Annotated in this window: 32 protein-coding genes and 4 tRNA genes (1 of these 36 cut by a window edge); 19 read left to right on the top strand and 17 right to left on the bottom strand. The window is 42.9% G+C overall.

Features of this window, described 5'->3' with window-relative positions; all coding sequences use genetic code 11:
- Positions 1-16 precede the first annotated feature (16 nt).
- The 4 genes from C9J51_RS14700 (at position 17) to C9J51_RS14685 (ending at position 472) form a co-directional block, all read left to right on the top strand.
- A tRNA-Asn gene (locus C9J51_RS14700) sits at positions 17-92 on the top strand.
- Positions 93-141: 49 nt separating this feature from the next.
- A tRNA-Thr gene (locus C9J51_RS14695) sits at positions 142-217 on the top strand.
- 57 nt (positions 218-274) lie between these two features.
- A tRNA-Phe gene (locus C9J51_RS14690) sits at positions 275-350 on the top strand.
- 46 nt (positions 351-396) lie between these two features.
- A tRNA-Thr gene (locus C9J51_RS14685) sits at positions 397-472 on the top strand.
- Positions 473-588: 116 nt separating this feature from the next.
- Here the strand turns inward: C9J51_RS14685 and mrcB are convergent.
- Both mrcB and hrpB read right to left on the bottom strand, forming a co-directional pair.
- Positions 589-3,012 (bottom strand): penicillin-binding protein 1B, encoded by a 2,424-nt coding sequence (gene mrcB, locus C9J51_RS14680; protein WP_107275230.1) that lies wholly within the window; start codon positions 3,010-3,012, stop codon positions 589-591.
- A 127-nt stretch (positions 3,013-3,139) separates the two neighbouring features.
- Positions 3,140-5,638, bottom strand: coding sequence for an ATP-dependent helicase HrpB (gene hrpB, locus C9J51_RS14675; RefSeq protein ID WP_045040551.1), 2,499 nt, complete (start codon positions 5,636-5,638; stop codon positions 3,140-3,142).
- Between the two features lie 92 nt (positions 5,639-5,730).
- On the opposite strand from hrpB, the gene sfsA reads away from it, so the two are divergent.
- The 7 genes from sfsA (at position 5,731) to panC (ending at position 11,921) form a co-directional block, all read left to right on the top strand.
- On the top strand, positions 5,731-6,444 hold the full coding sequence (sfsA, locus tag C9J51_RS14670) for a DNA/RNA nuclease SfsA (protein ID WP_045037372.1): 714 nt from the start codon (positions 5,731-5,733) through the stop codon (positions 6,442-6,444).
- 129 nt (positions 6,445-6,573) lie between these two features.
- Positions 6,574-7,023 carry an RNA polymerase-binding protein DksA gene (dksA, locus tag C9J51_RS14665; protein WP_045037371.1) on the top strand — a complete coding sequence of 150 codons (450 nt, stop codon included), beginning with the start codon at positions 6,574-6,576 and terminating at the stop codon, positions 7,021-7,023.
- Between the two features lie 320 nt (positions 7,024-7,343).
- A complete protein-coding gene (gene gluQRS / locus C9J51_RS14660; RefSeq protein ID WP_045040550.1) occupies positions 7,344-8,228 on the top strand; it encodes a tRNA glutamyl-Q(34) synthetase GluQRS in 885 nt (294 codons plus the stop codon).
- A 54-nt stretch (positions 8,229-8,282) separates the two neighbouring features.
- A complete protein-coding gene (gene pcnB / locus C9J51_RS14655) occupies positions 8,283-9,716 on the top strand; it encodes a polynucleotide adenylyltransferase PcnB (RefSeq protein ID WP_082064203.1) in 1,434 nt (477 codons plus the stop codon).
- Positions 9,713-10,198 (top strand): 2-amino-4-hydroxy-6-hydroxymethyldihydropteridine diphosphokinase, encoded by a 486-nt coding sequence (folK, locus tag C9J51_RS14650; protein WP_045037369.1) that lies wholly within the window; start codon positions 9,713-9,715, stop codon positions 10,196-10,198. Before pcnB ends, folK begins: the two co-directional genes overlap by 4 nt.
- Before the next feature lie 24 nt (positions 10,199-10,222).
- On the top strand, positions 10,223-11,017 hold the full coding sequence (gene panB / locus C9J51_RS14645) for a 3-methyl-2-oxobutanoate hydroxymethyltransferase (RefSeq protein WP_045037368.1): 795 nt from the start codon (positions 10,223-10,225) through the stop codon (positions 11,015-11,017).
- A 10-nt stretch (positions 11,018-11,027) separates the two neighbouring features.
- Positions 11,028-11,921 (top strand): pantoate--beta-alanine ligase, encoded by an 894-nt coding sequence (gene panC, locus C9J51_RS14640; protein ID WP_045040549.1) that lies wholly within the window; start codon positions 11,028-11,030, stop codon positions 11,919-11,921.
- 117 nt (positions 11,922-12,038) lie between these two features.
- On the opposite strand, the gene C9J51_RS14635 is transcribed toward panC, so the two are convergent.
- Together C9J51_RS14635 and C9J51_RS14630 are read right to left on the bottom strand one after the other, a co-directional pair.
- On the bottom strand, positions 12,039-12,809 hold the full coding sequence (locus C9J51_RS14635) for an ABC transporter permease (RefSeq protein WP_045037366.1): 771 nt from the start codon (positions 12,807-12,809) through the stop codon (positions 12,039-12,041).
- On the bottom strand, positions 12,809-13,744 hold the full coding sequence (locus C9J51_RS14630) for an ABC transporter ATP-binding protein (RefSeq protein ID WP_045037365.1): 936 nt from the start codon (positions 13,742-13,744) through the stop codon (positions 12,809-12,811). Before C9J51_RS14630 ends, C9J51_RS14635 begins: the two co-directional genes overlap by 1 nt.
- A gap of 118 nt (positions 13,745-13,862) precedes the next feature.
- Here C9J51_RS14630 and can point away from each other — a divergent pair, with 118 nt between their 5' ends.
- On the top strand, positions 13,863-14,546 hold the full coding sequence (gene can, locus C9J51_RS14625) for a carbonate dehydratase (RefSeq protein WP_045037364.1): 684 nt from the start codon (positions 13,863-13,865) through the stop codon (positions 14,544-14,546).
- A gap of 48 nt (positions 14,547-14,594) precedes the next feature.
- On the opposite strand, the gene hpt is transcribed toward can, so the two are convergent.
- The gene (gene hpt / locus C9J51_RS14620; RefSeq protein ID WP_045037363.1) at positions 14,595-15,128 is read right to left on the bottom strand and encodes a hypoxanthine phosphoribosyltransferase; all 534 of its coding nucleotides are present in this window, start codon (positions 15,126-15,128) and stop codon (positions 14,595-14,597) included.
- A gap of 226 nt (positions 15,129-15,354) precedes the next feature.
- On the opposite strand from hpt, the gene C9J51_RS14615 reads away from it, so the two are divergent.
- Positions 15,355-15,963 (top strand): TetR/AcrR family transcriptional regulator, encoded by a 609-nt coding sequence (locus C9J51_RS14615; protein WP_045040548.1) that lies wholly within the window; start codon positions 15,355-15,357, stop codon positions 15,961-15,963.
- 52 nt (positions 15,964-16,015) lie between these two features.
- On the opposite strand, the gene C9J51_RS14610 is transcribed toward C9J51_RS14615, so the two are convergent.
- From C9J51_RS14610 to C9J51_RS14585, 6 genes are all read right to left on the bottom strand, one after another.
- Positions 16,016-17,053, bottom strand: coding sequence for an ABC transporter ATP-binding protein (locus C9J51_RS14610; RefSeq protein ID WP_045040547.1), 1,038 nt, complete (start codon positions 17,051-17,053; stop codon positions 16,016-16,018).
- On the bottom strand, positions 17,053-18,681 hold the full coding sequence (locus C9J51_RS14605; protein ID WP_045037360.1) for an ABC transporter permease: 1,629 nt from the start codon (positions 18,679-18,681) through the stop codon (positions 17,053-17,055). The genes C9J51_RS14610 and C9J51_RS14605 overlap by 1 nt, the downstream gene beginning before the upstream one ends.
- 170 nt (positions 18,682-18,851) lie before the next feature.
- A complete protein-coding gene (locus C9J51_RS14600) occupies positions 18,852-19,865 on the bottom strand; it encodes a Fe(3+) ABC transporter substrate-binding protein (RefSeq protein WP_045037359.1) in 1,014 nt (337 codons plus the stop codon).
- Between the two features lie 176 nt (positions 19,866-20,041).
- On the bottom strand, positions 20,042-21,271 hold the full coding sequence (locus C9J51_RS14595; RefSeq protein WP_045040546.1) for an ammonium transporter: 1,230 nt from the start codon (positions 21,269-21,271) through the stop codon (positions 20,042-20,044).
- Between the two features lie 50 nt (positions 21,272-21,321).
- Complete coding sequence (locus C9J51_RS14590; protein ID WP_045037357.1) at positions 21,322-21,660, bottom strand: P-II family nitrogen regulator; 339 nt, start codon at positions 21,658-21,660, stop codon at positions 21,322-21,324.
- 190 nt (positions 21,661-21,850) lie between these two features.
- A complete protein-coding gene (locus C9J51_RS14585) occupies positions 21,851-22,219 on the bottom strand; it encodes a YacL family protein (RefSeq protein WP_045037356.1) in 369 nt (122 codons plus the stop codon).
- 172 nt (positions 22,220-22,391) lie between these two features.
- On the opposite strand from C9J51_RS14585, the gene C9J51_RS14580 reads away from it, so the two are divergent.
- On the top strand, positions 22,392-23,528 hold the full coding sequence (locus tag C9J51_RS14580; protein WP_045040545.1) for a glycerate kinase family protein: 1,137 nt from the start codon (positions 22,392-22,394) through the stop codon (positions 23,526-23,528).
- Between the two features lie 85 nt (positions 23,529-23,613).
- Here C9J51_RS14580 and acnB read toward each other — a convergent pair whose 3' ends face one another.
- A complete protein-coding gene (gene acnB, locus C9J51_RS14575) occupies positions 23,614-26,211 on the bottom strand; it encodes a bifunctional aconitate hydratase 2/2-methylisocitrate dehydratase (RefSeq protein WP_045040544.1) in 2,598 nt (865 codons plus the stop codon).
- A 437-nt stretch (positions 26,212-26,648) separates the two neighbouring features.
- Here acnB and C9J51_RS14570 point away from each other — a divergent pair, with 437 nt between their 5' ends.
- A complete protein-coding gene (locus C9J51_RS14570; RefSeq protein ID WP_045040543.1) occupies positions 26,649-28,568 on the top strand; it encodes a methyl-accepting chemotaxis protein in 1,920 nt (639 codons plus the stop codon).
- A 147-nt stretch (positions 28,569-28,715) separates the two neighbouring features.
- On the opposite strand, the gene lpdA is transcribed toward C9J51_RS14570, so the two are convergent.
- The 5 genes from lpdA to ampD all read right to left on the bottom strand — a co-directional run bounded on the left by lpdA (position 28,716) and on the right by ampD (position 36,607).
- On the bottom strand, positions 28,716-30,146 hold the full coding sequence (gene lpdA, locus C9J51_RS14565) for a dihydrolipoyl dehydrogenase (RefSeq protein ID WP_045037352.1): 1,431 nt from the start codon (positions 30,144-30,146) through the stop codon (positions 28,716-28,718).
- A gap of 196 nt (positions 30,147-30,342) precedes the next feature.
- Positions 30,343-32,226: a pyruvate dehydrogenase complex dihydrolipoyllysine-residue acetyltransferase gene (gene aceF / locus C9J51_RS14560; protein WP_045040542.1), complete on the bottom strand. Its 1,884-nt coding sequence runs from the start codon at positions 32,224-32,226 to the stop codon at positions 30,343-30,345.
- Positions 32,227-32,238: 12 nt separating this feature from the next.
- The gene (aceE, locus tag C9J51_RS14555; RefSeq protein WP_045037350.1) at positions 32,239-34,902 is read right to left on the bottom strand and encodes a pyruvate dehydrogenase (acetyl-transferring), homodimeric type; all 2,664 of its coding nucleotides are present in this window, start codon (positions 34,900-34,902) and stop codon (positions 32,239-32,241) included.
- Between the two features lie 77 nt (positions 34,903-34,979).
- The gene (pdhR, locus tag C9J51_RS14550; RefSeq protein ID WP_045037349.1) at positions 34,980-35,753 is read right to left on the bottom strand and encodes a pyruvate dehydrogenase complex transcriptional repressor PdhR; all 774 of its coding nucleotides are present in this window, start codon (positions 35,751-35,753) and stop codon (positions 34,980-34,982) included.
- Between the two features lie 308 nt (positions 35,754-36,061).
- Positions 36,062-36,607, bottom strand: a complete 546-nt coding sequence (gene ampD, locus C9J51_RS14545; protein ID WP_045037348.1) for a 1,6-anhydro-N-acetylmuramyl-L-alanine amidase AmpD — start codon at positions 36,605-36,607, stop codon at positions 36,062-36,064.
- 161 nt (positions 36,608-36,768) lie between these two features.
- On the opposite strand from ampD, the gene nadC reads away from it, so the two are divergent.
- The 4 genes from nadC to C9J51_RS14525 form a co-directional block, all read left to right on the top strand.
- Positions 36,769-37,659 (top strand): carboxylating nicotinate-nucleotide diphosphorylase, encoded by an 891-nt coding sequence (gene nadC / locus C9J51_RS14540; protein ID WP_045040552.1) that lies wholly within the window; start codon positions 36,769-36,771, stop codon positions 37,657-37,659.
- 344 nt (positions 37,660-38,003) lie between these two features.
- Positions 38,004-38,435: a pilin gene (locus tag C9J51_RS14535; protein ID WP_107275229.1), complete on the top strand. Its 432-nt coding sequence runs from the start codon at positions 38,004-38,006 to the stop codon at positions 38,433-38,435.
- A 2-nt stretch (positions 38,436-38,437) separates the two neighbouring features.
- Positions 38,438-40,123: a type IV-A pilus assembly ATPase PilB gene (pilB, locus tag C9J51_RS14530; RefSeq protein WP_045040541.1), complete on the top strand. Its 1,686-nt coding sequence runs from the start codon at positions 38,438-38,440 to the stop codon at positions 40,121-40,123.
- Positions 40,124-40,192: 69 nt separating this feature from the next.
- On the top strand, positions 40,193-41,268 hold the 5' portion of the coding sequence (locus tag C9J51_RS14525; protein ID WP_045040540.1) for a type II secretion system F family protein. Its footprint extends 145 nt past the window's final position; only the first 1,076 of its 1,221 coding nucleotides appear in the window; the start codon lies at positions 40,193-40,195; the stop codon falls past the right edge of the window.

Here is a 41,268-nt window from a genome sequence, read left to right as displayed (position 1 = left end):
AATAGTAAAAGTTAATTCCCTCTTAGTTCAGTTGGTAGAACGCCGGACTGTTAATCCGTATGTCACTGGTTCAAGTCCAGTAGAGGGAGCCAAATTTATTTCTTCACTCAATAGAGTAAAGGAATATAAAAGAATTAATGTGCCGACTTAGCTCAGTAGGTAGAGCAACTGACTTGTAATCAGTAGGTCACCAGTTCGACTCCGGTAGTCGGCACCATTTATTCTCTTACTTCGGTAAGAAATGCAACAATAAGCAATTTGATTGCTTGTGTTTGCCTTGATAGCTCAGTCGGTAGAGCAGAGGATTGAAAATCCTCGTGTCGGTGGTTCGATTCCGCCTCGAGGCACCATATTAAAGATAATGAGTCAGCTCATTATTTAAAAAGAATTTAGTGTGCCGACTTAGCTCAGTAGGTAGAGCAACTGACTTGTAATCAGTAGGTCACCAGTTCGACTCCGGTAGTCGGCACCATCTTTTGAAAGCCTCATTTCTGATGAGGCTTTTTTTTCGTCTGTAGAAAAAGCATGAAAAAAAACGACAACCTCGCAGCTGTCGTTTCACACTACCATCAATAGCCAGTTTTCATCTTAATCGGCAAACATATGCTTGATCCATGTTGCAGGCTGATTATCATGACATTGCGCTTTTAACTCGCCATTTTTATCCCACGCTGGTAATGCAACACTGCCATTACAATCAAACCGTAAACTACCATTAGCTGCTCGTTGATACTTAATCGTGGTGATATAAGGCGGCCAGCCGATGTTTAACGGCAATGGTTGGCGACGAGCAAGATAATCAGCATAAACCCGTAACGCACCGCTAGAGCCCGTTAATCGCACCGGAGTGTTATCATCACGACCAACCCACACTACGCCAACTTCGCGGCCATCAGCTCCTGCAAACCAACTATCACGGTTATTATCGGTTGTTCCCGTTTTACCCGCTAACTTAGCAGAACTGAATTTACTCTGAAGAAAACGGGCTGTCCCTTGGCTTACCACTTTTTTCATATCATACGTCGTTAACCAAGCCGCTTGTTCTGGTACCACCTGTTCAATCTGAGACTGGTGTTGATACAAAACACGACCTCGACTATCAACAACGGCATTCAAACTAAACAACGGTGCTTTACGGCCGTTATTGGTAATACTCTGGAACATTTGTGCAACTTCAAACGGTGATAAACTAAATGCGCCCAGTAATATTGAAGGTAAATGAGGAATTTCATCCCGCTTAACCCCCAATTTAGCCATAGTGTTAATCACCGTTCCTAGCCCGACTTTTAAGCCTAGATTTACCGTTGGCACATTTAATGAATGTGCGAGGGCGTAATATAATGGCACTTGACCACGAAATTTTCGATCATAGTTTCTTGGTCGCCACGATGTGCCTTTACTGCCTTTTAAAACAATGGCGCTATCACTCAAGGTGGTCGCTAAGGTGAACTTTTGTGGTTGACTTAGCGCTGCCAGATAAACCGCTGGCTTAGCGAGTGAGCCTATTTGACGGCTAGCATCCAACGCACGATTAAAACCTGCATAGCCCGGGCGACTACCACCAATCAGTGCTCTTACCGCACCATTTTGACGATCAACGACAACCATTGCTGTTTCGACTTTAACACCGGCTTTTTTATTTAACCGTGGCACCATTACGGCAATGGTTTTTTCTGCTGCTTGTTGAGACACTGGATCAAGGGTACTAAAAATACGCAGTCCTTTACCTGATTTGTAAATATCACCAACATCTTGTTCTAACTCACGTTGCAATTGCTGAAAATACGCAGGTTGACGACTGGCTATCTTGGGTGTTTTTTGAATCCCTAATGGCTCTGAAACTGCTTGTTCATATTCAGCCCCAGTAAGGTAATTATGTTTTAAAAGTAACATCAACACTAAGTCACGACGTTTAGTGGTGCGATCAGGATGACGCCACGGATTAAATTGTGACGGCCCTTTTACCATTCCAACTAACATCGCCAATTGATCAACTCGCAACTCTTCTAACGAACGACCAAAATAGAACCGTGCCGCAAGAGGAAAACCATGTACTTCTTTAGCGCCATTTTGACCGAGATAAATTTCATTTAAATACGCTTCAAGAATACGATCTTTACTGTACCGATAATCAATAATAACCGCGATATAGGCTTCACGTACTTTGCGCCATAAACTACGTTCATGACTTAAAAATAAATTTTTCGCCAATTGTTGGGTTAAGGTACTGCCCCCTTGTACGGTATGACCCGCTTTAAGGTTTACCACCATTGCCCGTAAAATCGCTAATGGTGAAACACCTTCATGTTGATAAAAATCACGATCTTCAGTCGTTAACAAACCATCAATTAATAACGGCGGGAATTGATCGCGCGCCATAAAGATCCGTTGTTCATTACCCGTCAGTCCGAGCATACCCAGTAGCTTAGGTTCTATCTTGACCGTTTTTAGTGCTTTTTTTGTTGTGACATCAACGATCGAAGTCAGCCTACTGCCTGAAAAAGTCAACATGACATGTTGTTGTGGCTGAGGATCATCAACAAACTTAAAGGGACGACGAATTAATTCGATACGGGTTGCCGACGCTGAATACTCACCCATTCGTTGTGGGGTTGCTACTTTATGGTATTGCAGCGCATCTAATTCATGGCGAACGTCACTCAACGTCATTGCTTGACCCGAATGTAAGGTAAGCACACGCCCATAAACAACAGAAGGTAAGTCCCAAATTTGACCATCCATTTTATTGCGTACCACAGTATCGAGATAGATACCGATAACCAATAAAATAGCGACGACAACCAACATTATTTTAAAACTTAAGCGTCCAATCTTTCGTAACCATGGATGCGGAGCGGCATCTTTTTTAGCTGACTTTTTTTTAGCTGGCGGTTTTTTAACTGCAACTTTTTTAGGGGATGCTTTTTTTGTTGCAGGTTTTAGCGCCGCTTTTTTTTTCGAAGGCGTGAGAATTTTTGTGGGTGTTTTTTTTGGTTGCGACAACTTAATCATAATCAATCAACTACCGAAATTCCTATAGTTAAGCTGGCAGCAATAGCGCTGCTCAGCATCATTAATGTAAATTTACTGTAACACTATAACTGATTATATATACAGGTATCGAGCTTGTTTATCGCGGTTAAAGGTATTTTTTGATTTTGCGGGTTGGAATATGATTTGCGGGATCATCAGGCCATGGATGCTTGGGATAGCGCCCTTTCATTTCTTTTTGAACCTCTTTGTATGAGCCTTGCCAAAAACCCGCTAAATCTTGCGTGATCTGCAATGGTCGTTGTGCGGGTGATAACAACTCCAGTACTAAAGCCACTTTACCGTTAGCGATAGTGGGCGTTGTTGGCTCACCAAACATTTCTTGTAACTTAACCGCCAACACAGGTTGTTGCTGTTCTTGATAACGGATCGTTATATTTGATCCCGTTGGCACTTGATAATGGGTTGGCAATAATTGCTCGAGTTGCTGTTTGTTGTTCCAACCCAAACACGCCTCTAATGCGGCCACCATATTGACTTTTTGTAAGCCTTTTAAGGTTGTAATCCCATTTAAGTAAGGCAATAACCATTGCTCAGCATTGGAGAGTAAACTCACCTCGTCTAACGCTGGCAAACCAAGTTCAGGTAACCATTCATTGGCACAACGACCACGAATCAATAATGCATTGGCTTTTTCTGTCCAATTTAAAACACCTAATCCTTTACGTTTAACCGCATTGAGTAACGCTTCACTGGCTAAGGCTGAATCTGGCGTCGCAGCAAGACTACGCGCGACAATTAATTTGCCGCAACAAACTCGATGCTCAGCACTTAAACGGCCTTTTTTATCATCCCAATCGAGCCAATCACATTCAGTAAACAATAACGGTAAGGTTTGTTGTAATACACTGACGTCAGCCACAATAGCAGAGAAGATACGACTATCGCCTTGGCGGGTTTTAACAACATCGGCCACCACTAACAATGATTGAGAGGCAAGACTTTGACTACTATCAAGTACAACCCCTTGACCATTGGCTAACTGATAACGACCATCATCAGTACGGGATTGCGCAATACGATCAGGAAAACCAACCGCAAGTAAAATAGCGGCCCAATGATTATTAACCTTGAGCGGCGTATTTTTAGATACCGCAAGCGTTGTAAGGTGTTGTTGCGCCCGTTGCAGATAAGCATGACTTCTAGCGAGTTTTTTTGTCTCTAGTAAGTGCAACTGAAACGCTAAATCTGGGTTATCAATACCGCGCGGTGGATCTTCTAATAACGCCACCAGCATTGCCGCCGTCGTTAAAATAGTCATATCCGTTTGTTGCAGTGCCATTTGCTGAGCAAAAGCGAGCATCGCACCATGACGTGGATCTGCGCCTATAGTTTGCATCACTTTCCCGCGCGATGTTTGCTGGCCACGTTCATCAATCGCGCCTAATTGCTGCAATAATTGCTGTGACTGTTGCAATGCAATCATCGGTGGCACATCCAACCACTGTAAGTCTTGTGGATCATTACACCCCCATTGCACCAGATCCATTGCCAGAGCGGTTAAATCACTGCGCAGAATTTCAGGTTGCGGAGTTGCTGGTTGACGTTGTAATAATTCCTCACTGTACATCCGCAAACAAATACCTGCTTCTAAGCGTCCAGCACGACCTGCACGCTGCTCAGCAGATGATTGGGCTATACGTACTTGCTGTAAGCGGCTAATCCCTGTTTTAGGCTCCCACAGCGCGATACGCTCAAAACCACTATCAACCACTAAGCGAATCCCCTCAATGGTCAAGCTAGTCTCGGCAATATTGGTCGCAAGTACCACTTTGCGTTGACCTGCGGGGGCAGGATTAATCGCTTGCTGTTGTTGTTCGATGGGTAACTGCCCATACAACGGACAAATATTGATAGGGCTATTGTTATTGGTTGTCGATAAACGTGCAGCCAATGCTTGCGCGAGGCGTTTTATTTCACCAACACCGGGTAAGAACGCTAATACCGAACCGGATTCTTGCGCGAGTAACTGGCTAATCGCAGCCGCCATGTGATCAATTACATCCCGAGGGTCACTAACATGTTGGTAGCGATATTCCACCGGGAAACAACGCCCTTGAGATTCAACATACGCCGCGGTAGGAAGTAGCTGCGCCAATGCGGTTTGATCTAGAGTGGCCGACATCACTAATAATTGCAGATCGTCGCGTAGCGCTTGTTGGACTTCGATTGCTAACGCTAACGCAGTATCGGCATGAATACTGCGCTCATGAAACTCATCAAAAATAATTAACCCAATTCCAGCCAGCTCGGGATCATGTTGCAACATTCGCGTCATAACGCCTTCTGTCACAATCTCTAACCGTGTTTGTGCACTGACTTTAGTTTCGCCGCGCACCCGTAAGCCAACGGTTTGACCGACACGCTCACCTAATTGCTGTGCTAAATAACCCGCAATGTTTCTCGCCGCTAACCGTCGCGGCTCCAACATAATAATTCGCCCCGCGATTGTATTTGTTTCCAACAACGACAATGGCAGACGGGTTGATTTACCCGCCCCCGGTGGCGCTTTTAAAATTACCTGAGTATGGCTAGCGAGTGCCGCAAACAAAGCAGCTAAAACATCATCAATAGGGAGTTGTGACAAGGGCGTCACCTTATGTCATGATCAAAACGGAACCACATTGTAACGAAAGCCTACTCACAACTAAAAATAATAATCCATGCATGAGGCCATAAATGAAATTTGCTCCGCCACTACACGCTGCCACCTTAATCAAACGCTACAAACGCTTTCTCGCTGATATTGAACTCAGTGATGGCGAACTACGAACAATCCACTGTGCCAATACCGGTGCAATGACCGGTTGCGCAGAACCCGGAACCACGGTGTGGTATTCAACCTCTGACAATAAAAAACGTAAATACCCTAACAGTTGGGAATTAGCGCACACTGCCGCTAACAATTGGATTTGTGTCAATACCATTCAGGCTAATCATCTGGTCAAAGAAGCAATAGAGCAGCAACGTATCACTGAACTCAATGGCTATGATAATTTACGTACTGAAGTGAAATACGGCGCTGAAAATAGTCGCATTGATTTATTACTTGAATCACAAACTCGTCAGCCCTGCTATATTGAAGTAAAAAGCGTGACTCTACTGGCCGATAATGGCCAAGGTTACTTCCCCGATGCAGTTACTACTCGAGGTCAAAAACATCTTCGAGAATTAACCGAAATGGCACAGCAAGGATCACGAGCGGTGTTATTTTTTGCGGTACTACATACGGGGATTAATCAGGTCAATGTTGCGCAGCATATTGATCCGGAATATGCACGATTATTACACCAAGCTATCAATGCTGGAGTAGAAATTATTTGCTACCGAGCAACGATCAATGCTGATGAAATAAAACTCGAAGACTGTATACAATTTCAGCATTCAACATAAAAAATGCCGTTTTCTTCACATTGACGTAGAATTGAAGTTATACATTAATTGCCACGCCGTAACCTTTCTGGTATAGATACCGCCCAAAATTAACCAGTGACGGTTATTAGGTACATTAGGAGATGCTATATGCCAGAGACCATTGTTAAAAAATCACTAGGCATCCTGGCTATTGCTGGGGTTGAACCTTATCAGGAAAAAGCTGGCGAAGAATACATGGGCGAAGCTCAATTAGAGCATTTCCTTAAAATTCTATCAGCATGGCGAAACCAACTTCGCGTTGAAGTTGATCGCACCGTAAACCACATGCAAGATGAAGCCGCTAACTTCCCCGATCCAGTGGATCGCGCCGCACAAGAAGAAGAGTTCAGCCTTGAACTTCGTAATCGTGACCGCGAACGTAAACTGATCAAGAAAATTGACAAAACCCTCAAGCGTATCGAAGAAGACGATTTTGGCTTCTGTGATTCTTGTGGTGTTGAGATTGGTATTCGCCGTCTTGAAGCTCGCCCAACCGCAGATCTTTGCATCGACTGTAAAACACTTGCAGAGATCAAAGAAAAGCAAATGGCTGGCTAATTACGCCATTATCAGGTTAAAGCTAATTTTAGAGGGAGCGTAAGCTCCCTCTTTCGTTTACACTAGCGCTCAAAATAACACGCAGTAATTAATCTAATGGTTATTTACTTACCGATGTCGCACGAGCTCTGCCTTTTAGTCATAACCCAGCGTTATAGATAACTAGGCACCAAACTGAATAGTGCTCTCAAAATAGAGAGTCTTATTCAGTTTGGAGGGAATATATCTTGTCATATTTACCCCTGACTCTGGGCGACATTTACATTGCCGTACCAAGTTAGATAATAATCAATTTGGATTTTATAACCGTTTATTAATGTATGACTAACACGAATCAATATATCGGTCGTTTTGCACCATCGCCCTCAGGGCCATTGCATTTCGGATCGTTAATTGCTGCTCTTGGTAGCTACCTACAAGCTAAATCTCAGCAAGGAAAATGGATAGTCAGGATCGAAGATCTTGATCCACCTCGCGAAAGTCAAGGGTCAGCTGATGATATTCTGCGCACATTAGAAGCATTTGGTTTCATGTGGGATGGCAATATCATTTATCAAAGCTTACGTCATGATGTCTATCAGGCTCAAATAGAAACCTGGTTAGCACAAGATATTGCTTATTATTGTCAGTGTAGTCGAAAAGACATTAAACAAACGGGCGGCTTTTACCTTGGTACCTGTCGTACCCTCAATCAACGGCACAACAATGGTGCGGTTCGATTACAAGTAGACACACCAATAACCCATTTCGATGACCTATTACACGGCCGTATCGAATTGCCGTTAGCCTTGGCGAGTGAAGATTTTATCATTCGTCGCCGCGATGGCTTATTTGCTTATAATCTTGCTGTAGTGCTAGACGATATCGAACAAGGGATCACCGAAGTTGTACGTGGTGCAGATTTAATTAAGCCTACTGGGCATCAAATAAATCTTTATCGACAACTTAAACATCCTGAAGTGAGTTATTTGCACTTACCGCTCGCCATTACTGACAATGGCAATAAATTGTCAAAACAAAACCATGCTCCAGCGATTGATAAACACAATCCTCGGCCAGCATTGATGGCAGCGCTACGCTTTTTAGGCTTTTCGCCACCGACAGAACTTGTCACAGAAAGCGTAGAACAAATTTTACAGTGGGGCATCACTCATTGGCAGCTCAAGCAGCTACCAAAGACAACTGCTATCACACTAGCATTCTAAAATAGTCTGCCGTGATATATTATACACGGCTGTTTGTTGAACCATGTGCACAAAATGGGGTGTATTATCTTTAATCGAGTAGCCAACTTTTGCCGTAAAGTATTGAATCGAGACAGTAGTACTCGAGTTCCAGAGGAACAGACTTTGCAAGTTTACCAACGCCCAGAGCACGGCATTTCACGAAAAGATATCAGCGAAAATGCGCTGAAAGTATTATATCGTCTAAATAAAGCCGGTTACGACGCTTACCTTGTTGGTGGCGGTGTCCGCGATTTATTGCTCCATAAACAGCCTAAAGACTTCGATATTGCAACCAATGCAACACCTGAAGAAATCAAAAAACTGTTTCGTAACTGTCGTCTAATCGGCCGTCGTTTTCGTCTTGCCCATATCCTTTTTGGGCGTGATATTATTGAAGTAGCGACCTTTCGTGGTCACCACTCAGACGCACCGATACAAGTAACACCACCGCAAGATAAACAAAAACCACAGCTTTCTTCTCGCAGCGAAGAAGGCATGTTATTACGTGATAATGTTTACGGTACTGTTGAAGAAGATGCAGAACGTCGTGACTTTACGATTAATGCGCTTTATTACAGCGTTAAAGATTTCACGGTAACAGACCATGCTAAAGGTATCGACGACCTTAATAATCGCATCATTCGTTTAATGGGTGATCCTGAAACCCGTTACCGTGAAGATCCGGTTCGAATGCTACGCGCAGTTCGCTTTGCCGTTAAGCTTGATATGGATATTGACCCTGTAACCGCAGCGCCAATTCGTGAACTAGCAACACTGATGCAAGACATTCCATCAGCGCGTCTATTTGAAGAAAGCCTCAAGTTATTGCAATCAGGTCAAGGTCTAGAAACGTACCGTATGCTGCGTGAATACAACTTATTCCAGCAGTTATTCCCCATTTTATCTGACCATTTTACTGAGAATAACAGCAGTAAAACTGAAAAAATGATCGAGCATATCCTTGCATCGACTGATAAACGAATGGCTGAAGATAAACGCGTCAATCCAGCCTTTATTTATGCGGCGATGCTATGGTACCCAATGATGACACGTGCAGAAGAAGTCTCTTTTGCTAGTGGCTTATCATTCTATGATGCTTTCATGGTTGCCAGTAACGATATTCTTGACGAACAAGTACGCTCAATTGCGATTCCACGTCGTCACACCACCACCGTACGTGACATCTGGCAGCAACAATTACGCTTTAGTCGTCGTAGTGGCAAGCGTGCCTTTAAGACCATGGAACATCCTAAATTCCGTGCCGCTTATGACTTCTTAGAAATGCGCAGTTTATTTGAAGGCAGCGATATCAAAGAATTAGCATTATGGTGGAATGAGTTCCAAGATGCAGATTACAACCAGCGCGGTCAAATGGTGGCTAACATCAATGATGGTGGTGGTACTCGCCGTCCACGTCGTCGTCGCCCACAGCAACCTCGTCGTAAAAAACCATCTGTAAATTCATGATTCGTGCTTATATCGCGATTGGTAGTAACTTGGGCGATCCTGTCGCCCAAGCTCAAACCGCTATCAATGCACTGCAACACCTACCAAACACCCAAGTTATTAGCGTGTCTTCTTTGTACAGCAGTACTCCGATGGGACCGCAAAATCAACCTGACTATATAAATGCGGTTGTTGCTATCGACACCACATTAGCTCCACTTGAGTTGCTTGATCACACTCAAGCTATTGAGCTCGAACAAGGACGTGTTCGCAAAGATGAACGCTGGGGACCAAGGACGTTAGATCTCGATATTATTTTATATGGTGATCTACAGCACCAGTGTGAGCGCCTTACCGTGCCACACTATGGAATGAAAGTGCGAGAATTCGTACTGTATCCACTTGCTGAAATCAACCCTGCTTTAGTTTTGCCTGATCACACTTCTTTATGCACGTTATTGACTCAGGTTAACCGTAATGGCTTAGCTATTTGGCAAGCATAAATTCATCAGGGCGAGAAAGAAGCTATGAAAAAAATTACCATCAACGATCTCCTAAAATGGAAGCAAGAAGGTCGTAAATTTGCATCAGTAACAGCATATGACGCCAGTTTTTCTCAATTATTTGAGCAGCAAAATATGCCGGTTATGTTAGTCGGTGACTCGTTAGGCATGGTACTCCAAGGCCGAAATGACACGCTACCTGTAACCATTGATGACATTGCTTACCATACGCGTAGTGTTCGTGCAGGCAGCCCTAACTCGCTGCTAATGGCTGACATGCCATTCATGACCTTCGCAACCCCAGCACAAGCTTGTGAAAATGCCGCGAAACTAATGCGCGCAGGGGCAAATATGGTCAAAATCGAAGGTGGCGCTTGGGTTGCAGAAACAATTACAACCCTAACACAACGAGCTGTTCCCGTGTGTGCTCACCTTGGTTTAACACCTCAGTCTGTCAATATTTTTGGCGGTTATAAAGTGCAAGGCCGCAATTTGGATCAAGCTGAGACAATGGTAAATGATGCCATTACTCTCGCGAAAGCTGGTGCTCAAATCATCGTATTGGAATGTGTTCCAGCAAGCCTTGCTGAACGTATTACCAAGGCGGTGGATGTACCTGTAATTGGTATCGGTGCGGGTAATGCGACCGATGGCCAAATACTGGTTATGCACGACATGTTTGGTATTTCTGCGAACTATATGCCGAAGTTCTCTAAGAACTTCCTTGCAGAAACCGGTGATATGCGTGCTGCGGTTACTAAATACATTGAAGATGTTGAGTCTGGTGCATTTCCAGGATCTCAGCATACCTTTGAATAAGGAATAAGAGATGCAAACATTCGCCGATATTGCCCAGTTAAGAGAGCAAATTACGACGTGGCGCCGCGCAGGACGTCGGATTGCCTTTGTTCCAACCATGGGTAACTTACATGAAGGCCATCTTACGTTAATGCGTAAAGCACGTAAGCATGCTGATGTTGTTGTTGCGAGTATTTTTGTTAATCCAATGCAGTTTGAAAAGACTGAGGATCTAACCAATTATCCACGCACTCTTGAACAAGATATTGCTAAGTTACAACAGCAAAATATGGTGGATGTGGTCTTTACCCCAACCCCAGAAAATATGTATCCAGCCGGACTTAATAATCAAACCTACATTGATGTCCCTGGATTATCGACTATTTTAGAAGGCGAATTACGTCCAGGTCACTTCCGTGGCGTAGCAACCATCGTTAATAAATTATTTAATATCGTCCAACCAGACGTGGCTTGTTTTGGCGAAAAAGATTACCAACAATTGGCACTTATCCGTCAAATGGTGATTGATCTAGCGATGGATATTAAAATTGTTGGCGTACCAACAGTGCGTGAAATGGATGGCCTCGCCATGAGTTCACGCAATGGTAATCTAACCGTTGATGAACGCCAACGCGCACCTGTTTTAGCCCGTACAATGCGTTGGATCAATAATCAAATACGTGGTGGTCGTAATGACTATGACGAATTAATTGTTGATGCAAACGATCAACTTCGCGCCGCAGGTTTGCAACCAGATAAAAGCTTTATCCGTGATGCTGTGACCTTATTGCCTATCACTGACACAACCCAACAAGCGGTTATTTTAATGTCAGCACAATTAGGTAAAGCACGTTTAATCGACAACCAAGTAGTAGACTTATCCCCTGCTGTTACTGTCGAAGAAGACGTCGCTGAAGCTAATTAATAGCGGATCGTTGACTAAAAAAATACCGCCCGTTAACCATTAACGGGCGGTATTTTTTTAACTATAGATTATCAATCTCTGTGTTTTTAGCGACGGGTTAACAAAAGCCATCAACAGTTATGATCGCAAACCAATACCTCGTGAAATTAAGTAATAAGCAACACCGTACAACGCAATAACAAATAACGTTAATACCGTAAACGATGTGCCAATACCAACATCCGACACTCCAAGAAAGCCATATCTAAAGGCATTGACCATATACACAATCGGGTTAACCTTCGACACAATTTGCCATACTTCTGGCAATAGATTAATCGAATAGAACACACCACCAAGATACGTCAGCGGGGTTAACACAAAGGTTGGAATAATACTGATATCATCAAAGGTACGGGCAAAAATAGCGTTAATTAATCCACCCAATGAGAACACAATCGATGTCATTACTACGGTTGCAATAATCACCCACAAATGGGCAATATTAAGTGACACAAATAACAACGACACCACCGAAACAATCAAACCGACACTTAATCCTCGCAATACACCACCACCAACATAACCGGCGATAATAATATAATTAGGCACTGGCGCGACTAATAACTCTTCAATATTATGTTGAAATTTGGCACTAAAAAAAGAGGAAGCAACATTAGAATAAGAGTTGGTGATCACCGACATCATGATAAGTCCAGGCACAATGTATTCCATGTAGCTAAAGCCTTCCATGTCACCAATACGCTTACCAATCAGATTACCGAAGATAATAAAATACAGTGTCATTGTAATCGCGGGCGGCACCAAGGTTTGTACCCAGATCCGCGTAAACCGATGGATTTCTTTACTAATTAAGCTTTTGAATGCTATCCAATATTGTTTTTTCATTACTCATTACCCGCCACTACTGATTCTTTATCTTTATTGACTAAGTTAACAAATAACTCTTCTAAACGATTACTCTTATTACGCATTGAACGCACCACCACACCTTGGATGGTTAAAGCACTGAAGACGCGATTTAAGTCATCACCTTTATTAAGATCAACTTCAAGGGTATTACTGTCTATTAACCGACATTGACCAATATCTAACGTCGGGACAACCGCAATAGTATCAATATCTAAAATAAACGTTTCTAATTCAATCTGACTCAATAACGCTTTCATTGAGGTATGCTCAACTAATTCGCCATGGTTGATAATACCGATATTGCGACACAACATTTCAGCTTCTTCAAGGTAATGAGTGGTTAAAATAATCGTTACCCCTTCGCGGTTAATGCGTTGCAAAAACGTCCACATTGAACGACGTAACTCAATATCGACCCCTGCGGTTGGTTCATCTAAAATTAATAATTTAGGTTCGTGCATTAACGCGCGTGCAATCATCAAACGTCGCTTCATACCACCAGAAAGATTACGGGCACGATCATGACGTTTACCCCATAAATCTAATTGGGTTAAATATTTTTGTGCCCGCTGTTTAGCCAACGAATGTTCAACCCCATAAAAACCGGCTTGATTAACAACAATCTGTTCTACAGTTTCAAACGGGTTAAAATTAAATTCTTGTGGGACTAAGCCCAGTTGGTTCTTAGCATCCACTTTTTGAGTATCTAAGTCATAGCCAAAAATACTCACGGATCCCGAGGTTTTATTAACTAACGAGCTAATAATCCCGATGGTGGTCGATTTACCGGCACCATTGGGGCCTAACAAGGCAAAAAAGTCCCCTTGTTCGACATTGAGACTCATATTTTTCAGCGCCTTGACGCCACCTTTGTAAGTTTTGCTTACATTTTTTATTTCTAAAGCGTTCATTATATGCAATCTTTCTGTTAAATATTTATAGGCTAGTGACAAAACACTAACAACTAATCCGATTTGCTATCAGCGCAGCTTGTGTATAGTAAGGAACATATTAATATAAGGCATTATCATGGCAGATATAAAGCAGCTCTTCGCAAACAACCTTTCATGGTCAGAAAATATTAAAGATGAAGATCCACAATTTTTTTCTCACCTCGCAGAAGCACAACATCCACAATATCTTTGGATAGGCTGTTCTGACAGTCGAGTTCCAGCTGAACGCCTAACCGGTTTAACTTCTGGTGAATTATTTGTACACCGTAATGTTGCCAATCAAGTTATTCATACCGACTTAAATTGCTTATCCGTGGTTCAGTATGCGGTTGATGTACTTAAAGTTAAGCATGTTATTATTTGTGGTCACTATGGCTGTGGTGGTGTTACTGCCGCCATCGAAAATCCACCATTAGGGCTTATCAATAACTGGTTATTACACATTCGCGATCTTTATCTTAAGCATCGCTCAGATCTTGGTAGCCTACCGCGTGACAAGTGGGACGACAAATTATGTGAGATTAACGTCGCCTCGCAAGTCTACCATCTTGGTAATTCCACCATCATGCAACAAGCATGGGAACGTGGCCAAGATGTCAAAATTCATGGGTGGATTTATGGTACCAGCAACGGCATTTTAAAAGATTTGGGCGTAACAGCCACCAGTCGTGAAAGCCTTGAAATCACTTATCAAGCGGCGATGTCATCATTATTACCGCCACTAAAAGAACAGTTAACACAGCTAGAAAATAACAAATAATACGGATAAAAAAAAGCGACCACCTGATAGGCGGTCGCTTTTTTATTTTTATTCTGCGTCTGGAATAACTTTACCAATAAACGGTAAGTGACGGTATTTTTGCGCGTAATCAATACCCACACCAACCACGAACTCATCGGGAATAATAAAGCCATACCAATCAACTTTTACATTCACTTCACGACGATCAGGCTTATCAAGTAGCGTACAGATACTGATTGATTTTGGTTCACGTAGCGATAAAATCTCACACACTTTACTTAGCGTATTACCCGTATCGATAATATCTTCCACCAATAGCACATCTTTGCCTTTGATGTCGTCATCTAAGTCTTTCAAAATACGCACATCACGATTACTTTGCATCGTATTGCCGTAACTTGATGCAGTCATGAAATCCACTTCATGCGGAACCTCAATCGCACGTGCAAGATCTGCCATGAAGACAAATGAGCCACGCAGTAAGCCAACCATTACTAAGTCTGTTGAGTCTTTATAATGTTCCGTGATCTGCTTTCCTAGCTCTTTGATGCGATCCTGAACATCCTGCTCAGAGATCATTACTTCGATAGTGTGCTTCATTTTCTTCTCCATCAACGCGACCGAGTTAGCCGACTAGGGCTATATATCCCAAAGGTCGTTATTGTAGCATTCATTCATGTTAAGCGTTATTTAATCAATAGTGTCCAAAATCCGAAACACTTATTGATAGTTCAGTTTGAATCAACCCAGTTGCTGTTGTAATGTTTATGTATAAAAAATAAACATAAATACAATAAATATAAACAGGGTTAGGGAGTTAATAATTATGGATACGATTACTAAGAAACCACGTACACGTTTATCACCAGAAAAAAGAAAGCAACAACTACTTGATTACTCGATTGAAGTTTTCTCGCGCCGTGGTATTGGTCGCGCGGGTCATGCTGATATCGCTGATATGGCCAATGTGTCAGTGGCCACTGTTTTTAACTATTTTCCGACACGAGAAGCATTGGTTGAACAAGTATTAATGGAAGTTGCTACCCAATTTAATGATCTACTTACTGAATGTATTGGCGCACCAAACAAAACCTTACATGCGCGCTTAACCTGCATTAGCAATAACTTAATTGATACCGTATTAGAACAACAAGATTGGATCAAAGTGTGGTTTGAGTGGAGTACTTCAGTACGTGATGAAATATGGCCACAATTTATTGAAAGCAACAAAAAGAACCTCAAGCAAGTGCAGAAAGCATTCTCTCAAGCTATTGATAATGAAGAAATTAAAACCAATCAAACCCCTGAGAACTTAGCCAAAATGCTACATGGCATGTGTTATGTCATTTACATGCAAGCGAACCAACATCCTGATCAAGATATTTTGCGTGAACAAGCGCAAATTTATCTACAGGTTTTAACTCAGAAAAACTAAATCAATCACTAGTTCAAACACGCAAGGCTTGTATTTACAAGCCTTGAATTATTTATACGCTAGCAAAAATAACCGGTTGATGTGGCACAACACTGACCGTCACGCGCTGACCAACATTTAATAATAAATTAGAATTAATCACTAATTTATGTTCTTCAAATTCAACAATGTAACGACAACTATCCCCCATAAACTGCTGTTCAATAATTACCGCTGTTCCTTTAATATCAGGCACAACAGTCAAGTGCTGTGGGCGTAATAGCCAATCCACATCAGTGGCTACAGCTAATGGTTGCTCGACAATTAATGCTTGTTCACCCAATGGGGTTTGTAGCTGTTGGTTTGCAGTCACAACCGCAGGCAAATAAGATCCAACACCTAAAAATTCTGCCACAAAACGACTACTGGGTTGATAGTAAAGCTCGGTTGCTGTGCCAAATTGCTCAATCACACCGTGGTTCATTACCGCCATTTTATCGGCAAAGGCAAACGCTTCTTCACGGCTGTGAGTCACAAAAATAGCGGTCACACCTTGGTCTTTAAATATTTGGCGAATATCACGAATCAAACTATGGCGTACTTGAGTGTCAATATTAGAAAACGGTTCATCCAATAAGATTAAATCAGGCTCATTCGCCAATGCACGTGCAATCGCAACCCGTTGTTGTTGGCCGCCAGATAATTGGTGCGGATAACGATCATTTAATTCCGTTAAATGAACTAGCGCTAACATCTGCTTAATCTTGGCAGTTACCCGTGGTTTATCCCAATGGCGTAAACCAAACGCAATATTTTCAGCCACCGTTAAATGTGGAAATAAAGCGTAATCTTGAAATATCATCCCAATATTACGTTGCTCTGGCGGCAAGCATAATGAGTGATCCACAATAGTCCGATCATTAATCGCGATAGTGCCTTGCGTCAGCGGTAACAATCCAGCAACCGCTTTGAGTAACGTGGTTTTGCCACAGCCACTCGCGCCAAGCAAACACACAATTTCACCCCGTTCTACCGCTAACGACAAATCTTGTAAGATTGGCTGTCCATGGTAACAACAACTAAGATCAGCGACGGATAATGCATGTTTCATTAATGTTTTTGCTCCAAAGAACGATTAACCATCACCAGCGGGATTAGGCCCACAATAACTAATAAAATGGCCGGTAATGCAGCGACTTCTAACTGTTCATCAGAAGCAAAATTAAATACATAAGTGGCTAAGGTTTCAAAATTAAACGGCCGTAACAATATTGCGGCATTGAGTTCTTTCATTGATTCAATAAACACCAATAAGCCTGCAATTAAACAACCACGACGGATCAACGGTAAATGTACTTTACGTAACATAGCCGTCGATGCATAACCCATGGTTTTTGCGGCCATATCCAATGACGGCGGAATTTTCACTAAACTACTTTCAACACTACCAATCGCTACCGCAGCAAACCGCACTACAAATGCAAAGATAATCGCAAACATAGACCCTGAAAAAATAAGTCCTGGGCGTCCAAGATCTAAACTGCGCGCAATATCATTCACTAAATGATCGGCGCTAGTTAAAGGGATCATCACCCCAATCGCTAATACTGTTCCCGGTACGGCATAACCTAATGACGCTAATCGCATTGGCACCGTACTGATATTACGCCCATCTAAACGCTGATAAAAATTGACCATCAACGCGAGACTAACCGCAATCACCGCTGCCGCCAATGACACCATTAAACTATTAAAACTGTAGGTCTTAAATTGCTCAGTCCAACTTTGAGCAAAATAATCAATTGCGTAATAGCCCAATTGCAGCATTGGTAAAATAAACGCACACCCAACTAAACCCCAACACCAACCCACTGCAAGCCACTTTTTCCAACCGCTTAGTTGATATTTGGTATGACTATCATTACCGCATTGCTGCTGAAACATTTTTTGTTTACGACGACTAAAACGCTCACTGCTGATCAATAAAAAAATCACCATCAACATGATTGCAGAAATTTTAGCGGCAGCATTGAGATTAGAATAACCAAGCCACGTATCGTAAACCGCTGTCGTTAAGGTATTTAAGGCGAAATAACTCACGGTACCAAAATCACCCAAGGCTTCCATCGCCACTAATGACACCCCAACAGCAATCGCAGGGCGCGCTAACGGTAATGAAATTCGACGAAAACTTTGCCATGGCGAACAACCTAATAACCGCGCCGATTGCAGCAGATTATTACTTTGTTCCATAAAGGTCGCGCGGACTAATAAATACACATACGGATATAACACTAACGCTAAAACAAAACATGCGCCCCATAATGAGCGTAAGTCAGGAAACCAGTAATCGCTAACATGTTGCCAGCCAAAAAAGTTACGTAACCCAATTTGAATCGGTCCGGCGTAATCAAACCAATGAGTATAAAGATAACCAACGATATAGCCGGGCATTGCGAGGGGTAAAATCAGTGCCCATTGCAGTATTTTTTCGCCTGGTAAACGGCACATTGCCATTAACCACGCACTAGGAAGCCCAAAAACTAGGGTTAATAATACCGTACCAACCACCAGCCCCAGGGTATTTAGGGCATAGGTCGACATCACGGTATTCATCAAGTGTGAGAACACCTGATCAGAATTACCCATGGCGGTAATGAATATAGCAATAATAGGCAACACTAACAGCGAGCCTAACAACCAACTGCTAATTCGCCAAAATAAAAATTTTTCTTTCATTTTCTACTACTTAGTACGTTTTACAATATATTTAAGTCCGCAATATCAGACCACTTTATCAGTAAATTTATTCACTGAAAGTAAGCATGAGAAGCTACCACAACTTATTGAAAAAGAGACTAAATTAAACTGATAAATGGGGCTTATTGCCCCATTTATTTTGTAACTAATTACAGATCAAATTTTACTTCATCAAGTAATTTAATCGCAGCTTGATGATATTGTGCCACTTGATCAAGTGATACATCATCAGCTTTAAATTCGCCCCATGATGCGACTAATGCTGAGCGCTTAACGTCAGCTTTAACCGGGTATTCATAATTCACTTCAGCATACATTTGTTGTGCTGTAGTCGCGGTTAAAAATTCCATTAACTTAAGCGCGTTATCTTTATTTGGCGCATATTTTGCCATTGCCATACCGCTGACGTTAACGTGAGTACCGTTACCTTGTTGGCCGGGGAAATTAATCTCAACCGCTTCTGCCCATGCTTTTTGGTTGGGATCATTGACCATTTTGCCGAGGTAGTAACTATTACCAATCGCGATATCACATAAGCCTTCTTTCACCGCTTGTACTTGACCGCGATCGTTACCTTGCGGCTTACGGGCTAAGTTAGCTTTAACACCTTCAAGCCATGTCTTCGTTGCCGCTTCACCATTATGGGCAATCATCGCTGAAACGAGTGAAACGTTATATGGGTGCTTACCTGAACGCGTACAAAGTTTTCCTTTCCACTCAGGTTTAGCTAAATCACTGTAATCAAAAGATGCTGGTAATTTACCAACCCGATCTTTTGATGAATAAACATTACGAGAACGCAGTGTTAGTGCAAACCACTCATCTTCATTATCACGAAATTGTGCTGGAATATTAGTATCAATGACTTTGCTATCAACTGGCTGTACTAACTTCTTATCAGACAGCTCAACCAAACGGCTAATATCTGTCGTCAACACTACATCAGCAGGGCTATATTCACCTTCTTGTTGTAGTTTTTCAGCAATGCCTTCTTTAGCAAACTTAACGTTAACCTTAATGCCCGTCTCTTTGGTGAACTCATTAAACATTGGCTCAACAAGAAAAGGTTGGCGGTATGAATAGACATTGACTTCTTCAGCCGCTGTCGCGATTTGAGGTGCGGTCAAACCGAAGAAAACAGCGGTAGCTAAAAGTTTTTTCATTGCTAAATCCCTTAATGCAAAATGTAATGATAATGTTTCTCAATTAGATTGATAAAGGATTATACGTTTTTCACATTCGAACACAATCGAGCTGTAACACTTCATTACAAAAAAACGCCACCGCAAGCGATGACGTTTTTTTACACTTTAATAGCACTTAAATGCAGTTATTATTGCTATTTTACACTGACAAATTCAGGATAAGCATCAACACCACAATCATGTGAATCCATCCCTTCTAGCTCTTCATCTTCCGTTACACGAATACCGATAGTGAATTTCAAAATACCCCACACGACTAAGCTCGCACCAAACACCCAACCAAAAATAACCGCGGCACCAAATAACTGAGTTAGAAAGGCGGCATCTGGATTACTTAACGGCACCATCATTAAGCCAAACAAACCACACACACCATGGACAGAAATCGCACCAACAGGATCATCAACTTTCACTTTATCAAACCCAATAATACTGAATACGACTAATGCACCAGCAACACTACCAATCGCAACCGCAGCTAATGGTGACGGTGATAATGGATCCGCAGTAATCGCAACTAATCCCGCTAAAGCGCCGTTAAGAATCATAGTAAGATCAGCTTTACCCCATAGTATTTTACACACAGCAAGCGCAATAATCGCACCCGCAGCAGCGGCAGCATTGGTGTTTAAGAATATTTGACCAACAGCGGTCGCATTCTCAAAATCTGACAACATTAATTGTGAGCCACCATTAAACCCAAACCAACCAAACCATAAAATAAATGTACCGACAGTAGCTAAAGGCATATTTGAACCGGGAATCGGGTGTACCTCACCATTTTTACCGTATTTACCTTTTCGAGCGCCAAGCAGTAATACCCCCGCTAATGCCGCGGCAGCACCCGCCATATGAACGATACCAGAACCTGCAAAATCACTAAAACCTGCTTCTGAAAGGAAACCACCGCCCCATGTCCAATAACCTTCAATCGGATAAATAAGGCCGGTTAATACCACTGAAAATAATAAAAATGACCACAACTTCATACGCTCAGCAACCGCACCGGATACCACTGACATTGCGGTAGCAACAAAGACGACCTGAAAAAAGAAATCGGATTCTAAAGAGTGATCTGCGCCTTCAGCTTGAGTACCAATTAACGCGCCAAACGAGGGTAACCACCCGCCGCCGCTGTTATCGACATACATAATGTTATAGCCGACTAATAAAAAAGTGGTACACGAAATAGCGTATAAACAAAAGTTCTTGGTGAGTATTTCAGTGGTATTTTTTGAGCGCACTAAACCTGCTTCTAACATGGCAAAACCCGCTGCCATCCACATTACTAGTGCACCAGAAATCAAAAAGAAAAATGTATCGAGTGCATAACGTAGTTCAATTACTGTCGTTGATAATTCCATGGTAATTTTCCCTTATACCTGATATTTATGATCCTGCTTCCATGCTGCGACTAAAGTGCTTCCCTGTCTACTTCTCCTGTTCGAATACGTACCGCATGTTCAAGATCGTATACAAATATTTTGCCATCACCGATTTTTCCAGTTTGCGCAGCCTTACTGATAGCATCGACAATATCATCTAAATTTTCGGCTTGAGTGGCGATTTCTAATTTCACTTTAGGTAGAAAATCAACTTGATATTCCGCGCCACGATAAAGTTCGGTATGCCCTTTTTGACGTCCAAATCCTTTTACTTCGGTTATCGTCATCCCTTCCACACCGACAATCGCTAATGCTTCACGCACGTCATCTAATTTAAAGGGTTTAATAATCGCGTTAATTATTTTCATGATTTACTCCTCACTCTCACACTATTCCCCAAGATAATTAAACAACAAACAATCATCATGCCAACTATTTAACATACTGTTTAATAAGAAAATTAAAAAACAAACCTTTAAAAACGAAAAAAGGCCGCACCATAGAGGTGCAGCCTTTTCACTATCATGTAGCACTTAATGGCTATTAATAACTAACCAATTAAAAACGGATCACAAATGCTCGCCAAGCTTCTAATGCTTGTGCTAAATCTTCAAAACCACACACCGACATACTTTCTTCATCATAAAAATGCAGATCTTCTTCAAAATCTTCATCTTCTTCTGAAAATAAACAGTTCGCTTGAACTAAAGCTTCATTATCTTGCAAGCATAACGTCAGTTCTTCACCCATTAATCGCCATTCTTTAGTACTATTTTTCAATGCACTAATTTGGCCAATTATCATATCTATTTTGTCGACATCCTTGCCTAACTCGTCAATGATCCAACGGCCTAACACTTCGTGGCCCATTGAAAAAATGGCATGATAACTACCGTCCAAGGTATTTTTTTTAAATTCGTAATCCATACCTTTAGTACCCCATATCAGATCATCTTAGTGGTTAACTGCTACACTGCCAGCAGAATGCGCTTGGCGCCCATTGTCAGGATCTATCATTAAAATGCAACTCATCTCTAGTAACTAAATAGTTATATCCCTTTTAATCCACTGACTCTCAATATTAAGCGGCTGATTGATTATGAAAATTATTATTGCTCCTGACTCATACAAAGAAAGCCTGACCGCAATGGAAGTGGCAACCGCGATTGAGGCAGGTTTTCGCCAAGTAATGCCAACGGCTGAATACATTAAATTACCAATGGCTGATGGCGGTGAAGGCACGGTGCAATCATTGGTTGATGCCAGCAACGGCAGCATTATTGAGCATCAAGTTACCGGTCCTTTAGGTGAGCAAGTACCCGCATTTTTCGGCATTATGGGCGATGATAAAACGGCGGTTATTGAAATGGCAGCGGCATCGGGCTTGCACCTTGTTAGCCCTAATTTGCGCAATCCAATGCTCACGACGAGTTATGGTACTGGCGAATTGATTCTAGCGGCACTGGATCACGGGGTTGACCATATTATTGTTGGTATCGGTGGCAGTGCGACCAATGACGGCGGTATTGGTATGGCACAAGCACTTGGGGTTCAACTACTGGATAACAAGGGTCAAGCACTTGGTTTTGGCGGCCAAGCATTAGCACAATTGGCTAGCATCGATATCACAACGGTCGATCCTCGTCTTGCCCACATAAAATTAGACGTCGCCTGTGATGTTGATAATCCCCTTTGCGGTAAAAAAGGTGCATCACATATTTTTGGTCCTCAAAAAGGGGCAACACCAGCAATGGTTGCCGAGCTTGATCAGCACCTCGATCATTATGCCGCTATTATAAAACGTGATTTAGCTATCGATGTTAAGGATATGGCAGGAGCTGGTGCGGCGGGCGGTATGGGTGCGGCTCTGTTAGGTTTATTTAATGCCCAATTACGCTCTGGGATCGAGATTGTGATCGACGCCGTTCACTTAGGCGACATTATTAAAGATGCAGATCTGGTAATCACTGGTGAAGGCCGCATTGATAGCCAAACCATTCATGGTAAAACACCAATTGGGGTCGCACGTACCGCTAAAAAATACCATAAACCCGTGATTGGTATTGCGGGTTGTTTAAGCCAAGATTGTGGCGTGGTTTATGATCATGGTATCGATGCAGTCTTTAGTGTTGTGCCCGCTGCGATGAGTCTTGAACACGCTTTTAACAATGCGGCTGTTAATGTCGAACTAACCGCTCGAAATATCGCGGCTATATATTATTTAGGTCGTAAATAAAAAGCACCAATAAAAACGCCGCGAATAGTCGCGGCGTTTTTTATATCTTCTTTATGGCTTATTTTTATATCACCAATAACATAGATTAAACAGCTTGCTGAATAATCACTTCATCGGCTTTATTAGTGTAATCAGCCATACGATCAAAATTCAAATAACGGTAAGTATCAGCCGCTGTTGCATCAATCTGTTTAGCATAAGTTAGGTATTCTTCCATGGTTGGAATCCGCCCTAGAATTGCCCCCACCGCTGCTAATTCCGCAGAAGATAAATACACGTTAGCGCCATTTCCTAAACGGTTAGGGAAATTACGTGTCGAGGTCGACATTACCGTCGAATTATCTTTTACTCGTGCTTGGTTACCCATACACAAAGAACATCCAGGGGTTTCAATACGCGCCCCAGCACGACCAAAGATACCGTAATAACCTTCTTCAGTAAGTTGGTCTTTATCCATCTTGGTCGGTGGTGCAATCCATAATCGAGTCTCTAATTGACCGCCAAATTTCTCAAGTAACTTACCCGCAGCACGGAAATGACCAATGTTAGTCATGCACGATCCAATAAACACTTCATCAATCGCAGTGCCTGCAACCTCAGACAATAAACGCGCATCATCAGGATCATTTGGCGCACATAAAATAGGCTCTTTAATATCTGCCAGATCAATTTCGATCACATGCGCATATTCCGCGTCTTTATCTGCGGTCATTAATTCAGGATTCGCTAGCCACGCTTGCATCGCCGTCACACGACGTTCAATGGTACGACGATCACCATAACCTTCAGCGATCATCCACTTCAACATCACGATATTTGAGTTTAGATATTCAGTGATCGACTCTGGCGACAGTTTGACGGTACAACCCGCAGCACTACGCTCAGCTGATGCGTCAGAAAGCTCAAACGCTTGTTCAACCGATAAATGCTCAACCCCTTCAATCTCAAGTACACGGCCTGAGAATTCATTGATCTTGCCCGATTTTTCAACCGTTAATAGTCCTTGTTGAATCGCAAAATAAGGGATCGCATGAACCAAATCACGCAGGGTGATCCCTTGTTGCATCTCACCTTTAAAGCGCACCAAAATAGATTCAGGCATATCGAGCGGCATTACCCCTGTCGCAGCAGCAAATGCCACTAAACCAGAACCCGCGGGGAATGAAATACCTAATGGGAAACGGGTATGAGAATCGCCACCCGTACCGACGGTATCTGGCAATAACATTCGGTTAAGCCATGAGTGGATCACACCATCTTTAGGACGTAACGCCACCCCACCACGATTCATAATAAAATCAGGTAATGTATGGTGAGTATTAACATCAATCGGTTTTGGATATGCCGAAGTGTGACAGAAAGACTGCATCGTAAGATCTGCCGAGAAACCTAAACACGCTAAGTCTTTCAGTTCATCACGGGTCATTGGGCCGGTAGTATCTTGCGAACCGACAGTGGTCATTTTAGGCTCACAATATGTATCAGGACGAACCCCCTCAACACCACATGCTTTACCGACCATCTTTTGCGCTAAGGTATAACCTTTGCCGCTGTCTTTAATTTCAACCGGACGGCGGAATACATCAGAAGCTGGTAAGTCTAACGCCTGACGAGCACGATCTGTTAAGCCACGACCAATGATCAATGGAATACGACCACCAGCGCGGACTTCATCAATCAAGACCTCAGTTTTTAACTTAAAGGTTGAGACAATGTCATCACTATCATGACGACAAACTTGACCTTTAAATGGATAAACATCAATCACATCACCCATTGCCAGCTTCGTAACATCAACTTCAATCGGTAAGGCGCCAGCATCTTCCATAGTATTAAAGAAGATCGGTGCAATCTTACCGCCAAGCACATAGCCCCCCGCACGTTTATTAGGAACATAAGCAATATCATCCCCCATAAACCATAACACTGAGTTTGTGGCTGATTTACGTGAAGATCCCGTGCCGACCACATCACCGACATACACTAATTGATGACCTTGTTGTTTAAGGGCGTCAATTTGCGTAATCGGACCAATAGTGCCTGCTTGATCAGGGGTGATCCCTTCGCGCGCAATCTTTAACATCGCTAATGCGTGCAACGGAATATCAGGGCGTGACCATGCATCTGGCGCTGGTGATAAGTCATCAGTATTGGTTTCACCACTGACTTTAAATACGGTAAGAGTGATTTTTTCAGCAAGGGCTGGCTTTGATAAGAACCACTCGGCATCCGCCCACGATTGCATGACTTGCTGAGCAAAAGTATTGCCCGCTTTGGCTTTTTGCTCAACATCATAAAATGAGTCAAACATCAGTAATGTATGAGAAAGCGCAGTAACAGCAATAGGCGCAAGTTCCGCATCATCAAGTAATGATACTAATGGCTCAATATTATAACCGCCTTGCATCGTACCTAATAACTGTGCCGCTTTAGCTTTAGTGACCAGTGGTGATTGTGCTTCGCCCGTAGTGATTGCAGCTAAAAATCCCGCCTTTACATAAGCGGCTTCATCAACACCGGGTGGAATACGATTTTCTAATAGATCCAGTAGTACCGCGTCCTCACCTTGCGGTGGGTTTTTTAATAACTCAATTAGAGCGGCAACCTGTTCAGCATTTAGCGGCTGGGCAACAACCCCCTCGGCCGCACGTTCTTCGACGTGTTTACGGTAGGCTTCAAGCACGACATATTCCTCTTATATTGGCTCGACGATAACGTCGAACATCCTTGGAAGTTGAATGATCTCTCACTGATCAGTTATTGCGGTTTAATCTATACCAGACATCTTAACGGTTAATTAGAGATCAAAACTGTTAAATACCATAGCATTTTTAACGTAAAATTAAAATAAATCGATGTTTTACAACATTTGACTATTGGCTACATTCTTTCGCGATAACACGTAAAGTGCCTCTAAATATTGATAACGCATAACGTCACTGTCACAGGATTAAGTTGAACTTTATTCGCTTATTTTTAACAATTTCGCGATCAAATAGCATAAATCGTTAAAGTTTTATCACAAATAAGCCGATACATGAGCTGATATTTTCATTTCATCGACCAGCATAATGTAACAGCGCATGGTCAGTTCATTTGCTCATAAATATAAGCCGCTTTATGAATTACAAACATTTAAGTATCAAATCAAAACTGATCATCGCAATCACCATCGCAGTACTCGCGTCCACAACATTGGTTAGTGTGCTTAGCCAAAGCCAAGTCCGCGCTGCCATTACCAGCCGAATCTTAACCTTAGAATTGCCCTCAATCTTGCTTCAAATTCGCAATAACGTCGAAAAAGAAGTCACCCAGTTACAATCAGCCGCAGAGCAATTAGCCACTAATAGTTACGTTATCGACAGCGTGTTAGCCACCAAAGCACCTCACGAAAAAACACGTTTAGTCAAAGAATTACGCAATATACAACATCAATACCAGTTATTAGATGTCTCTATCGCTAACCGTAATAATGGCGATTATTGGAACCAAAATGGTTTTCTGCGCCAGTTAACACCACAACAAGATCAATGGTTTTTTGATGCGATCAAAAATAACCAAAGCCGTAGTTTAAGCATCTTTCGAGAAAAGACAGGTGAGGTAAAACTGTTTGTTAATTATCAACAAATTAATGGTGATACATTAGCAGGGTTATCTAAATCCCTCGATGAAATGGCACGTTTTATTAGCCAATTTAAAATTGAACAAACCGGTTTTGTCTATTTAGTCGATAGTAAAGGCACGATTAAGATCCACCGTGATAACGACAAAATGCAGGGACAAAATTCAATCACAACCCTGTTTGATTCAACCATTACCTCAGCCTTATTAAACAAACAAAGCTTTAGTGTGGTAGAAACAAAAAATAACAACGAAGATGTCTTTTTAGCAGCAAGTTATATTCCGGCGATGGATTGGTATGTGATTGGCGAGCTACCTAAAAAAGAAGCTTTTGCCGCTTTAACGACTATTCGTAATCAGGTTATTTTCTTTACTGCCATTATTGCCGCTATTTTTATTGTTATCGCTATTTTTCTTGCCAGCAGCATTACCCGTCCAATTCAAAATCTAGCAAAAATATTCAAACAATTAGGTGAAAGTGATGGTGATTTAAGCCACCGTTTAACCGTCAAGGGTAATGATGAAATCGCACAATTATCATCAGGATTTAATGGCTTTATAAGCAAGATCCACCATTCAGTCATCGACGTAGCAGAAACAGGAAATTCCCTTCGCCAAGCGGCAGAATCTGTTGCCTCTCAAGCTCAGCTAACCCTTGATAATAGCCATAGCCAACGCGACAGAACATTATTGGTTGTTACGGCAATTAATGAAATGGGAGCAACGGTCAATGAAATCGCCAGTAATGCAGCCTTAGCCGCCGAATCAACCCAGCAAGCAGAACAACAAACTCATGATGGTCAACAAGTGGTGAGTGAAGCGAGAAATACCATTAATCAACTGTCATCAGATATTGGTCAAGTCAGTGATGTGATTGATTCATTAGCCAATAATACTCAATCTATTGGCAGTATTTTAGATGTGATTAGAGGGATTTCAGATCAAACAAATCTGCTAGCATTGAATGCAGCCATTGAAGCGGCACGAGCAGGAGAACAAGGTCGAGGCTTTGCAGTTGTGGCTGATGAAGTACGTAATCTTGCGAGTCGAACGGCAACTTCGACGGATGAAATTCAAACGATGATTAACCGCTTACAGCAAGAAGCCTCTAATGCAGTTACGGCAATAGAGCAAAGCCGTCAGTTATCAGACAATGGCGTCTCAGCATCAGATCAAGCTTCTACTGCATTAATCTCAATTGCAGATCGTATTAGCTTAATTGCCGATATGAATACTCAGGTCGCGACCGCTACCGAAGAACAATCGATCGTGGTACGAGACATTAATTGCAATATTGAAGAGATCAATGAAACCACCCAATTAACCGCAGAAACAGCAGCGCAACTGGCAGATTCTAGCCAATCATTGCGTCAACTTTCACAGCGTTTAGATGATATGGTGGGCACATTTAAATTGTAATTATAACCACTTGATGGCTATCAGTTCTCGTGACGGTAGCTAGCAAAGCTATATTGAACAAATGAATAAAGTGATAATTAATAAAACTATCGCTAATAAAAAAGCGCCATCAGGCGCTTTTTTTATTCACAGAGCATTAAGCGAGAATTACTTGTTACGCTTTACTGCTTTTGCATTTGGCAGGTCAGTGATTGAACCTTCAAATACTTCTGCTGCAAGACCAATTGATTCATGCAATGTTGGGTGAGCGTGAATAGTTAATGCGATATCTTCCGCATCACAACCCATCTCGATCGCTAGACCAATTTCACCTAACAATTCACCACCGTTAGTACCCACGATAGCACCACCGATAACGCGGTGAGTGTCTTTATCGAAGATCATCTTCGTCATACCATCAGCACAATCAGATGCAATAGCACGGCCAGATGCAGCCCATGGGAATGTTGAAACTTCGTAGTTAATACCTTCAGCTTTCGCTTCTTTCTCAGTCTTACCTACCCACGCAACTTCTGGCTCAGTGTAGGCAATTGAAGGAATAACTTTAGGATCGAAGTAGTGCTTCTTGCCTGAAATAACTTCAGCGGCTACGTGACCTTCATGCACACCTTTGTGAGCAAGCATAGGTTGACCAACAACGTCACCAATCGCATGAATGTGAGCAACGTTAGTACGCATTTGTTTATCAACGTGAATAAAGCCACGCTCATCAACATTGATACCTGCTTTCTCAGCATCGATTAGTTGACCGTTTGGTACACGACCGATAGCCACTAACACTGCATCATAACGTGTAGGCTCAGCGGGTGCTTTTTTACCTTCCATTGATACGTAGATACCGTCTTCTTTCGCTTCAACTGCTGTCACTTTCGTTTCAAGCATTAGGTTGAATTTCTTAGAAATACGCTTAGTGAAAACTTTAATGATATCTTTATCAGCTGCTGGAATAACTTGATCGAACATCTCAACAACGTCGACATCAGAACCTAGCGCGTGGTAAACCGTACCCATTTCAAGACCAATGATACCGCCGCCCATAATCAGTAACTTTTCAGGTACTTCTTTAAGCTCTAGCGCATCAGTTGAATCCCAAATACGTGGGTCTTCATGTGGAATGAAAGGCAGTTTAATTGGGCGTGAACCCGCAGCGATAATTGCATTGTCAAAAGTAACAGTCGTTTGACCATCAACACCTTCAACAACAATTGAATTAGGGCCAGTAAATTTACCGTAACCGTTAACCACGTTAACTTTACGCATCTTAGCCATTCCGCCAAGACCGCCAGTAAGTTGGGTAATTACTTTATCTTTCCATAGACGGATTTTATTGATATCGGTTTGTGGCTCACCGAAAATCACGCCATGTTCAGCCATCGCTTTTGCTTCTTCGATCACTTTCGCTACGTGAAGCAGAGCTTTTGATGGAATACAGCCGACGTTAAGACATACGCCGCCTAGAGTATTGTATTTTTCGATTAGAACCGTATCTAGACCTAAGTCTGCACAACGGAATGCCGCAGAATAACCAGCAGGGCCTGAACCCAACACCACTACCTGGGCTTTAATTTCTTTGCTCATCATGACCTCGTTGTAAGTCTTTTATCCCTAACAGGCTATCAGCTATGCTGTACTTTTTAATGCTAAATTCACTGTCAAATTGAGTAACAAGTTTACAGACCTGTTAACAACATGAAAAATAAATTACCGCAGCCTGTGAGCTAAACAACAATTCCATGCCTACAAACGGTAGGCATGGCGTTGTGGATGTGAAACCTTATAGTACCAAACGACGGATGTCAGATAGACAACCATTTAAGTAAGTAATGAAACGTGCACCTTCAGCACCATCAATCACACGGTGATCGTATGACAATGACAATGGAAGTTGTAGACGCGGTTCAAACTCTTTACCGTTCCATACTGGCTTCATTTCAGACTTAGATACACCAAGGATACCTACTTCTGGTGCATTCACGATTGGTGTGAACGCAGTACCACCTAAGCCACCTAGGCTTGAGATAGTGAAACAGCCACCTTGCATATCAGATGCCGTTAGCTTACCAGCACGTGCTTTCTTAGAGATAGTCATTAGCTCTTCAGATAGCTCGTAAATACCTTTCTTGTTCACGTCTTTAAATACAGGAACAACCAAGCCATTCGGCGTATCTACCGCGATGCCGATGTTGATGTATTTCTTCAAAATCAAGCTCGCGCCATCATCAGATAGTGAAGAGTTAAATGAAGGGAACGCTTCCAGTGCTTTTGCTACCGCTTTAAGAATGAACACAAGTGGCGTGATTTTCATGCCAGTGTCTTTCTTCGCTTCGATCGCGTTTTGATCTTTACGGAATGCTTCAAGCTCAGTGATATCGGCATTATCCCACTGTGTAACGTGTGGAATCATTACCCAGTTACGGTGCAGGTTAGCGCCAGAAATCTTCTTAATGCGAGAAAGCGGCTTAACTTCTGTGTCACCAAACTTGCTGAAGTCAATCTTCGGCCAAGGTAGTAGACCCAACGCTGCGCCATCGCCTTTACCTGAAGCCGATGCTGCTGCACCAGATTCAAGACGCTTAAGTGCATCTTTAACGAAGCTTTGAACGTCTTCTTTCAGTACGCGGTTCTTACGGCCAGTACCTTTAACTTTCGCAAGGTTAACGCCAAACTCACGTGCTAGACGACGAACAACCGGTGATGCATGTGCATAATCGTTGTTTTCTTCAAAGTCGCCAGTCGTTGCCGCAGGTGTTGATGCAACAGGTGCTGCCACTGGAGCAGGAGCCGCTGCTTGCGCAGGTGCTGCAACCGCTACCGCAACAGGTGCTGCGCCAACAACGTCAAAGATCATGATCAATGAACCAGTAGAAACCTTGTCGCCAGTCGCGATTTTGATTTCTTTGATAGTACCTGCAAACGGTGCAGGAACTTCCATTGATGCTTTGTCGCCTTCAACAGTAATTAAAGATTGCTCTTCTTCTACTGTATCGCCAACTGCAACCATGATTTCAGTCACTTCAACTTCGTCACCGCCGATATCAGGCACGTGAACTTCTTTTGCTGCTGCAACAGCGGGCGCTGCCGCTACTGGTGCTGCTACTGCAACTGGAGCCGCTACTGCGCCAGAGCCTGCAACTTCAAAGATCATCACAAGTGAGCCAGTTGAAACTTTATCGCCCGTTGCAATTTTGATTTCTTTTAGCACACCAGCGAACGGTGCAGGTACTTCCATTGACGCTTTATCGCCTTCAACAGTAAGTAGTGACTGCTCTTCTTCGATGCTGTCGCCGATAGCAACCATGATTTCAGTTACTTCAACTTCATCACCGCCGATGTCAGGCACGTGCACTTCTTTAAGTTCTGCTGTCGCTGCTGCAACAGGCGCGGCAACAGGTGCTGCTTCTGCTACAGGGGCAGCAACCGCTGCGCCTTCAGCTTCAAAGATCATGATCAATGAACCAGTCGATACTGTGTCACCAACAACGATTTTAATTTCTTTCACAATACCCGCTTGAGAAGCCGGTACTTCCATTGAGGCTTTATCGCCTTCAACAGTGATCAGTGATTGTTCTTCTTCAACCTTGTCGCCAACGCTAACAAGAATCTCAGTTACTTCAACCTCATCTGCACCGATATCAGGTACATTAATTTCGATTGTCATTATATTTGCCTCTTACGCGTATAGCGGGTTGATCTTGTCTGCGTCAATGTTGAATTTAGCGATTGCATCTGCAACAACTGAATTCTCAATGTCACCACGTTTTGCCAATTCAGAAAGTGCTGCAATAACAACGTAGCCAGCATTAACTTCAAAGTGACGACGTAGGTTAGCGCGGCTGTCTGAACGACCGAAGCCATCAGTACCCAGTACTTTAAATGACTCAGAAGGCATGAACGCGCGAACTTGTTCTGCGTAGTTCTTCATGTAGTCAGTCGCAGCGATTGCAGGCTCAGAACCCATAACCGTTGTGATGTAAGGTACTTTCTGCTCAGCTTGTGGGTGCAGCATGTTGTAACGCTCAACATCTTGACCATCGCGGGTCAATTCGTTGAATGACGTTACAGAATAAACGTCAGATGCAACACCGTAATCATCACTAAGAATTTGAGCCGCAGCACGGACCTCATTCATGATAGTACCAGAGCTCATTAACTGAACCTTGTTGCTACCAGCGTAAGATTCTAACTTGTAGATACCTTTACGAATGCCTTCTTCAGCGCCTTCTGGCATGCCAGGCATCGCGTAGTTTTCATTCATTACTGTTAGGTAGTAATAAATGTTCTCTTGGTTCTCACCGTACATGCGACGAATACCGTCTTGCATGATAACCGCTAGCTCGTAAGCAAACGTTGGATCATAAGAGACACAGTTTGGCACTGTATTAGCCATGATGTGTGAATGACCATCTTCGTGTTGAAGACCTTCACCGTTCAAGGTTGTACGACCCGCAGTAGCACCTAATAGGAAGCCACGAGCTTGTTGGTCACCCGCCATCCACGCCATGTCGCCAACACGTTGGAAGCCGAACATTGAGTAGTAAATGTAGAACGGAATCATTGGTAGGTTGTTAGTGCTGTATGATGTTGCAGCAGCAACCCAAGATGCCATTGAACCTAATTCGTTGATACCTTCTTGCAGTACCTGACCTGAGTTTGCTTCTTTGTAGTAAGAAACAACGCCACGGTCTTCAGGGGTGTAAGTTTGACCCGCTGGGTTGTAGATACCCACTTGACGGAACAGACCTTCCATACCAAAAGTACGCGCTTCATCACAAATGATTGGTACGATGTTTTTACCAATATTCTTATCTTTCAATAGAATATTTAGCGTACGCACGTAAGCCATTGTGGTAGAAATTTCACGCTTTTGCTCAACCAATAAAGAGGTAAACTCTTCAAGCTCAGGCACTTTAAATTCTTGAGTAAACTTAGGGCTACGCTTAGGTGTGTAACCTAGTAATGCCTCACGACGAGCGTGTAAGTAGTTAAACTCAGCAGAGCCTTTTTCAAGCTCTAGATAAGGCAATGATTTAATTGCTTCATCAGAAATAAGATCTTGTAGACCTAAACGATCACGTAGGTATTGAACATGGGTCATGTCCATTTTCTTCACACCGTGAGCGATGTTTTTACCTTCCGCTGCATCACCCATGCCGTAACCTTTAACAGTTTTAGCAAGAATAACAGTCGGTTTACCTTGAGTGTCTTTCGCATTCGTAAATGCCGCAAATAGTTTCGATGAATCGTGACCACCACGTTTCAGATCAAAGATTTGCTCATCTGTCATGTCAGCAACCAGTGCCGCAGTCTCAGGGTATTTACCAAAGAAGTTCTCACGTACGTAAGCGCCATCTTTAGATTTAAATGTCTGGTAATCACCATCGACAGTTTCGTTCATTAACTGAAGTAACTTACCGGTAGTGTCTTTTGCTAGTAGTGAATCCCAGTTGTTACCCCAGATCACTTTAACCACATTCCAGCCAGCGCCTTTAAATAGGCCTTCTAGCTCTTGAATGATCTTACCGTTACCCATAACCGGGCCATCAAGGCGCTGTAGGTTACAGTTGATAAGGAAACATAGGTTATCTAGCTTCTCACGCGCAGCGAAAGAGATCGCACCGCGTGATTCTGGCTCATCCATCTCGCCATCACCTAGGAACGCGTAAACACGTTGCGCTGAAGTGTCTTTAAGACCACGGCCATTTAGATATTTAAGGAAACGCGCTTGGTAGATCGCAGAGATAGGACCTAGACCCATAGATACCGTTGGGAACTGCCAGAATTCAGGCATTAACTTAGGGTGTGGGTATGAAGGAATACCTTTGCCATCAACTTCTTGACGGAAGTTATCAAGCTGATCTGCTGTTAAGCGGCCTTCAACGAAAGCACGAGAGTAGATCCCTGGAGAGATGTGACCTTGGTAATAAACCAAATCGCCGCCATCAACGTCATTAGGTGCGCGGAAGAAGTGGTTAAAACATACTTCGTAGAAAGCAGAAGCAGACTGGTAAGACGCCATGTGGCCGCCTAGGTCTAAATCTTTCTTCGAGGCACGCAATACGATCATGATCGCGTTCCAACGGATGATAGAACGGATACGACGCTCTAGCGTAGTATCACCTGGGTACGCAGGTTCTTGCGCCGCAGGAATCGTATTAATGTAATTAGTGTTGATGCCTGTTGCCATATCAACACCATCTAAACGTGCTTTATCCAATACTTGCTCTAGTAAGTACTGTGCGCGTTCAACACCTTCTTCACGGACTACTGATTCAAGAGCTTCTAACCAATCTTGAGTTTCCAGTACATCCACGTCACTCTTCATGACTTCAGACATGCGATCTATCCTTTCGTTATAATCAACTAAACTAACAATGTCGCGACTTGCAAATGGCCTTTGGCTGATAAAGAACCCTAGTCAAGCCCGTCCTTGCGTTGCTGGATTCGGCGGAGAGAGCGTTGACGCCTGCTATCTTCTCGCGATAAATCCAACAAAGTTTCCTCAATATAAGCCAAATGTGCATGGGATGCTTCACGCGCCTTTATAGGCTGTTTTGAAACAATCGCCTCGACAATATTGGCTCGATGTTTTCTGACCTTATCCACCACCGCTTGGTGACGATTAAGGTATTCAAAATTCTGTAATACGTTTTGTTCTAACAATGGCGCTAAGCTACGAATAATATGTAATAACACCACATTATGTGCCGACTCTGTCACCGCAATAAGGTATTGCATTACCGCGGTAGCTTCAGCGGCTAAATCGCCTTGTTGTTGTGCTTGTTGAATCTGCACATGACAATCTTTAATACGATCAAAGTCATCATCATTACCACGCAGGGCCGCATAATATGCCGCTAATCCCTCTAGCGCATGGCGCGCTTCAACTAAATCTAATTGTGTTTCTGGGTGTGCGGCCAGTAAATCGAGCAATGGCTCAGAAAAACTTTCCCATAAATTCTCGGTCACAAATGTGCCGCCACCTTGACGACGCGTCAGTAAATGTTTGGCTTCTAAACGTTGAATCGCCTCTCGAACAGAAGGACGAGAAACATCAAATTGCTTAGCCAATTCACGCTCAGGAGGCAGTTGTTGTCCGGGTGATAATGTCCCCTCAACAATCAAACACTCAAGCTCTGTTTCGATAGCCTCACAAAGTTTGGGTTGGCGAATACGTTTGTACGTCATTATGATGAATGCTTCTTATAATCAATCTGCTTTAATAACAAAACTAACCATACGGGTAATTGGTATTACCAATTTGCTGACGTGGAAAGTTTACAGAAATAATCGTGAAAGTCCACATTCAACTTGATTGAAATCATAGAATGAAGCGTGACACAACAAAAAATATACATTTAACTTTACATTCAGAAACAATTAATAATAACCATCGCTACAATTAAGATTGAACACATTAATAGTAATGATAACTTAGAGACAAAAAGCCTATGATTTATCAACACTAATTGATAAAACTGTTAATAAATAACCGCCTACAACTGAGCTTTATAACTATGCCAATCAAACACTAATCCCGGATCAGTTTTTCGCCCCGGTGCAATAAATTCATGCCCTGTTATTCGCTGGCGAGTAATCGCAGGATACTGCTGCATGATCTTTTGGGTTAAGGTAGCTAAGGTTTCATACTGACAATCTGTGAACGGCAAATAATCACAACCTTCAAGTTCAATTCCTATCGAATAGTCATTACATTTATCTCGCCCTTCAAAGCAAGAAATCCCCGCATGCCACGCACGAGCATTGAACGGTACAAACTGAATAATACTGCCATCACGACGAATCAAGCAGTGCGCCGATACGCGAAACTGATGAATCAATGCGAAATAAGCATGCTCATTAGGATCAAGCTGGCCCGTAAATAACTGCTCAATGTAAGGTCCACCAAACTCCCCCGGCGGCAAACTAATGTTATGTACCACCAGCAGTGAAATATCATCATCAGGGCGAGTATCACAAAATGGCGATGGCACGTGTTTAACGTTATCAAGCCAGTGATCGCGATTAATGGTTAAAGTCATATCAACCTCAAAGTAAAGAAATAGGTATCGAGTATCGAGTATCGAGATAAAAATTAAAACCTCTCTCCTCGAAAACTGATTTTTTTCCCTGTATGCTTTTGCTATCACTCGCGGTAATTCACTTACCGGCAAACTCTTGCTATGGATACGACATGACAACGATGGAACAAAAACACGACAGCAGCGCTCGTCTTGCTTACCTTAAACAACAACTGCCATTAGAAATCACCCGCGCAGTTGCTGATGCCTTGCGTGAAGATTTAGGCGGTGAGATTGATGCTAGCCGTGATATTACCGCCAATTTAATTGCCGCAAATAGCCACAGCACCGCCACCATTATTACCCGTGAATATGGCGTTTTTTGTGGTCAACTATGGGCGAATGAAGTGTTTGCCCAATTGGGTGGTGAAGTGATGGTTGATTGGCACGTTGCCGATGGTGATGTCGTCAAACCCAACCAAGTGTTATGTAGCCTGAGTGGCCCGTCACGGATGTTGCTTACTGGCGAGCGTAATGCGATGAATTTTATTCAAACCCTTTCAGGCTGCGCTACCCTTACGGCGGAATATGTTAACCAACTGGTCGGCACTAATACTCGTTTATTAGACACCCGTAAAACCATCCCCGGTTTGCGCAGCGCACTTAAATATGCAGTCAGTTGTGGTGGCGGTTTTAACCATCGCATTGGCGTGTTTGATGCCTACTTAATTAAAGAAAACCACATCATGGCCTGTGGTGGGATTGAAAAAGCAATCGCCACTGCCAAGCAATTAAACCCCGGCAAACCCGTAGAAGTTGAAACCGAATCGCTAGCAGAATTAGAACAAGCAATTACTGCTGGTGCGGATATTATTATGTTGGATAATTTTTCATTAGAGATGATGCGTGAAGCGGTAAAAATTAACGCAGGTCGTGCGGCGTTGGAAAACTCTGGTGATATTACCCTGAATAATATTCGCGAATGTGCGTTAACGGGTGTAGATTATATTTCAGTCGGTGCGCTAACCAAGCATGTACGAGCAATGGATTTATCGATGCGGTTTAGTAACTAACCACCGTCGTTTTCAACAGGGAATGCCGAACTCACCCAGTCATTCCCTACAGTGAATGCCCGCGAGGGCGATAGGAAACCTACTCACTGCGCGTTGTTGAATTGATATTTTCACTGGCTTTTCCTGCTCTCCCTCGCCCCTTATTCACCTCACGACCTGCCACATTTCTGCGCCCCAACTCCAGCCCTATTTTGTAACTGCTGCAACAATGGCATAAATAATTCAAACTGTGCCGAGCAATAACACCACTGTTATTCAATCAATATCTTAAGCCTTTTATTCTAGTTCCACAGCACTACCCCTTTGTCCATGTTGGACAATTTAAAACCTTCAAGGAATGGAATATGAAAAAGCAACAAGGCTTTACCCTTATTGAACTGATGATCGTGGTAGCGATCATCGGTGTGTTATCAGCCATCGCAATTCCGGCATATAAAAATTATGTCACCAAAAGTGAAGTAGCATCAGCAATGAGTACCATGAAGGCGTTAATCACCCCTTTTGAAGCTCACCTTCAAGAAAAAGGTAACACAGCAGCCCCTTTATTAGCTGATATAGGTACAAATGAGAACGCCAACCCACTAGGTGTATTATCAACACCAGCAACAATAGCAGAAGCTACAGGTCCTGAGCTTAAATTCGTATTCGGTGAAAGCAGTTCAATTGATGAGAGTATAGTAACTTTCACAAAAGGAGTTACAGCTGGTGACGTATGGACATGCAAGCATAATGTCAAAGACGTAGAGATTAAAGGCTGTAAAGGTCCTGACGCATAACCATGCAAACAAACCTCGCCTCGATCCTGTTCCAAGCTGAGTTAATCAGCGCCGAACAGCAGCAGCAAATTGTCGAGTCGGTGACGGCGGAAGGGATCAATGTCCCGACCGCCATTACTCGCCTAGGTATCATGGCGGATGATGAACTAGCACGTTCATTATCGCACCTGTTCAACCTAGATCGAGTGGATGTTCACCATTATGACTTTCAAGGTTGCTGTCAAAGTGTCTACCAACGTGAATTGGTGTTACGCCATCGCGTGCTGCCGCTTGCGCAAGACAATAGCACCCTTTTTGTCGGCCTTAGCGATCCTACCAATGTCGAGGCGCAGGATGAATTTCGCTTCGCTATTGGTAAGAACGTTGAACCACTGTTATTAGAAAATAAACAACTTGAATCGGCGATTCGACGGGTTTACGGCAGTGATATCGGTGATGTCGGTAACAGCCGCCAAATCAGCGATGAAGATTTAGGTAACTTAATTGATATTAACGATCTTGAAATCGATGACTCAACCGATTTAAGTCAAGACAGCGCCCCTGTCACCCGTTATATCAACCAAGTATTAATGGATGCACTGCGCCGTAAAGCATCAGACATTCACTTTGAACCCTATGAAACCAGCTATCGAATTCGGTTTCGCTGTGATGGTATTTTACATCAACATTTAACCCCACCGTCAAGTTTGTCGCGGCGGTTATCAACCCGTTTAAAGGTAATGTCAAAGCTCAATATTGCCGAGCGTCGCCAACCACAAGATGGACGCATCAAGCTTAAGTTATCAGAATCACTAGCGATTGATTTACGGGTGTCGACCCTGCCCACGTTATGGGGTGAAAAAGTCGTACTACGGATTTTAGACAGTTCCAGTGCCAGCTTAAATATTGATATTTTAGGGTATAGCGATGCTCAAAAGCAGGCTTATTTAAACGCCCTGCAACGCCCGCAAGGGATGATTTTAATGACGGGACCAACAGGCAGCGGCAAAACCGTATCGTTATATACCGGCTTAAGTATTTTAAATACCGATGAACGCAATATTTCCACCGCTGAAGATCCGGTGGAGATCAACCTTCAAGGCATTAACCAAGTTCAGATAAATAATCTCGCCGGACTGGGGTTTGCAGAAGCATTACGATCGTTTCTACGTCAAGACCCTGATGTAGTGATGGTGGGTGAAATTCGTGATTTAGAAACCGCCGAAATTGCAGTTAAAGCCGCCCAAACAGGGCACTTGGTGTTATCAACGCTGCACACCAATTCAGCGGCAGAAACCATTACCCGTCTAACTAACATGGGAGTTGAAGATTTTAACCTTGCGTCATCACTAAGTTTGATTATTGCGCAACGGTTAGCACGCCGATTATGCAGCCACTGTAAACAGCCGCACCTGCTAGATGACTTAACTTGTGAACGCTTAAAACTGCCACTTAACACCAGCGTTTTTCAAGCCAATAAAGAAGGCTGTGATGATTGCAATAAAGGCTACGTTGGGCGAGTGGGTATTTATGAAGTGATGCAGTTTAGCCGAGAGATTGCCGAAGCATTAATGCAAAACGCCACCAGCTTACAATTAGAAGATATTGCCGCCAGCCAAGGTATGCAACGGTTACGAGAATCAGGCATCGATAAATTAGTTGATGGCACTACCAGCCTTATCGAATTACAACGGGTACTGCAACTCTGATCTCACCATCGTGTTATTGCTCGCAGCGCCCTTTAAACAATCTCTGTATTTAATTAAAAAGGATTTATTATGGTTGTTGCCACTAAAATTCGTTACTACCAATGGCGTGGCGTCAATCAAGCCGGACGTAAAGTTTCTGGCGTCACGATGGGGTTTCAAGAGCAAGAAGTTCGCCATCAGCTCACCGAGCAAATGATCAACATTAAAAAGATCAAGCGTACCTCTCCTGGCACCTTAAGCCGCCTTCGTAATCAAATGAAACCCGAAGATATCACTACGGTCACTCGTCAATTAGCCACCATGGTTGAATCAGGCGTGCCCGTGGTACAAGCATTAACCTTAATGGCGAACAGTCATCATAAAGCAGAAATGCGCGCGACCTTGATTCAAGTCACCAATCAAGTTGAAGCGGGATCGTCATTAGCTAAAGCGATGCGTTCCAGCTCGCCATTGTTTGATAAATTCTATTGCGACTTGGTTGATACGGGTGAACAAACAGGGCACCTAGGGCAAGTGTTTGGGCGTATTGCGGTGTATCGCGAAAAAGCCGAAGCAATGCGAAAAAAGATCATCAAAGCGATGATCTACCCGTCAATGGTATCTATCACTGCCATCTTAGTGACGGTGCTAATGTTAGTGTTTGTTATTCCGCAATTTGCGGCTATTTTTAGTGGCTTTGGCGCTGAATTGCCGTGGTTTACTCGCCAAGTAATGAAAGCGTCCGATTTTTTAATTAATTATGGGCTTTATCTTGGACTTGGAATATTAATTACGATTATCGGCTACCGTTATAGCTACCACCATTATTATCGTTTTCATTACCGTATGGATAAACTGAGCTTAAAGTTACCGATTGTTGGAGAGGTATTACTTAAAGCGACGATTTCTCGTTTTTCTCGCACCCTCGCGACCACCTTTAATGCAGGTATTCCACTGTTAACCGGTATTCAATCTGCGGGTAAAATCAGTAATAACCTTTATATTGAACAAGCCATTGATAATGTTTATAACAGTACCGCCGCCGGCATGCCTTTATACGTAGCCTTACGTCAAGCCGATGTTTTTCCTGAATTAATGCTGCAAATGGTGATGATTGGTGAAGAATCTGGCGCACTTGATGATATGCTCAATAAAATGGCACAGTT

This window comes from Photobacterium iliopiscarium, assembly GCF_003026395.1.
In the GTDB taxonomy this organism is placed as follows: Bacteria; Pseudomonadota; Gammaproteobacteria; order Enterobacterales; family Vibrionaceae; genus Photobacterium; species Photobacterium iliopiscarium.
Note: the sequence above shows the minus strand (reverse complement) of the source record. Positions and strands in the feature narration are given on the sequence as shown.

Bases quoted from the DNA above. Each gene is read 5' to 3' on its own strand.
- mrcB (WP_107275230.1), bottom strand. From the start codon at position 3,012: ATGATTAAGTTGTCGCAACCAAAAAAAACACCCACAAAAATTCTCACG.
- sfsA (WP_045037372.1), top strand. From the start codon at position 5,731: ATGAAATTTGCTCCGCCACTACACGCTGCCACCTTAATCAAACGCTAC.
- dksA (WP_045037371.1), top strand. From the start codon at position 6,574: ATGCCAGAGACCATTGTTAAAAAATCACTAGGCATCCTGGCTATTGCT.
- gluQRS (WP_045040550.1), top strand. From the start codon at position 7,344: ATGACTAACACGAATCAATATATCGGTCGTTTTGCACCATCGCCCTCA.
- pcnB (WP_082064203.1), top strand. From the start codon at position 8,283: ATGGGGTGTATTATCTTTAATCGAGTAGCCAACTTTTGCCGTAAAGTA.
- folK (WP_045037369.1), top strand. From the start codon at position 9,713: ATGATTCGTGCTTATATCGCGATTGGTAGTAACTTGGGCGATCCTGTC.
- panB (WP_045037368.1), top strand. From the start codon at position 10,223: ATGAAAAAAATTACCATCAACGATCTCCTAAAATGGAAGCAAGAAGGT.
- panC (WP_045040549.1), top strand. From the start codon at position 11,028: ATGCAAACATTCGCCGATATTGCCCAGTTAAGAGAGCAAATTACGACG.
- C9J51_RS14635 (WP_045037366.1), bottom strand. From the start codon at position 12,809: ATGAAAAAACAATATTGGATAGCATTCAAAAGCTTAATTAGTAAAGAA.
- C9J51_RS14630 (WP_045037365.1), bottom strand. From the start codon at position 13,744: ATGAACGCTTTAGAAATAAAAAATGTAAGCAAAACTTACAAAGGTGGC.
- can (WP_045037364.1), top strand. From the start codon at position 13,863: ATGGCAGATATAAAGCAGCTCTTCGCAAACAACCTTTCATGGTCAGAA.
- hpt (WP_045037363.1), bottom strand. From the start codon at position 15,128: ATGAAGCACACTATCGAAGTAATGATCTCTGAGCAGGATGTTCAGGAT.
- C9J51_RS14615 (WP_045040548.1), top strand. From the start codon at position 15,355: ATGGATACGATTACTAAGAAACCACGTACACGTTTATCACCAGAAAAA.
- C9J51_RS14610 (WP_045040547.1), bottom strand. From the start codon at position 17,053: ATGAAACATGCATTATCCGTCGCTGATCTTAGTTGTTGTTACCATGGA.
- C9J51_RS14605 (WP_045037360.1), bottom strand. From the start codon at position 18,681: ATGAAAGAAAAATTTTTATTTTGGCGAATTAGCAGTTGGTTGTTAGGC.
- C9J51_RS14600 (WP_045037359.1), bottom strand. From the start codon at position 19,865: ATGAAAAAACTTTTAGCTACCGCTGTTTTCTTCGGTTTGACCGCACCT.
- C9J51_RS14595 (WP_045040546.1), bottom strand. From the start codon at position 21,271: ATGGAATTATCAACGACAGTAATTGAACTACGTTATGCACTCGATACA.
- C9J51_RS14590 (WP_045037357.1), bottom strand. From the start codon at position 21,660: ATGAAAATAATTAACGCGATTATTAAACCCTTTAAATTAGATGACGTG.
- C9J51_RS14585 (WP_045037356.1), bottom strand. From the start codon at position 22,219: ATGGATTACGAATTTAAAAAAAATACCTTGGACGGTAGTTATCATGCC.
- C9J51_RS14580 (WP_045040545.1), top strand. From the start codon at position 22,392: ATGAAAATTATTATTGCTCCTGACTCATACAAAGAAAGCCTGACCGCA.
- C9J51_RS14570 (WP_045040543.1), top strand. From the start codon at position 26,649: ATGAATTACAAACATTTAAGTATCAAATCAAAACTGATCATCGCAATC.
- lpdA (WP_045037352.1), bottom strand. From the start codon at position 30,146: ATGAGCAAAGAAATTAAAGCCCAGGTAGTGGTGTTGGGTTCAGGCCCT.
- aceF (WP_045040542.1), bottom strand. From the start codon at position 32,226: ATGACAATCGAAATTAATGTACCTGATATCGGTGCAGATGAGGTTGAA.
- aceE (WP_045037350.1), bottom strand. From the start codon at position 34,902: ATGTCTGAAGTCATGAAGAGTGACGTGGATGTACTGGAAACTCAAGAT.
- pdhR (WP_045037349.1), bottom strand. From the start codon at position 35,753: ATGACGTACAAACGTATTCGCCAACCCAAACTTTGTGAGGCTATCGAA.
- ampD (WP_045037348.1), bottom strand. From the start codon at position 36,607: ATGACTTTAACCATTAATCGCGATCACTGGCTTGATAACGTTAAACAC.
- nadC (WP_045040552.1), top strand. From the start codon at position 36,769: ATGGAACAAAAACACGACAGCAGCGCTCGTCTTGCTTACCTTAAACAA.
- C9J51_RS14535 (WP_107275229.1), top strand. From the start codon at position 38,004: ATGAAAAAGCAACAAGGCTTTACCCTTATTGAACTGATGATCGTGGTA.
- pilB (WP_045040541.1), top strand. From the start codon at position 38,438: ATGCAAACAAACCTCGCCTCGATCCTGTTCCAAGCTGAGTTAATCAGC.